The organism is Nocardia sp. NPDC005745 (genome assembly GCF_040630775.1).
Classification (GTDB): Bacteria; Actinomycetota; Actinomycetes; order Mycobacteriales; family Mycobacteriaceae; genus Nocardia.
Genome location: NZ_JBEXYF010000015.1, coordinates 1 through 54,856, shown reverse-complemented (window position 1 = coordinate 54,856; position 54,856 = coordinate 1). Strand labels below are relative to the sequence as shown.

The 54,856-nt window shown below is 68.4% G+C and carries 55 protein-coding genes (1 of these 55 cut by a window edge); 26 read left to right on the top strand and 29 right to left on the bottom strand.

Annotation, left to right across the window (positions count from 1 at the left end; translation table 11 throughout):
* The 3 genes in view from ABZ420_RS17650 to ABZ420_RS17640 are tightly spaced (at most 1 nt apart) and all read right to left on the bottom strand, a layout consistent with a single transcriptional unit that may run on beyond the window.
* A protein-coding gene (locus ABZ420_RS17650; RefSeq protein ID WP_357123504.1) for a tetratricopeptide repeat protein crosses the window boundary here: on the bottom strand, nt 1-1,326 show its 5' portion. It extends 201 nt beyond the left edge of the window; 1,326 of the gene's 1,527 nt are visible here — the first part of the coding sequence; the start codon lies at nt 1,324-1,326; the stop codon falls past the left edge of the window.
* Between the two features lies 1 nt (nt 1,327).
* On the bottom strand, nt 1,328-2,347 hold the full coding sequence (locus ABZ420_RS17645) for a hypothetical protein (RefSeq protein ID WP_357123501.1): 1,020 nt from the start codon (nt 2,345-2,347) through the stop codon (nt 1,328-1,330).
* On the bottom strand, nt 2,347-3,696 hold the full coding sequence (locus tag ABZ420_RS17640) for a hypothetical protein (RefSeq protein WP_357123812.1): 1,350 nt from the start codon (nt 3,694-3,696) through the stop codon (nt 2,347-2,349). The genes ABZ420_RS17645 and ABZ420_RS17640 overlap by 1 nt, the downstream gene beginning before the upstream one ends.
* Nucleotides 3,697-3,884: 188 nt before the next feature.
* Here ABZ420_RS17640 and ABZ420_RS17635 point away from each other — a divergent pair, with 188 nt between their 5' ends.
* Nucleotides 3,885-4,496: a hypothetical protein gene (locus ABZ420_RS17635; protein ID WP_357123498.1), complete on the top strand. Its 612-nt coding sequence runs from the start codon at nt 3,885-3,887 to the stop codon at nt 4,494-4,496.
* A gap of 202 nt (nt 4,497-4,698) precedes the next feature.
* Here the strand turns inward: ABZ420_RS17635 and ABZ420_RS17630 are convergent, their stop codons facing one another.
* The gene (locus ABZ420_RS17630; RefSeq protein ID WP_357123809.1) at nt 4,699-5,862 is read right to left on the bottom strand and encodes a hypothetical protein; all 1,164 of its coding nucleotides are present in this window, start codon (nt 5,860-5,862) and stop codon (nt 4,699-4,701) included.
* Nucleotides 5,863-6,094: 232 nt separating this feature from the next.
* Between ABZ420_RS17630 and ABZ420_RS17625 the strand changes: the two genes are divergently transcribed.
* Nucleotides 6,095-6,562 (top strand): VOC family protein, encoded by a 468-nt coding sequence (locus ABZ420_RS17625; RefSeq protein ID WP_357123495.1) that lies wholly within the window; start codon nt 6,095-6,097, stop codon nt 6,560-6,562.
* The gene (locus ABZ420_RS17620) at nt 6,555-7,361 is read left to right on the top strand and encodes a MerR family transcriptional regulator (protein ID WP_357123492.1); all 807 of its coding nucleotides are present in this window, start codon (nt 6,555-6,557) and stop codon (nt 7,359-7,361) included. The genes ABZ420_RS17625 and ABZ420_RS17620 overlap by 8 nt, the downstream gene beginning before the upstream one ends.
* A gap of 50 nt (nt 7,362-7,411) precedes the next feature.
* On the opposite strand, the gene ABZ420_RS17615 is transcribed toward ABZ420_RS17620, so the two are convergent.
* The gene (locus ABZ420_RS17615) at nt 7,412-7,909 is read right to left on the bottom strand and encodes a MarR family transcriptional regulator (RefSeq protein ID WP_357123490.1); all 498 of its coding nucleotides are present in this window, start codon (nt 7,907-7,909) and stop codon (nt 7,412-7,414) included.
* A gap of 118 nt (nt 7,910-8,027) precedes the next feature.
* On the opposite strand from ABZ420_RS17615, the gene ABZ420_RS17610 reads away from it, so the two are divergent.
* Entirely contained in the window at nt 8,028-8,972 is a 945-nt protein-coding gene (locus tag ABZ420_RS17610) for an NADP-dependent oxidoreductase (RefSeq protein ID WP_357123487.1), read from the top strand.
* A gap of 139 nt (nt 8,973-9,111) precedes the next feature.
* On the opposite strand, the gene ABZ420_RS17605 is transcribed toward ABZ420_RS17610, so the two are convergent.
* The 4 genes from ABZ420_RS17605 to ABZ420_RS17590 all read right to left on the bottom strand — a co-directional run bounded on the left by ABZ420_RS17605 (nt 9,112) and on the right by ABZ420_RS17590 (nt 12,633).
* Nucleotides 9,112-9,843, bottom strand: coding sequence for a MerR family transcriptional regulator (locus ABZ420_RS17605; RefSeq protein ID WP_357123484.1), 732 nt, complete (start codon nt 9,841-9,843; stop codon nt 9,112-9,114).
* A 23-nt stretch (nt 9,844-9,866) separates the two neighbouring features.
* Nucleotides 9,867-11,264, bottom strand: coding sequence for a serine hydrolase domain-containing protein (locus ABZ420_RS17600; protein WP_357123481.1), 1,398 nt, complete (start codon nt 11,262-11,264; stop codon nt 9,867-9,869).
* A 123-nt stretch (nt 11,265-11,387) separates the two neighbouring features.
* Nucleotides 11,388-11,900 carry a hypothetical protein gene (locus ABZ420_RS17595; RefSeq protein WP_357123478.1) on the bottom strand — a complete coding sequence of 171 codons (513 nt, stop codon included), beginning with the start codon at nt 11,898-11,900 and terminating at the stop codon, nt 11,388-11,390.
* A gap of 91 nt (nt 11,901-11,991) precedes the next feature.
* Complete coding sequence (locus tag ABZ420_RS17590) at nt 11,992-12,633, bottom strand: hypothetical protein (RefSeq protein WP_357123475.1); 642 nt, start codon at nt 12,631-12,633, stop codon at nt 11,992-11,994.
* Between the two features lie 336 nt (nt 12,634-12,969).
* Between ABZ420_RS17590 and ABZ420_RS17585 the strand changes: the two genes are divergently transcribed.
* From ABZ420_RS17585 to ABZ420_RS17575, 3 genes are all read left to right on the top strand, one after another.
* Nucleotides 12,970-13,851, top strand: coding sequence for a helix-turn-helix transcriptional regulator (locus tag ABZ420_RS17585; protein WP_357123472.1), 882 nt, complete (start codon nt 12,970-12,972; stop codon nt 13,849-13,851).
* On the top strand, nt 13,851-14,057 hold the full coding sequence (locus ABZ420_RS17580; protein ID WP_357123469.1) for a DUF397 domain-containing protein: 207 nt from the start codon (nt 13,851-13,853) through the stop codon (nt 14,055-14,057). Before ABZ420_RS17585 ends, ABZ420_RS17580 begins: the two co-directional genes overlap by 1 nt.
* 92 nt (nt 14,058-14,149) lie before the next feature.
* Entirely contained in the window at nt 14,150-14,353 is a 204-nt protein-coding gene (locus ABZ420_RS17575) for a DUF397 domain-containing protein (RefSeq protein WP_357123466.1), read from the top strand.
* A 175-nt stretch (nt 14,354-14,528) separates the two neighbouring features.
* Here ABZ420_RS17575 and ABZ420_RS17570 read toward each other — a convergent pair whose 3' ends face one another.
* Nucleotides 14,529-15,578: a fused (3R)-hydroxyacyl-ACP dehydratase subunits HadA/HadB gene (locus ABZ420_RS17570; protein WP_357123463.1), complete on the bottom strand. Its 1,050-nt coding sequence runs from the start codon at nt 15,576-15,578 to the stop codon at nt 14,529-14,531.
* Nucleotides 15,579-15,925: 347 nt separating this feature from the next.
* Between ABZ420_RS17570 and ABZ420_RS17565 the strand changes: the two genes are divergently transcribed.
* The 3 genes from ABZ420_RS17565 (at nt 15,926) to ABZ420_RS17555 (ending at nt 19,649) form a co-directional block, all read left to right on the top strand.
* Entirely contained in the window at nt 15,926-16,453 is a 528-nt protein-coding gene (locus ABZ420_RS17565) for a lipoprotein LpqH (protein ID WP_357035289.1), read from the top strand.
* Between the two features lie 99 nt (nt 16,454-16,552).
* Nucleotides 16,553-17,353, top strand: a complete 801-nt coding sequence (locus ABZ420_RS17560) for a hypothetical protein (protein WP_357123460.1) — start codon at nt 16,553-16,555, stop codon at nt 17,351-17,353.
* Between the two features lie 232 nt (nt 17,354-17,585).
* Nucleotides 17,586-19,649, top strand: coding sequence for a PhoX family phosphatase (locus ABZ420_RS17555; protein ID WP_357123457.1), 2,064 nt, complete (start codon nt 17,586-17,588; stop codon nt 19,647-19,649).
* A gap of 106 nt (nt 19,650-19,755) precedes the next feature.
* Here ABZ420_RS17555 and ABZ420_RS17550 read toward each other — a convergent pair whose 3' ends face one another.
* The gene (locus tag ABZ420_RS17550; RefSeq protein WP_357123454.1) at nt 19,756-20,493 is read right to left on the bottom strand and encodes a glycoside hydrolase family 25 protein; all 738 of its coding nucleotides are present in this window, start codon (nt 20,491-20,493) and stop codon (nt 19,756-19,758) included.
* A gap of 74 nt (nt 20,494-20,567) precedes the next feature.
* Nucleotides 20,568-21,905 (bottom strand): glycogen debranching protein, encoded by a 1,338-nt coding sequence (locus ABZ420_RS17545; protein WP_357123451.1) that lies wholly within the window; start codon nt 21,903-21,905, stop codon nt 20,568-20,570.
* 228 nt (nt 21,906-22,133) lie between these two features.
* Between ABZ420_RS17545 and ABZ420_RS17540 the strand changes: the two genes are divergently transcribed.
* Nucleotides 22,134-22,823: an SDR family oxidoreductase gene (locus ABZ420_RS17540; RefSeq protein WP_357123448.1), complete on the top strand. Its 690-nt coding sequence runs from the start codon at nt 22,134-22,136 to the stop codon at nt 22,821-22,823.
* 98 nt (nt 22,824-22,921) lie between these two features.
* Here ABZ420_RS17540 and leuS read toward each other — a convergent pair whose 3' ends face one another.
* Nucleotides 22,922-25,768 (bottom strand): leucine--tRNA ligase, encoded by a 2,847-nt coding sequence (gene leuS, locus ABZ420_RS17535; protein WP_357123445.1) that lies wholly within the window; start codon nt 25,766-25,768, stop codon nt 22,922-22,924.
* 164 nt (nt 25,769-25,932) lie between these two features.
* Between leuS and ABZ420_RS17530 the strand changes: the two genes are divergently transcribed.
* Entirely contained in the window at nt 25,933-26,340 is a 408-nt protein-coding gene (locus tag ABZ420_RS17530; RefSeq protein ID WP_357123442.1) for an SdpI family protein, read from the top strand.
* On the opposite strand, the gene ABZ420_RS17525 is transcribed toward ABZ420_RS17530, so the two are convergent.
* Complete coding sequence (locus tag ABZ420_RS17525) at nt 26,341-26,706, bottom strand: cupin domain-containing protein (RefSeq protein ID WP_357123439.1); 366 nt, start codon at nt 26,704-26,706, stop codon at nt 26,341-26,343.
* A 165-nt stretch (nt 26,707-26,871) separates the two neighbouring features.
* Here ABZ420_RS17525 and sigJ point away from each other — a divergent pair, with 165 nt between their 5' ends.
* Together sigJ and ABZ420_RS17515 are read left to right on the top strand one after the other, a co-directional pair.
* Nucleotides 26,872-27,816 (top strand): RNA polymerase sigma factor SigJ, encoded by a 945-nt coding sequence (sigJ, locus tag ABZ420_RS17520; protein ID WP_357123436.1) that lies wholly within the window; start codon nt 26,872-26,874, stop codon nt 27,814-27,816.
* An 82-nt stretch (nt 27,817-27,898) separates the two neighbouring features.
* The gene (locus tag ABZ420_RS17515; protein ID WP_357123433.1) at nt 27,899-29,083 is read left to right on the top strand and encodes an FAD-dependent oxidoreductase; all 1,185 of its coding nucleotides are present in this window, start codon (nt 27,899-27,901) and stop codon (nt 29,081-29,083) included.
* Between the two features lie 70 nt (nt 29,084-29,153).
* Here ABZ420_RS17515 and ABZ420_RS17510 read toward each other — a convergent pair whose 3' ends face one another.
* From ABZ420_RS17510 to ABZ420_RS17495, 4 genes are read right to left on the bottom strand one after another with little or no spacing between them, the layout of a single operon-like run.
* A complete protein-coding gene (locus tag ABZ420_RS17510) occupies nt 29,154-30,191 on the bottom strand; it encodes an aminotransferase class I/II-fold pyridoxal phosphate-dependent enzyme (protein ID WP_357123431.1) in 1,038 nt (345 codons plus the stop codon).
* Nucleotides 30,188-31,222 (bottom strand): 3-oxoacyl-[acyl-carrier-protein] synthase III C-terminal domain-containing protein, encoded by a 1,035-nt coding sequence (locus ABZ420_RS17505; RefSeq protein ID WP_357123429.1) that lies wholly within the window; start codon nt 31,220-31,222, stop codon nt 30,188-30,190. The genes ABZ420_RS17510 and ABZ420_RS17505 overlap by 4 nt, the downstream gene beginning before the upstream one ends.
* 8 nt (nt 31,223-31,230) lie before the next feature.
* Nucleotides 31,231-31,890 carry an SRPBCC family protein gene (locus tag ABZ420_RS17500; RefSeq protein WP_357123427.1) on the bottom strand — a complete coding sequence of 220 codons (660 nt, stop codon included), beginning with the start codon at nt 31,888-31,890 and terminating at the stop codon, nt 31,231-31,233.
* Nucleotides 31,891-31,948: 58 nt separating this feature from the next.
* On the bottom strand, nt 31,949-33,637 hold the full coding sequence (locus tag ABZ420_RS17495) for a thiamine pyrophosphate-binding protein (protein ID WP_357123424.1): 1,689 nt from the start codon (nt 33,635-33,637) through the stop codon (nt 31,949-31,951).
* A gap of 137 nt (nt 33,638-33,774) precedes the next feature.
* On the opposite strand from ABZ420_RS17495, the gene ABZ420_RS17490 reads away from it, so the two are divergent.
* The gene (locus ABZ420_RS17490; protein ID WP_357123421.1) at nt 33,775-34,305 is read left to right on the top strand and encodes an EXLDI protein; all 531 of its coding nucleotides are present in this window, start codon (nt 33,775-33,777) and stop codon (nt 34,303-34,305) included.
* Nucleotides 34,306-34,361: 56 nt separating this feature from the next.
* Here the strand turns inward: ABZ420_RS17490 and ABZ420_RS17485 are convergent, their stop codons facing one another.
* The 3 genes from ABZ420_RS17485 to ABZ420_RS17475 all read right to left on the bottom strand — a co-directional run bounded on the left by ABZ420_RS17485 (nt 34,362) and on the right by ABZ420_RS17475 (nt 36,439).
* Nucleotides 34,362-35,129, bottom strand: a complete 768-nt coding sequence (locus ABZ420_RS17485; protein WP_357123418.1) for a zf-HC2 domain-containing protein — start codon at nt 35,127-35,129, stop codon at nt 34,362-34,364.
* The gene (locus tag ABZ420_RS17480) at nt 35,126-35,662 is read right to left on the bottom strand and encodes a sigma-70 family RNA polymerase sigma factor (RefSeq protein WP_357123415.1); all 537 of its coding nucleotides are present in this window, start codon (nt 35,660-35,662) and stop codon (nt 35,126-35,128) included. Before ABZ420_RS17480 ends, ABZ420_RS17485 begins: the two co-directional genes overlap by 4 nt.
* Before the next feature lie 132 nt (nt 35,663-35,794).
* Nucleotides 35,795-36,439 (bottom strand): YqgE/AlgH family protein, encoded by a 645-nt coding sequence (locus ABZ420_RS17475; protein ID WP_357123412.1) that lies wholly within the window; start codon nt 36,437-36,439, stop codon nt 35,795-35,797.
* A gap of 136 nt (nt 36,440-36,575) precedes the next feature.
* On the opposite strand from ABZ420_RS17475, the gene ABZ420_RS17470 reads away from it, so the two are divergent.
* Nucleotides 36,576-37,337: a 1-acyl-sn-glycerol-3-phosphate acyltransferase gene (locus tag ABZ420_RS17470; protein WP_357123409.1), complete on the top strand. Its 762-nt coding sequence runs from the start codon at nt 36,576-36,578 to the stop codon at nt 37,335-37,337.
* 4 nt (nt 37,338-37,341) lie between these two features.
* On the opposite strand, the gene ABZ420_RS17465 is transcribed toward ABZ420_RS17470, so the two are convergent.
* Entirely contained in the window at nt 37,342-37,653 is a 312-nt protein-coding gene (locus ABZ420_RS17465) for a GNAT family N-acetyltransferase (protein ID WP_040871100.1), read from the bottom strand.
* A 157-nt stretch (nt 37,654-37,810) separates the two neighbouring features.
* Between ABZ420_RS17465 and ABZ420_RS17460 the strand changes: the two genes are divergently transcribed.
* Together ABZ420_RS17460 and ABZ420_RS17455 are read left to right on the top strand one after the other, a co-directional pair.
* A complete protein-coding gene (locus ABZ420_RS17460) occupies nt 37,811-39,400 on the top strand; it encodes an alpha/beta hydrolase (protein WP_357123406.1) in 1,590 nt (529 codons plus the stop codon).
* 223 nt (nt 39,401-39,623) lie between these two features.
* Nucleotides 39,624-40,742, top strand: a complete 1,119-nt coding sequence (locus tag ABZ420_RS17455) for a glycerate kinase (RefSeq protein WP_357123403.1) — start codon at nt 39,624-39,626, stop codon at nt 40,740-40,742.
* 199 nt (nt 40,743-40,941) lie between these two features.
* Here ABZ420_RS17455 and ABZ420_RS17450 read toward each other — a convergent pair whose 3' ends face one another.
* The gene (locus tag ABZ420_RS17450; RefSeq protein WP_357123400.1) at nt 40,942-41,298 is read right to left on the bottom strand and encodes a helix-turn-helix domain-containing protein; all 357 of its coding nucleotides are present in this window, start codon (nt 41,296-41,298) and stop codon (nt 40,942-40,944) included.
* Between the two features lie 138 nt (nt 41,299-41,436).
* Between ABZ420_RS17450 and ABZ420_RS17445 the strand changes: the two genes are divergently transcribed.
* Nucleotides 41,437-42,315, top strand: a complete 879-nt coding sequence (locus ABZ420_RS17445) for an NAD(P)-binding domain-containing protein (protein WP_357123397.1) — start codon at nt 41,437-41,439, stop codon at nt 42,313-42,315.
* A gap of 252 nt (nt 42,316-42,567) precedes the next feature.
* Entirely contained in the window at nt 42,568-43,014 is a 447-nt protein-coding gene (locus ABZ420_RS17440; protein WP_062973086.1) for a nitroreductase family deazaflavin-dependent oxidoreductase, read from the top strand.
* A 2-nt stretch (nt 43,015-43,016) separates the two neighbouring features.
* Here the strand turns inward: ABZ420_RS17440 and aroQ are convergent, their stop codons facing one another.
* Nucleotides 43,017-43,466, bottom strand: a complete 450-nt coding sequence (gene aroQ, locus ABZ420_RS17435) for a type II 3-dehydroquinate dehydratase (protein WP_357123393.1) — start codon at nt 43,464-43,466, stop codon at nt 43,017-43,019.
* A gap of 51 nt (nt 43,467-43,517) precedes the next feature.
* Complete coding sequence (locus tag ABZ420_RS17430) at nt 43,518-44,117, bottom strand: hypothetical protein (RefSeq protein ID WP_357123390.1); 600 nt, start codon at nt 44,115-44,117, stop codon at nt 43,518-43,520.
* Nucleotides 44,118-44,493: 376 nt separating this feature from the next.
* Here ABZ420_RS17430 and ABZ420_RS17425 point away from each other — a divergent pair, with 376 nt between their 5' ends.
* Nucleotides 44,494-46,173, top strand: coding sequence for an NTF2-like N-terminal transpeptidase domain-containing protein (locus ABZ420_RS17425; RefSeq protein ID WP_357123387.1), 1,680 nt, complete (start codon nt 44,494-44,496; stop codon nt 46,171-46,173).
* On the opposite strand, the gene ABZ420_RS17420 is transcribed toward ABZ420_RS17425, so the two are convergent.
* Genes ABZ420_RS17420 through ABZ420_RS17410 form a run of 3 tightly spaced genes read right to left on the bottom strand, consistent with a single transcriptional unit; the run spans nt 46,174 to nt 49,196 of the window.
* Nucleotides 46,174-46,533, bottom strand: a complete 360-nt coding sequence (locus ABZ420_RS17420; RefSeq protein ID WP_357123384.1) for a DUF3054 domain-containing protein — start codon at nt 46,531-46,533, stop codon at nt 46,174-46,176.
* Nucleotides 46,534-46,582: 49 nt separating this feature from the next.
* On the bottom strand, nt 46,583-47,671 hold the full coding sequence (locus ABZ420_RS17415; RefSeq protein ID WP_357123382.1) for a YbhN family protein: 1,089 nt from the start codon (nt 47,669-47,671) through the stop codon (nt 46,583-46,585).
* Between the two features lie 4 nt (nt 47,672-47,675).
* Nucleotides 47,676-49,196, bottom strand: coding sequence for an adenylate/guanylate cyclase domain-containing protein (locus ABZ420_RS17410; protein WP_357123806.1), 1,521 nt, complete (start codon nt 49,194-49,196; stop codon nt 47,676-47,678).
* 263 nt (nt 49,197-49,459) lie between these two features.
* On the opposite strand from ABZ420_RS17410, the gene ABZ420_RS17405 reads away from it, so the two are divergent.
* The 4 genes from ABZ420_RS17405 to ABZ420_RS17390 all read left to right on the top strand — a co-directional run bounded on the left by ABZ420_RS17405 (nt 49,460) and on the right by ABZ420_RS17390 (nt 53,277).
* The gene (locus ABZ420_RS17405; protein ID WP_357123803.1) at nt 49,460-50,692 is read left to right on the top strand and encodes an AI-2E family transporter; all 1,233 of its coding nucleotides are present in this window, start codon (nt 49,460-49,462) and stop codon (nt 50,690-50,692) included.
* Entirely contained in the window at nt 50,652-51,845 is a 1,194-nt protein-coding gene (locus tag ABZ420_RS17400) for a DUF5931 domain-containing protein (RefSeq protein ID WP_357123380.1), read from the top strand. Before ABZ420_RS17405 ends, ABZ420_RS17400 begins: the two co-directional genes overlap by 41 nt.
* Nucleotides 51,846-51,864: 19 nt before the next feature.
* Entirely contained in the window at nt 51,865-52,530 is a 666-nt protein-coding gene (locus ABZ420_RS17395; RefSeq protein WP_357123376.1) for a response regulator transcription factor, read from the top strand.
* A 111-nt stretch (nt 52,531-52,641) separates the two neighbouring features.
* A complete protein-coding gene (locus ABZ420_RS17390) occupies nt 52,642-53,277 on the top strand; it encodes a DUF1707 domain-containing protein (protein ID WP_357123800.1) in 636 nt (211 codons plus the stop codon).
* Nucleotides 53,278-53,286: 9 nt separating this feature from the next.
* Here ABZ420_RS17390 and ABZ420_RS17385 read toward each other — a convergent pair whose 3' ends face one another.
* On the bottom strand, nt 53,287-54,399 hold the full coding sequence (locus ABZ420_RS17385) for an alkene reductase (protein WP_357123373.1): 1,113 nt from the start codon (nt 54,397-54,399) through the stop codon (nt 53,287-53,289).
* Nucleotides 54,400-54,464: 65 nt separating this feature from the next.
* Between ABZ420_RS17385 and ABZ420_RS17380 the strand changes: the two genes are divergently transcribed.
* Nucleotides 54,465-54,833 (top strand): MerR family transcriptional regulator, encoded by a 369-nt coding sequence (locus tag ABZ420_RS17380; protein ID WP_040871073.1) that lies wholly within the window; start codon nt 54,465-54,467, stop codon nt 54,831-54,833.
* The last annotated feature ends 23 nt before the right edge of the window (nt 54,834-54,856 follow it).

The window sequence follows — 54,856 nt, the reverse complement described above, 5'->3', positions numbered from 1 at the left end:
TTCCTCCGGCGGGTCGAGTAATTCGAGCGGAAGCCTGGTGGGAGCTTCCCGCTCGGCCCGATCGAGCGCCAACGTCGTCCCCGCGCACTGTGTTTCGACCAGGTCGGCGACGAGGACGCCATTGCCGGAAAGGTAGGCGAAGCGAAACGCCAACCGCATCGCCGGGTCGGCGATCTGCCGGTTCCATTGCTCGCGCTGCGTGCCGTTCGGCAAGGTGTGGCGCACGGCGTCGATGGCCAGTGCGGCGGGAACGGCGATTCCGACGGCACGGGCGAGCATCTCCGCCTGCGGCGATTCGGTCGCGCCGATCGCGCCTTCCAGGAGCGTCGCGTGCCAGAAATCGAGCTGGGCACAGTGCAGGCCGAGGCCGCGCTCGGCATAGATCGCGAACGCCGTGGCGAGCAGTTCCTCGCACTCGCCCACCCGCCCGGACCGGAATGCCACGGTGGCCGAGCGAATACGCACGTCCGCGGCGTCGAGCACGGCTTCGGATGCGACGAAGTACGCCAGGCTGCGCTCGTAGAACTCCCGCGCGCTCGCCAGATCACCGCGGCCCTCGGCGAGAAATCCCATGGTCTTGAGGCCGATCCCGGCTCGGTGCCCGAGCCCGGCCTGCTCGAAATACTCCTGGCTGGAGCGCAGCGGCGCCTCCGCCTCGTCGTACCGCTCGACGCGGACGAGCATGGTGGCGAGGTTCTGTTCGGTCTCGGCGACGGCGTTGCGATCACCCGCCGACTCGAACGCGGCGAGCGCCTGCCGCGCGAAATCGACGGCCAAGTCGCGGCGGCCGGTCTCGAAGTAGGTGGCGGCGAGATTCATCAGTGGGTGGCCTGCCAGCCGCGGCGCGAAACGTTGGGCCGCCTCCAGCGATTCGGTGGCCAGTTCGGCGGCGTAGGCCCAGTTCTGCCGGTGCAGAGCGACGGCGGTCAGGGAGAGCAGGCAGGCCACGCGCAGCACACCCAGGTCGGTGTCGGTGTTGTCGGCGAGCAAGGCGCGCGCCTGCTCGAGCGCCGCCTGCGCCGCGTCCAGCTCGCCGAGATGCTGGAGCGCCTGCGACATGTTGACCAGGGCATTCGGGCGCAATCGCGGGGCGTGCTCCGGCATCTCGGCCAGCGCCGAGCGGTAGAGGGCCAGCGAGGCGGCGTGGTCGCCGAGTTCGTCGGCCATGCTCGCGGCGTTGATGATCGCGCCGAGCCTGATGTCGCCGGTGGTTCGTTCGGCGGCGTCCTCGAAGAGGCGCTTGGCCTCGGCCGGGTCCCCGCGGGTGTACGCCGCTGCGCCCGCGGCGAGCAGTTCGCGGCCGTCGTCCGGAGTCTGCTCGGCCATGTCAGAAGTCCGAATCCGATGCGGCGGCCGCGATTTCCGCCAGCAAGAGGGATTCGACGGGATTGCCGGACGTGTCGTCCGCGCGGTGCAGCCGCGCCGTGACCAGGTCGCGAATCCGCGCGCGTCGGGTCGCCGCGTCCGGCTCCTGTTCGTCCACGCCGACGCCGGGAACGTAGACCCGCACGGTCACGCCCGCTTCCGCACCGGCCGGGGCCGTGGTCTCGGCGCGCCACAGGTCGCCCTCGCGCAGCAGCGGCACGTCGGCGGCGTCGGTCGTGGTGCGAATCCCGGCGCGGGGACGCAGATGCGCAGGCACCTCCGCGGGCGAGAGCGGCGCGGCGACCGCGCTCACCCGCACGATCGTGGTCCCGGCCTCGCGCACCACTTCCCAGGACACGGCGCGTTCGGAAGCGTCGAGCAGGCCCGGTGGGCAGCGCTGCCAGTCCCAGCCCGCGGTGCCCCTGGCCAGGACGAGAGCGCCGGGCGCGACGGTCGCGGCCGGTCCGGCGGCCAGCGCGTAGTCCTCCGCGCGGCCGAGCGCCGCGGTTGCCGTGGGCTGTTCGGTGACCGCGTCGGCGCCGTCGATGATCAGGTCGCATTCCTCGCTCAGCGCGGTTATCTCGTCCTCGAGCAGCCCCTCGTCCAGCGGGGCGATGCCGTCCAGGATCGACGCGGGCCACCACCGTGCCGCCCAGCGGGCGTAACCGAGCCGCCAGGCGCGCGCGGCGAGGTCCGGCAGCGCGGGCTCGGCCGGGTATTCCCCTTCGTCGCCGGTTTCCGCGAGGGCGAGGGACACCTCCGGGCCGTACACCGCCCAGATCCACTCCTGCGCGAGGTCGAGGTCGTCGAGGACCGCCGCCGGGGTCACCTGCTCGCTGAGCAGGCTCCAGGTCAGGTGCCCGCCCGCCACCTCGAGCACGAGCACGTCCACCCCGGCCCGGTCGTCCACGACGGTCGGGGCGTCGTCCGGCGCGATGATCCACAGGTCGTCGCGGCGGCGGATACGTACGGTCGTGCTCATCAGCTCGCCTTCGATTCCGCCGTGTCCGGCTCACCCGCGTTCACCCGCACACTCAGCGCCCGCTTGACCCGCGTGCGATGGTCCAGGATGACCGAACGCGCCACACCGTCGAGCAGATCCCACAGCTCGTCCGGTTCGTGGATCGGGAACTCGCGAACATCCCTGCCGTGCAGGCGGACCCACAATCGCCGCAAGTAAGGCTGCCACGGCGTGATCAGTTCGGCGGCGATGGCGGCCAACGGGCCGGTGGGCGGCTCGGCGGACACCACCAGCCGCCGAGCCTGCAACACATACGCTTCGCGCTGCCAGCGGCTGTTGACCACTTGATGTGCCGTGGATCGCGTTGCGCCCGTGTCTGTTTCGGCCAGACGCAGACGCGGTCGGCCCGTCGACGGTTCGCGGCGGTGCTCGATGGGCGCCAATCCGGTCGCCAGCGCGGTTCCCGCCGTCGCCGCCACGCGCAGCGACTCGTCCAGCAGCGCCCACGGTGCGCAACTCCGGGCGATCTCGGCGTCGACCAGCTCGGGGATCGGCGGCAGCTCCGCGCGTTCGGTGGACGCTTGCAGCACGGTGAACACCCGCTCGTACACGGTGCGATCGAACGGACGCCCCAGGGTCGATTTCGAGGCCGAAGCGCCGATCGCGGGGCGCAGCGGCACCGGATGCGCGGTCAGTCCCAGTTCCTGAGCGGATGCGTCCTGCCACAGCCGGATTCCGGTGTGCGTACCGGCATGGGCCGCGACCAGCCGGTCCAGGGTCCGCTGTCCGTCGGCGTCTTCGCCGAGCCGTGCCGCCGCACAGGCTTCCAGCAGCTCGTCCACCTCCGTGTCGTGCTCTGCGCCCGCCGGGCCGGTGAGCGGACGCCGCCGCCAGGCCAGCTCGAGCAGCCCGGCCAGCTCCCGTTCCCTGGTGTGGTCGGTGAGGTACTCCTTCAGCGCCTGCGTGGTGCGTCCCGCGGTGTACTCGTGGATCTCGCGCAGTGCGTCCTCGGCGACCGCGCGCGCCCGTGCCGGATCCGGCATGCCCGCGGTGGTCGCCAGCTCGAAACAGCGCTGGAAGTACAGGTCCTGCGGGTGCCCCTCGGTGATCCGCAGCGTCCGCCGCACCTGCTTGAGCACCGTGAACCACGCCGCCGTCGCGCGCAGCGCATCGGCCGCCGCCTGAATGCGTGCCTCCAGCAGCACCGCTCCGTCGGCCGTCAGGATCGGCCCCGCGCACAACGGATGCTGCACGGGCCGGATCACCAACGGGTCGAGCACAAGCTTCACCGTCCGGCGCAGCGGACCCCCGTGCGGACCGCTCAGCGGCTCGACCCCATCGAGCCTGCGCCACACCTCGTCGAGCACCATGGCGCGCGGTCGTCGCATTCGAGCAGTGTATTTGCCGCGACCTCGTCCCGGCGTGTTCACGGCCGACGCATAGAAACCGGAGTGCAGTTACTTCGAACTGTGTGTGGCGTACCACACACCGTCGAATTCGCCGCCTAAGGTCTGACTCGGTCCGCCCATCAGGGGCAGCTGAGTGGAGGGATTCGAAGATGAAGTTCGAGAAGATCACCGCTGCCGTTTTCCTGGCCGTCTCGGCCTTGGGCATCACCGCGGCGACCGCCCATGCGGAGCCGGCCGTGGCGGAGCGGCCGACCGCGGAAGTCACGACCTCCGGTGTCGATCATGGGATCGACTACCAGATCACCGTTTCGCCACTCGACAGAGTCGTTACCGCCACCGTCGAGAACGGCAAGTTCGAACTCGCCCAGAACGGCGCGGTGGTGCTCGAGTCCGGCGACGGAGCGGTCGTGGCCGAAGTGCCGCAACGGTTCGCCGTCGACGGCCGTTCGATCGCGGCTGCGCAGTACATCGCTGCGGACGGCCGCACCCTGACGCTGACCCCGACCCCCACGGCGGAAGGCATCGCGCAACTGAAGGACATCAGCTCCTACGACCGGCTCAAGGAGCAGATCAACAAGAACCTGCCCGGCGTCGTCACCGGCGCCATCGTAGGCGGCCTCCTCGGGGCGTGTGTGATCCTGATATGGGGCGTCAGCATCCCCGTAGGCGCGCTGATCGGCGCAACCGTCGGCGGCTACGCCATGGGCGGCCCCGAGTTCCTCGACGCCGTACAGGCATTCGTCGCCAATCAGGGCAGGTGAGATAGCGGGCGGGCGGCGGTGGCCGGAGATGCGCAACCGCCCCGATCGGCGGCCGTGCGTGGAGGTCGCTCGTCGGAACCGCCCCGCGCCCGCGTAACCGCCTCGGATCCACTGGGTCGGCGGTGATCTCGCAGTGTCAGGTGGCGCGCCGCTGACGGGGGCTTCCACTTCGACAACCCTTGGTTCGCTGGGACGCGGACTCCTACGTGTGCGGGAGGACTTCGGGTTGTGCCAGTGCTGTAATCGCCTCGATGACGTCGGTGTTGTTCCGTCCGAACACGGTGTCGAAGAAGATGCGCAGATAGGTTCGTTGCAGGTCGATCGACCGCTGGGGGTCGATCTTGCCGACTGCTTTCGTTGTCGTCTCTGCCGAGAGCAGCCCGGCGGCGGTCAGCTGAGGCAGGATCGTCTGCTGGTCGCAGAAGGACATGTGCTCGGTTCCCGCCACTTGAAGGGGCAGCTTCACACCGGTGTTGCTGGCCCAGTAGGGCTCCCAACCCGGATTGCCGTACCACGGAGAGGCACCACTGGCGAGCATGAGCAGCGGTTTGTCGGTTCCCTCTGCCGTGACCGATCCCAGGATCGGTCCATCCAGATTGATGCCGGCGCGGATCTGAGGTGCGTCGTGCAATGCCTGCACCGTGGTCGAGCCACCGAGCGAATGCCCGAACATACCCACCTTTGTCATGTCCATACTCTCGGCCAGACCTGCGGGCAGGGGCCCAACGGGCTGCGATTGCTGTCCGGTGGCGGCGGCCGAGAGTTCATCGAGCACGAAGCGAGTGTCAGCCACCCGCGTCGGAAGCAGGACATCCCGCAGGACCTCTCGCGGCGAATCCAGCGGGACAACCGTGTGTTCGACCCGCCCGCCCGGGAAATGGACGGAGAACGCCTCGTGCGTGTGGTTGATTGCGACCACGACATAACCGTGGCTGGCGAGGTCCTCGGCCTGGGCGGTACTCCAGCCGGTGGCGTCGCCCATACCGGGGGAGTTCAACAACACCGGGAATCGGCCAGCACCTTCGCGTGCCGGTCGATCCGGGTAACTGTGACTCGGGCCGAGCGTCCAGCGTTCTCGGGGGACGCCGAACTCGGCGAGATAATCGGCTTGCTCCTCCCGCCCACCGGGCGGCATCCAGGCAGCGGCAGCGGAAGTACCCGAGTCCTGCGCTGGGTACCAGATCTGAACCATGACCTCCCGGCGGCCTCGGCCCCACGGGTCGGTTCGGTCGGGGTCGGTGAAATGAAGCTCGGTCACCCCGACAGAGTTGCTGCCGGTAGGGGAAGGCAGAGACACGACCACGGCATCGGCAGACACCGAAGCAGGCGCGGCCTCAGCCCCGGCGAAAGCTCCGAGGGGGACCATCCACGCCACAATGGCAATGATCGCGAATCGTCGTAAACCTCGGTGCCCCATCACAACCCCCTGACTTCGGTCCACCAACGAATCGCCACCCTACAAGACCCCGGCCACGGCACCCGTTCTTCGATGACGGCTTGACCCTCACGTCGCGTGAGGCCGGAGGGTGGAGCGCATGAGTGACTACTACAACGCGTTCGAGATGAGTCCCGTGCCCGCTCCCGGCCCGGATGTGGTTGTGCCGGAGCTGTTCCGTGGCATCTATGGAATGCCCGCGTTCGTGACGATCCCCACGAGCGATTTGGCGGCGTCGGTGGATTTCTGGACTCGTGGGCTCGGATTCTTCGAGCTGTTCAGCATCCCCGGCAGGGTTGTGCATCTGCGCCGGTGGGCTTTTCAAGATGTACTCCTCGTCCCGGCGGGGAGCGTTCCGGAGCAGGCACCGGCGATGAGCTTCAGTTTCGCGTGCGTGCTCAGCCAGGTCGATTCGCTGGTGGAGGCCTGTCGCGCGTTGCGTCCGAACTCGGTCGACGGGCCACGGGATACCCCCTGGAACACCCGTGATGTGGAGGTGATCACCCCGGAGAACGCACGGATCGTTTTCACTGCGGCGAAGCCCTTCGATCCGGCCAGTGAGGAGGCGCGGAACCTCGCGGCCGTCGGGATCACACCACCGGGTCGCGGCGACAATGATGAGCATGCCTGATGCCCCTGACGCCGATGGCTTGACCGTCGGTCAGGTCTCGAAGCGTCTGGGCGTGACAGTCCGCGCGCTGCACCACTGGGATGAGATCGGGCTGGCGCGACCGTCGCTGCGCACGGTGGCCGGATACCGGCTCTACACCGCTGGTGATCTGGAACGCCTGAACCGCATCGTCGTCTACCGTGAGCTCGGACTCGGCCTGGACGATATCCGGGCCATCTTGGACGGCTCGGCCGCAGACGTGCCCGGCGCACTGCGCGCGCAGCGCACCCAGGTCGCCGAACGGATCGACCGCCTCCAGCGACTCAGCGCCGGTCTGGATCGGATGATCGACGCCCACGATCGCGGGCTGCTGCTGACCGTCGAGCAGCAGGCCGCGATCTTCGGCCCCCAGTGGAACCCGGACTGGCTCGCCCAAGCCCGTCAGCGCTACGGAGACACGGAGCAATGGCAGCAGTACGCCGAACGCTCAGCCTCTCGCGGTCCGGAGGAATGGCAGACCATCGCCGACGCCATCGCCGACCTCGACCGCGCCTTCAAGGACGCGATGGACGCCGGCGTCACACCCGGTAGCCCAGAAGCGAATCGACTCGTCGAGTGGCACCGCGAGATTTTCGCCTCTTCGTACTTCCCTCTCACCAGGCAGATGCAGGTCTGTCTCGGCCGGATGTACGAGGCCGATCCGGGATTCGCCGCCCACTACGACGGCATCCGCACCGGCCTCGCCACGTGGTTGCGTCGAATCATCGATGCCAGCGCTCGCGCCCACGGCATCGACCCCGACACCGCGACTTGGCAGTAGAGCGGGGTTCCGGGGCTCCGCCCAGCAGGTCGATTGCGGGCTCATACCCCTTATCGCCGCCGGCGCGGCGCTGCCGAACGGGGTGGCGCCGAACGCATGTGGTCGCGCACCGGCGACAGCAGGTCGGCCAGAGCCTTGGTGTCCTCGCGCGACAGTGGTGCAAAGAGCTGTTGGCTGAGGACCTCGGTGTGGCCGGGTAGCACCTTCGCGAGCAGCGCCCGCCCGGCATCGGTGATCGTGACCGTAACGCCCCGCTCGTCATCCGCGGAGGGCGTCCGCGTGACCAGGCCCGCCTTTTCGAGCAGGCTTGCCTGATAGGTCAACCCGCTGCGGCTGTAGACGACGCCGTCGGCCAGGTCGGTCATGCGTTCACTGCCGGTCGGCGAGTCGAGGCCGAGGCGTGCCAAAAGCTGGAACTGCACGTAGCTCAGATCGCCGGCTTCGCGCAGCTGCTGCTCGACCGCGTGCCGGAGCAGGCCCGCCACCTCCATGAGGGCGAAGTACGCGCCCAGTTGGACTCCGTCCAGGGGCCGCGGCGTGTCAGGCATGGCGCGAACTTTACCACTTGCTTCATATTCGAAGCTCTTGCTTCGAGTTCAAAGCACTGCTACGTTGGTCATGTGCTTCGAGTTCGAAGCACATATCCCTCGAGAGTGAGGCACCACGATGAAGACGGTTCGATTTCACGAGTACGGCGCCCCGGATGTCCTTCGCTACGAGGACGTCGACGAGCCCGTCCCCGGTACCGGACAGGTGCGAGTGCGTGTGGCCGCGACGACGTTCAACAGCGTCGACGGCAACATCCGCGCAGGTTTCATGCAGGGCCCGATGCCGCTGACCTTGCCGCATACCCCCGGCCTGGACGTCGCCGGAACCATCGACGCACTCGGCGAGGGCGTCGACGGCCTCGGGATCGGTGACCAGGTCGTCGGCTTCCTGCCGTTCGTCGATGACGGTGCCTCGGCGGAGTACGTCCTCGCGCCCGCGGAGAGCCTGGCGGCGGCGCCGACGAGCATCCCGCTCGCTGACGCAGCCGCGCTGCCCGTGGTCGGTCTCACGGCGTGGCAGGCTCTGTTCGACCATGCCGAGCTGAAGGCCGGGCAGCGGATCCTTATCAGTGGCGCCGGCGGAGCTGTGGGCGGCTACGCGGTACAGCTGGCGAAAACCGCCGGCGCCTATGTGATCGCGACCGGCAGCCCCCGCAGCGGCGAGCACGTCAAGGCAGCGGGTGCCGATGAGGTCATCGACCACACCACCACCGAGGTGACCACCGCGGTGACCGATCCGGTCGACATCGTGCTCAACCTCGCGCCGATCAGCCCTGCCGAGTTCACGGCGCTGACCGGCCTGGTCCGCGACGGCGGCGTCGTAGTCGGCACCACCGTGTGGATGCCCGCTCCGGCCGACGAGGAACGCGGCGTGCGCGCCATCGACGTCTTCGTCCGCAGCGACGCGAAGCAACTGTCGGAACTGGTTGCGCGCGTGGACCGTGGCGAGCTGATCGTCGACGTCTCCGAGCGTGTTCCGCTGACAGACCTGGCGTCGGTCCATGCCCGGGCGGCCGCGGGGACTCTGTCGGGCAAGGTCATCGTCCTGCCTGCCACCGCCTGACCCACCCGTCCGGCAGGCGACGACAACACGTCGCTACCCCGGGCGGTGTGGTCCGGAGGCCCGCGTTGTGACTCGCAGCGATACGCGGCGGTGATTTCGCGCTGTCGCGTGGCGTCGATGGCGAGGGTGTTGCGGCGGGTTACCCGATGGTCGCCTTCTGTGCGATCTGCGCCAGTCGCTCCCAGGCGGGCGAGGTGATTCCGACTGATTCGTTCACCAGGCGGATCAACTTCCGATCCAGTGTCGGGGTTGTCCGGCCCGATCCGGTGCGCCTGCCGGTCAACCACCGTCGGGTGCGGTCGGCGAGGTCCACCAGGCGCGGGTCGTCGGGAGACCAGTCGAATGCTGCGTCGTAGTCGAGGTAGATCGCCTGGAATCGGGGGTCGTCGATGGCGTCGAGCTTGTCGGTGGCCCAAGCCGACGCCTGTTCCGGGGCGACCGATCGCATCAGAATCCAGATGTCGCGTTCCATCCGGACTGCCCGGTCGCTCATCCCGAGTTGCCGCAGGCGGTCGAGGTACTCGGCGACTTCGGTGGACACGAACAGCCGGTCGCCGGAGCTCAATTCGGCGATCTGCTCGCGGGTCCGGCAGATCTCCTCAGCGCGTTCGGCGAGTGTGCGGTCGATCTCGGCAATCGCTGCCGCGAACTCGTCGGAATTCGCGGTGAGCAATTCCTTGACACGCGCCAAGGGCACACCGGCCCGCGCCAGTGTCCTGATCTTGACCAGATCGATGGCATCTTCGGCGCGGTAGCGGCGATAGCCGGAGGAGTCGCGCGCCGGTTCGGTAAGCAGACCGCGCTCGTGGTAGACGCGCACTGCCTTGATCGTCACGCCCGCGTACCGGGCGAGCTGTCCAATCGTGATCATGCGCGTCTCCCTTCGGTGATGTGTCATCCACCCGTGGTCGTCATCGCGCCCCGGGCAAACAATCGACCGGCGAGATCGATTCCGGTCACGGCGCCGAATTCGTCACGGGTGAAGAACCCGCGTTGTCCTTGCAGACCGCCCTCGGTGACGATGTACTCGTCCGCCTCACCGGGCAGCAGGCCGAGGGTAGCCGGTGGCAGGTCGGGCGGCAGTTCGGTTTCTCCGGCGGCCCGGATCTCCGGTTTGATCGCGCATTCGATCGTCATCCCGGCCCCGTCGGTGTCGAGCGTGAGCCGCATCATCTCGTTCTCGTAATACCCGACGATCTCCGCTGCCCGCGCCCCGTCATAGGGCATCGGTTCCGGGTCACGTTCGACCACGCCGAGATAGTGCTCCAGTACCCGATTCACTACGGCACGGTTGAACGCGAGGCCGGCGTCCGGGCCCGCGTTCGACGTCACGGCGACGGCGAAATTCCGCTCCGGCACGATGAGCAGGTCCGCGAACTGGCCATTGCCCGATCCGCCGTGTCCGATGGTCGCGACACCGTCCACCTCGCGCAGGAACCAACAGATGCCGAAGGCGTCACCCAATGTGCTCCCGCGTAGTTCCACCGTCGGCTGCTGCATCCGGTGCAGCAGTTCGGTGGGCAGGAGGCGTTCACCGCCGTCGATCCGGCCGTCGCCGAGATGGAACCGCGCCCAGCGCAGCAGGTCACTCACCGACGTCGCCACGCCGCCGCCGGGGTTGTTGGAGCGGTTGTCCTTCCACTGCCGGGCAACCGCGAGCACACCGTCGGCATCGACGTTGTGTCCCACCGCGAACCGCCGGGTCATGACGTCGTTGACCGCGTAGCGGCTGTGCGCCAGTCCGAGCGGTTCGAACAACAGCGACGCGACGGCCCCTTCGAAGGTCGATCCGGTGACGTTCTCGATGATCCGGCCGGCCAGATTGAATCCCGCCTGGCTGTAGGACGCTCGCGTTCCCGGTGGCGCGATCAGCGGCGATTCGCCGAGAGTCACCGCGTGCCGCGCCAAGGCGTCGTCTCCTTCACCGGGGTCGATGCCGAGCTTCCACTCCAGCCCCGCCGTATGGTTGAGCAGCCGTAACACGGTGATCTCGTCCGCCGCCGCATCCGTGGGGGCGAATTCCGGGGCATACCGCCGCACCGGTGCGTCCAGCTCCACCCGGCCCTCGGCGACCAGCCGCATGAGAGCGGTCGCGGTGAAGGTCTTGCTCACGGATCCGACCATGAACATCGTGTCCCGGTCCACCGGAAGCGGATTGTCCATGCTCGTCACCCCATGGCATGCGAAATCTTCTCGCCCACCGGCCGACACCCCGACGGCGACACCCGGTACACCCAACTTCTGCGCCGTGGCCGCTACGAAGTCCGACAATTCCTGTGTTGTCTCGTTCATGCCACCATGCTCGAACCCTGCCCCAGGGGCAAGGTCAAGCCCGGCGGCCAGAAGCCGAAGCTCCGCCTCCGGCAGATACAGCTCGCCCGGGCGTTGTATGCCGAGTGTGGTCCCGCCAATGGTTCACGGCCCGTCGTACAGTCTCTCGTTCGGCAACCGGCGTAAGCCGGTTGTGTCGCCGGGGATCACCTCCACGGAGTCGACGAACCGCCGCCGGTGTTGTTCCTGGAGGAACCATATTGCGGAGGTGAGGCAGGCGGCGTAGTCCAGCCGGTGCCCGTCGATCACTACGGCCAAGTGCACGTCCGGCTGCTCCGGGTGCGGTGATACCAGCTCTCCGATGTGGTCGAGGACGGGTTGGTGCCTGCGCCGCACGGCAGATCCTGTGTGGGCGACTTGCGTGATCACAGCCCCGGCGCTCTGCGATCTCCTGATTCTGTACAACGCCGCTATGTAAGTGGCGCAGGTTATCGGTGGGCAGTCTTGGTGATGGTGGTAGGCCGTGCGCGCGGCCTCGTAGCTTTGCATCGGCCAGTGCGGGTTGTTGTGGTCCAACCACGAAAGCGTCCGGGCGAGGACGTTCGTGTCGTAGCACGGCCCGATCGGCTCGGTTTCGGCATCGCCGTTGGCGACCATTTGTTCGAACACCTCCCACGAAAAGGGCGGCGCGGAGCCGCGACAGCACTTCGGAGTTATGGGCGCCACGCGTCACGTGGAGCGGTATCGGCTACGCCGGAACCGGTTCCGCGCGTACCCACGGATCGCGGCGCGGTTCGGTGAGGTCACACAGGCGCTCGATATCGGCGTCGGAGGGGAGCGATCGGCTCACGGCCAGCTCCAGATAGTGCTTCTCGGCACGGCTGACGCGGTACCCGAGGATCGCCGTGCTCGCGAAGAAACAGAGCGCGAGCCACGAGACGACCCCGAAAGCGATGAGTACGGGCACCATCTCGTTACCGGCCATAGCGCGGAGCCGTAGCAGTCTGCGGCGCGACTTCGGACCATGCTTGTACGGCATCGACCACCACGAGGCCGGACGGAAGGAAGGCGCCCCGAGCGCCGGGACAACCCATTGCCGGATGGAGCCGTTCGGGCTAGGAGAGGGCAGTGCGATGACGGCTCCCTCCCGCGCGATGCTCACGTCCTTGCGGAACATCTCAGCGAACAGCTTGACGTCGTCGTCCTCGATGTCGGGACGAACGAGAAAGGTCCATCGATCCGAACGCGGATGTCCGACAACGGGTCCGAGTGCGACGCCTTTGCACTGCATGTGCGCTTTCACCGCCTGGCCCAACCTGCTGGGCATCGTCACCGCCCACACCGATCCGGCGCGCATCACGATCCGGCCGAGTTCCGGAGGGTCGATCACGGCATTGAATCCGCAACTCCTGCGATAGAACATGCACCGGGACCGTGGTGTGTCCCCGAACGCATCCTGTTGGTCCATCGAAAACCTCTGCTCCCATCGAATGACGGTTTGGTGTGCGCCCAGCCCCGTGCCCATGCGATGTCCGAGTGCGGAGGACTCCTCCACCTCCCACCGGGCGCGCTGTCCAGCAGATCATGGACAAGCCAAACTGGCATTGCCATAACGAATATCTCGGAAAAGTATTCGAAATACGCAGGAAGACTGCCATGCTGGCAAAGTTGGATGTCCAAAATGGCAATGGCAGGGGACCAAACTGAACACGCCTAGGAGCATGGAATGGTGGGAAGCACGGCCCGAAAAGCGCTACCGCGCCGCGCGTTGGGCCGCTACCTTCGCGAGCAACGCAACAGCCAGGGCCTCAAACTGGCGGATGTCGCCACGCTCATGGAGTGGAGCATCAGCAAGCTGGGCCGCATCGAGCGCGGAGAAGAAGGCAAGCTACGGAAGGCTGATGTCCAGCAGCTGTGCGAGATTCTGGGCTTCGGCGGGGACCGAACCGCCGTTATGGTCGGACTCGCGCAGCAAGCCGATGTGAAGAACTGGTGGCACGCTTTCGGTGATCTCATCCCCGATGGCTTCGTGATGTACGTCGATATGGAGTCGTCCGCCCATGAGATGACGATCTACCGTCCGGACCTGGTTCCCGGCTTGTTGCAGACGGCCGCCTACGCTCGCGCGCTGGACCGCATCTACTTCCCGCACGATTCCGAAGACGAGCAGGAGCGGCGCATCCGGCTGCGGCTCGAACGGCAATCCATCCTTACCAGGAAGACGAAGCCGACCCGCATCGACGTGGTACTCCACGAGTCGGTGCTGCGCACGGTTGTCGGCGATCCGGCGACCATGGCCGCGCTGCTGCGTCACCTAGCGGACATGAGTACTCGACCCAACGTGAGCATCCGAGTCTTGCCGTACACCGCTGGCATTCCGATCGGCGTACCTATCGGCCCATTCGTGATCCTCGACTTCGCGCCAGACGCGGAGGGCGTAACCGAACCGACCGTGATCTACGTCGAGAACTTCACTGGAGACTTGTACCTCGAGCGCGAAGAAGACGTGAACAGTTACCGTGAAGCGTCTGCAACTATCCAACGTGCCGCGTTGGACGCCGTGACAAGCCGGAACATGTTCCGGCGGCTAGCAAGGGAGTTTTCGTAGTGACCGTTGAACTGTCCGGGGCGCGTTGGTTCAAGAGCAGCCGCAGCTCGGGGGGCAAGGAATGCGTAGAGGTGGCGTTTCTTGACGGCGGTCAGGTCGGCGTCCGCGACTCGAAGAATCCGGCTGGTCACGCGCTGGTGTTCACCCCCGGTGAGTGGGACGCGTTCACCGCTGGCGTGAACAACGGCGAGTTCAAGCGCCCGTAGCAGTAAGCAACCACCGTGGTCCGGTCCGCCTGGCACTGGGCCGGGCTACCAGCCGAAATCTCGTCCTCCAAGGTTGCAAAGGAGTATGAACAGTGAGCGTTGATCTATCCGGCGCGGTGTGGTTCAAGAGCACCCGTAGCGGGACTAAGGATTGTGTCGAGGTCGCGCACCTCGAAGGCGGCATGGTCGGCGTGCGTGACTCGAAGAATGCGACCGGCCCCGCGCTGGTCTTCACCCCCGGCGAGTGGGACGCGTTCACCGCTGGCGTGAACGACGGCGAGTTCAAGCGCCCGTAGCACTGAGCGATCACTTCGGCCCGGCCCGCTGTCCTCGAAGGGGCAGGGGCCGGGCCGTTTTCGTCGTTATCCGCATCGCTATGTGGCGGTCTCGTGCTAGTACCTGGCGCTGAGGATTTGGAAGGCATGCGGCCGGTAAAGCCATGCGCTGTGTGTCGAGTTTGCGTTCCGGAGCCTATGTAAGGCGGACATCCGCAGTGGCGAGACCGAAGATCTTGCGTCCTGCGGATTTGGCGACGATGACGATGACGGCGGTCCTGGTGTCGGGGTCTACCGACTTAATGCGCCCGGTGAACTCGACGCTTCCGGCGGAGGCGGCTTCCACGATCGTGTAGTTCGAGAGCCGGACCGCGTACCTGGTCATCGCGCCTGGGTCACCCAGCCACCCGGTGACAAAGCCTGCCGCCAGGCCCATCGTGAGCATGCCGTGCGCTATCACGTCAGGAAGGCCCGCGAGCGCCGCGATGTCGTCGTGCCAGTGGATCGGGTTGGCGTCACCGGCGACGCCCGCGTAGTTCACCAGGTCGCCACGCCTCAGCTGCGCGATCCGGGTGGGAAGCTCGTCACCGACCGTGATGTCCTCGAAACGGATTCGGGTGCGCGGGGCTCGGGTCCGGGCGGTCGTGGACTGGTGTGGGCGAGTGTTAGAAGCAGGTTGCGGCACAGCCTGCCTATCCACCGCGGCTGCGCGGCCTGCGGTGGCAGTTCGAGAGGGCACGTCGATACCGTGCATGACCACGCGCTCGATCGCGGCACTGATGCCGGCGTCGACGTCCTCGCCGGTGATGCCCACGACGGTCGTGTGCATGACCTGCGCGATCTGGCCAGTCTGGTTGGTGAAGGTGTTTTTGACGGTGAGCAGATCCTTACCTGCTATGCGGCGAACCGAAGCGAGTTCGACATCGCTGACCAGCCGGTCACCGGCCACCACAGGTTGGTGCATCTCGAAGACCTGGTCGGTTTGCACGAATACGTCGTAGCCGGTGATGACACTCTCGAAAAGCTTGCGGTTGGCCAGCATCGCGGCGATCGAGATGAACGTGGTGGGCGCGACCAGACTCGCGTACCCGAGCTCGTCGGCAGCGTCCTCGCTCCAGTGCGCGGGGTGGAAGTCCTGCACGGCCCGCGCGTACTCGCGGATCTTTTCCCGACCCACCTCGTAATAGTCATCCACGCGATAGTGGTGCCCCACCTGCCCAGCCACGTCCGATGTCGCTTCCACCAAGTCGCTCCTCGCTTCAGATTCCTATAGGCCGCACAACCGGGTATCCGCAGCACCCGACTCAACGAATGGACACCACTCTCTTACACGACGCAGGGCTCTGTCCCGACAGAACAAACAAACGCTCGCGAGACACTCGCGGGTCCGGGCCTGCGAACGGCATGTGTCCTTGCCTTGGAGAACCGCAGCCGGTCCCGATCGCGTTGAGTCACACGTCATCTACCTGCGCAAATGTGGAAAACCTGGGATCGGTAGGGCGCGAATCGTTCCTACCTTTTACTCAACGGCCCCACAGGGGGCCGGAGAACAGGACCAGGGGCCCCGCCCCTCGAACGACAAGGACACAGACCATGAACGCCACTTCGCTCCGCATCGCCGCCGCCGCTTTCGCCGCCACCGCCGCCGTCGCGGTGCTCACCGGATGCGGTGACAGCAAGGGCAGCTCCCCGGCCGCGCCCGCGCCGTCCTCGGCCCAGCCCGCCCCGGCGGGTAAGTCGGTCGCTTCGGTCGATGGCAAGGCGTTCGACGCCAAGTTCACCACCACCTGCGCGAAGCAGGGCGGCACCCTGGCGCTGGCGCTGACCGACACGGAGAACTCCGCCTACGGCAATCTCTCGGTGAGCGCGACCATCACCGACGCGAACACGGTGCAGGCGGTCGGGATCGCGGGCAGCAAGGGCGGCGACAACGGCCTGCCCTACGCGGTGGGCTTCGGCAACGGCATGCCGGGCGGCTCCGCCACGGTCGTGAAGGACGGCAACACCTACAAGGTCACCGGCGAGGGCGTGGGCGCCCCCGACCTGACCAACCCGCTGGCCGGGCCGAAGACCTCGAAGTTCGACATCACCTTCGCCTGCTCGTCCATCGTCGGCGCCTGATCGCCGCATGCCCCCGACCCGCCCCCGTCATCCCGGCCGACCCGCCGGGATGACGGGGCGCGGCGAATCCCGAAACTTCGCACACTCAAAGGAAATGTCATGAAGAAGATCCGTCTGATCGCCCTCGCCCTCGCCACCGCCGCGATCGGCTACTACGTCTATCACGCCGTCACCTACGTCCCCACCAGTGAATGGGAGCCCTCCGGAATGGGCTGGCTCGGCTTCGAGATGGCGCTGCCGATCATCGCGCTCACCCTGGTCCCCATGGTCTTCGCGTTCACCGGCGAAGGCATCATGAGCGCGCTGACCGGCCGCAACAGCGCGGAGTTCCGCGACGGGCTCACCGGCCTCGGCACCGTCCGTTCGGTGCGGCAGACCGGCGTCACCGTCAACGACCAGCCGCAGGTCCACGTCGAGTTCAGCGTCGAAGGCGCGGACGGGAAGACCTTCCATTCCTCCGCGAAGATGATCGTGCCGTTCACCGAACTGGCGCTGCTGCGCGCCGGTGTGGTGCTGCCGGTGCGCTACCTGCCCGGCCGGACCGACAAGGTCGAGGTGGACCTGTCCGGCGACGCGTCCGCCGCGCAGCGGGCCATGAACGAGTCCCTGATCCGCAAGGGCATCACCACGCGGCACAAGCTCGACATCGCCGAGCGCGGCATCGCCACCCAGGCGGTGGTGCAGTCGCTGTCGGTGACCGGCGCGATCCGCGACGGTCACTCCGAGGTCGAGCTCGGCCTGGTGGTCACCCGGCCGGACGAGTCGAGCTTCACCACCCGGGTGACGAAGTTCCTCGCACCCGCCAGCGTCGCCCAAGTGCAGGTGGGGCGGATCCTGCGGGCGCACTACCTGCCCGAGAACGAGAGCGAGGTCGTCATCGCCCTGCCGGTCAACGCCTGATGGGCGAGCCGGACGAACTCCGCGCCGGACCGGCCGAGAGCGAGGCAACCGCTTGCGAAGACGAATGCCGCGTCGATTCGAGATCATCGAGTCGGCGCGGCATTCGTTGTTCCCAGGTCTGGCGGTCGCGCAATCTCAGGGTTACCTAATTGGGCGGCTGTTCACTTTGTCGTCCCTTCCGGATTGTCCGCATGGTCTACCGTGCGGCCATCGGCCCAACCCAGGAGTCACCGTGAGTCTTCAGCCACTCGCCCTTTTCGTTCAGCACGACGGCCAATCGTCGCGCGCCGCCGTGACCTGTGAATACAAGTGCGCGAACGCGTGCTTCCACGAGGCGCCGAACACCTCCGCGGGCGCCTACTTCGGTGACATCGTCAGCTCGCTGAACCGGCGCGGGCTGATCAAGGGCGGTGCGGCCGCCGTGCTCGCGGTCGGCGCGGGCAGCGTGCTCGCCGCCTGCGGTGACGACGAGCCGAAGCCGGCGGTGTCGGCCTCGCCCGCGGGGCCGCCTGGAACCGGTACCGATTTCACCGCCGTGGCGCCGAACAAGGAAGACGCCGTGGTGATCCCGGACGGCTACGAGCAGTCCGTCGTGATCCGCTGGGGTGATCCGCTGTTCCCCGACGCGCCCGCCTTCGACTTCGACAAGCAGACCGCCGCCGCGCAGGCGAAGCAGTTCGGCTACAACAACGACTTCGCCGCTCTGCTGCCGATCGAGGGCCAGGCAAACGGCTACCTGCTCGTGGTCAACCACGAGTACACCACCAGCCCGCACATGTTCCGTGGCTACAACAAGGACGCGCCGACCGACGAGCAGATCGCGGTCACCATGGCCGCCCACGGACTGACCGTGGTCGAGGTGCGCGGCGAATCCGGTTCGGGCAAGCTGGTTCCCGCCTTCGGCAAATACAACCGCAGGATCACCGCGACCACCGAGTTCAAGCTGACCGGTCCCGCCGCGGGCAGCGACTTCGTGAAGACTTCGGCCGATCCGACCGGCACCAAGGTGCTCGGCACGTTCGCCAACTGCTCCGGCGGCCTGACCCCGTGGGGCACCGTGCTGTCGGGCGAGGAGAACTTCCACGCCTACTTCGCCAACGCGGACAAGGTGACCGAGCCTGCCGCCGCCGCGCGGCTGAAGCGCTACGGTTTCGCCGCGGGCAAGACCGCCAACCTGTGGGAGCGCGCGGACAAGCGCTTCGACCTGGCGCAGGAACCCAACGAGGCCAACCGATTCGGGTACGTCGTCGAGGTCGACCCGTGGGATCCGAACTCGACGCCGATCAAGCACACCGCGATGGGCCGGGTGAAGCACGAGGCCGCCACCATCTACGTCACGAAGAACGGCGACGTCGTCTCCTACACCGGTGACGACGAGAAGTTCGACTACATGTACAAGTTCGTGTCCTCGCGCAAGATCCAGCCGGGCACCGGTGCGGCCAGCATGCGGCACAACCTGACCATTCTGGACGCGGGCACGCTGTACGTCGCCAAGCTCACCGGCGACCACGCGGACAAGATCGACGGCACCGGCGCCAAGCCGTCGGACAAGGGCTTCACCGGCACCGGCCAGTGGATCCCGCTGCTGGAAACCGGTGCGGACGGCAAGGGCAAGTCGCTGGTCGACGGCATGAGCGCGGAAGAGGTGGCGGTGTTCACCCGCCTGGCCGCCGACAAGGTGGGCGCGACCAAGATGGACCGCCCGGAGGACTTCGAGGCCAACCCGTACACCGGCAAGGTGTACGTGGCGCTGACCAACAACGACAACCGCGGTGCGGAGGGCAAGCAGGGTCCGGACGAGGCGAACCCGCGCAAGCTCAACAAGAACGGCCAGATCCTGGAGATCGACGACAACCACACCGGCACCGATTTCACCTGGTCGCTGCTGCTGGTCTGCGGCGATCCGGCGGCGGCCGACACCTACTTCGCCGGTTACGACAAGTCGAAGGTCAGTCCGATCTCCTGCCCGGACAACCTGGCGTTCGACCCGTACGGCAACCTGTGGATCTCCACCGACGGCAACGCCATGAAGTCGAACGACGGCTTGTTCGCCGTGGTGCTCGACGGGCCGAATCGCGGTCAGACCAAACAGTTCCTGACCGTCCCGCGCGGCGCGGAGACCTGCGGCCCGGTGGTCGGCGAGGCACGGGTGATGGTGTGCGTGCAGCACCCCGGCGAGGCCGATGACGCCACTCCCGACAACCCGTTGTCGCACTGGCCCGACGGCGGAACCTCCCAGCCTCGCCCCTCGGTCGTGGCGGTCTGGAAGAAGGCCGGCGGCCGCATCGGCGCCTGAGACCACAGCCGCGGCCACCGGCCCCCCGCGACCACGGCCGACCGCCATCCGCGGCTCTCCCCACGGGTGGAGCCGCTACCCGACTGGGCGGGTAGCGGCTCCGCTCTCAGCTGCTGCCGGTGCCGCTGATGTTGGCGTAGCCTGCGAAATCACCCTGGGCTCCGCTGTAGACGTTGAGGTCGACGCGGCCCGCGATGCCGGGGATGGCGCCGCTGTCGGTGGTCTGCCAAAAAGTCCAGGTAGGCCAGCCGCCGGGCACCTCGGGTTGGGCGTTGCCGCGATAGTCGGCGATCCACAGCGGGTAATCGGCGAACTCGGCGGTGTCGGCCATCGCAGTACGCCAGAAGTTGGGATAGGTGTAGACGATGGGGACGCGGCCGGTGAGCGTTTCCACGGTGTTCAGGTAGCGGCGGGTCCAGTCGATCAAAGCCGCCGGGCCGAGACCGCCGGAGTCCTCCAAGTCCAGCACGGGCGGCAGGTCGAGCGGTCCGTTCTGTCCGAGCACCACCGCCGCGTACAGCGCGGCCTGCGGTTCGGGCGGCAGGTTGGGGCGGGCGTAGTGGTAGGTGCCCCGAGCCATTCCCGCCGCGCGCATCAGCAGACTGTCGGGCACGAAGTACGGGTTGATGTAGCTGAGCCCCTCGGTGGCCTTGACCATGGCGAAGTTGTGGCCGGCGCGCTTGACCGCGAACCAGTCGATCGGACTACCGCCGGTGTGCTGCCACGAGGAGACATCCGGACCGGTCGGCGCCGCGGTCGCGGGGAGCGCGGCGACGAGGACGCCGGACAGTGCGAGCAGCGACAGCGCCGTGCCGCGGCGAGTGGTCGACCTCCAGATACCCATGCCGCACGACGATAGCCATTCGCTCTGGCTGTTACCAGTGTGACGAATGGGGTGTCAGAACTGTTCTGTGGCTTTCACCCCAGCCAATCCAGGACCGACGCCGCCGTCCACGACTGCTGCATGCTGCCCAGCGGTTCGCCGGTGAACGGCTCGTAGTACTCGGCGAAGCTGCCGTCGCTGGCCTGCCGCAAGCCCTCCGCGCGCAGCATGAACGAGCGCTCGGCCCAGCCGCGTCTGGCGAAGACCCAGGAGAACAGCCAGCTCATCACCGGCCACACCGGGCCGCGCCAATACTCGCGGGAACGGAAATCCTTGGACACCGGCGAGGTCGAAGGCGGCAGCGCGTAGCGCAGATCCGGGTGGCCGCAGAAGCGCGGACCCTCGAACACGCGCAGCAAGCTGCGCTCGGCGTCGCGGGGGAGGCCGCCACACAGCAGCGGCGCGAACATCGAGAGCGTCTCGGTGTTGATCCACCGCTGCAATCGCACGTCGAAATCGCGGGCCGCGCCGGTGCGGGCATCGGCCGTCGCGACGACGCCCGCGCGGAAACGGTCGGCCCAGGCGTAGAGATCGCGTACGTCGGCGTGCGGCTGCTTGTACTCCTCGCCGATATTGGCCAGCACCTCGCAGGCCAGCGCGAAGATCCCGGTGACGAACACGTCCTCGACGGCGAAGCTCATGGTCGAGGCGAGCTGGTAGTCGTCGTAGCCCGCGCGGCGCATCTGCTCCACCAGCCACAGGTAGCGGTCGTACTCGCGGTCGGTGGGCCGCTGGGTCGGATCGGACACCACCAGCACGTCCTCGCGGCGGTAGGGCGGCACGTCGCCGGGGACCACGTGCTCGTAGGCGCGATCCCAGCGCGGCGAGTTGTCCATCCCGGACTCCCAGCCGTGATACAGCGTGATGCGACCGGTCTCCTTGGGATCGCGGGCGTGCGCCAGCCAGCGGTGCCAGCGCACCAGATCCGGCCAGCGCCGGTTGAGGAACTCCTCGGCCACCGACCTGGTACTGCGGCCGTGCCTGCGCGAATGATCCAGGATCCGCTGCACCGCGATGGCGTGCACGGGCGGTTGGGTGATCCCGGAGGTGTCCAGGTCGTCCGGCGCGTTGGCCGCCAGTTTGCGGCACTCCCAGCGGGCCGGGCCGGGAAAATAGCCGTCCACGCCGTTGGCGAAGACGATGTGCGGGATCATGCCGTTCTTCCACTGCGCCGAGAGCAGGGTGTCCAGCTCGATCACCGCCCGCTCCACGCTCAGCGGCGCGAGGCCGACCGCGACGAATGCCGCGTCCCAGCTCCACATGTGCGGGTACAGGCGTGGCGCCGCGCTGGTCATAGTGCCCAGATCGTTGCCGCGCAGCAGGTAGGCAGCGCGGGCCGCGAGCTGGGTGGGGGTGAAGCCCGGATGTGCCATCCCCCTATTCTGCGATGTCACCCGCAGATATGCCCGCTCAGCGGTGTCCGTTTCGTGCCCGGCCCCTCGGCCCGAGGCCGGTTCGTGTTCGGCGGTTCTCACTTTCGTATGCCCCGTCCGTGATTCGCTGCTCGAGATTGTCGCCTCGATTCGGTGTGCAGCGCTAGTCGTTCGTCCAGTGCTACGCGTTTCTACGCCTTCTTCACCCGGCCGGTTACGGTGGGGCCCATGACTTCCGCCGCGCCCGCGAAACCGACCGCGTTGATCACCGGCGCCAGCCGTGGCCTGGGCGCCGCGATCGCCCGCGAACTCGCACCCACGCACGACTTGCTGCTCGGCGCCCGATCGGCGGAGTCGCTGCGCGGCATCCTGGCGGAGCTGCCCGCCGCCCAGGGTTGGCCCGTCGAGTTGACCGACTATGCCGCCCTCGCCGAAGCGGTCGCCCCGATCCGGAGCGTGAACGTACTGGTGCACAACGCGGGCATCGCCGATCTCGGCACGATCGCCGGGTCCACCGTCGAACAGTGGCGGAACACGTTGGAGGCCAACCTCATCGCCGTCGCCGAGCTCACCCGGCTGCTGCTGCCCGCGCTGCGGGCGGGCAAGGGGCACGTGGTGCTGATCAACTCGGGTGCGGGGCTGCGCGCGAACCCGGGCTGGGCCTCCTACGCGGCGAGCAAGTTCGGACTGCGCGCTTTCGGTGACGCGTTGCGGCAGGAGGAGCCGGAACTGCGGGTGACCTCGATCCACCCCGGGCGCATCGACACCGACATGCAGCGAGAGATCATCGCCGGCGAGGGGCGCGAGTACCGGGCCGAGGATTTCCTCACCCCCGAGACGGTGGCATACACGGTGCGTTCCGCCATCGACACTCCGCGCGACGCGCACCCGACCGAGGTCGTGCTCCGGCCCTACTGATCGACAGCGCCTCCGCGCGCCTTCCGACAGCAGCGTGACCGGGGTATTCACCGCGCCTACACGCGACGACGTGCTGCTCCCGCTGCGCTGACCAGCCGTCAGGCGACGATGTTCACCAGGCGACCGGGCACGACGATCAGCTTGCGCGGCGCCGCGCCGTCGAGCAGCTGGGCGATCTTCTCGTCGGCCAGCGCGGCCGCCTCGATCGCCGCGTTGTCCGCGTCGGCCGCCACCTGAATCCGGCTGCGCACCTTGCCGTTCACCTGAATCGGGTACTCCACCGACTCCTCGACCAGCAGGGCGGGATCGGCGACCGGGAACGGGCCGTGCGCCAGGGACGTGGTGTGGCCCAGGCGCTCCCACAGCTCCTCGGCGACATGCGGGGCCAGCGGCGCCAGCATCAGCACCAGCGGCTCCACCACCGAGCGCGGCGCGCCGTCCGGGTAGCTCTTGGTCAGGTGGTTGGTCAGCTCGATCAGCTTGGCGCCCGCCGTGTTGTCGCGCAGCGCGGCGAAATCCTCGTCCACGCCCGCGATCGTCTTGTGCAGCAGGCGCAGCGTCTCACCGGTCGGCTCCGCGTCGGTGACCCGCAGCGCGCCGGACTCCTCGTTCACCACCAGGCGCCAGGCCCGTTGCAGGAACCGGTGCGCGCCGACGACGTCTTTGGTGGCCCACGGCCGCGAGGTGTCCAGCGGACCCATGGCCATCTCGTAGAAGCGGAAGGTGTCGGCGCCGTACAGATCGCACATCTCGTCCGGGGAGATGGCGTTCTTCAGCGACTTGCCGATCTTGCCGTACTCCTGGAACACCCTGATCTCGGTGCCGGTGGCGTCGGTCCAGAAGAACCGGCCGTCGCGTTCGACCACCTCGGCGGCGGGTACGTACGCGCCGCGCTCGTCGGTGTAGGCGTGCGCCTGGATGTAGCCCTGGTTGAACAGTCGCCGGTAGGGCTCCGAGCTGCTGACATCGCCCAGATCGAACAACACCTTCTGCCAGAACCGCGCATACAGCAGGTGCAGCACCGCGTGCTCGACGCCGCCGACGTACAGGTCCACGCCGCCCGGATCGTCCGGCCCGCCGACCTCGGCGCGCGGGCCGAGCCAGTACGCCTCGTTCTCCTTGGCGCAGAACGCCTCGGTGTTCGTCGGATCGGCGTAGCGCAGCTGGTACCACGAGCTGCCCGCCCAGTTCGGCATGACGTTGGTGTCACGCCGGTATTTCCTGGGCCCATCGCCCAGGTCCAGTTCGACATGCACCCAGTCGGTGGCCTTCGCCAGCGGCGGCGACGGTTCGGACGTCGCGTCGTCCGGGTCGAAGGTCACCGGCGCGAAATCGTCGAGCTCCGGCAGCCGCACCGGCAGCATGGATTCCGGCAGCGCGTGCGGTGCGCCTTGCTCGTCGTAGACGATCGGGAACGGCTCGCCCCAGTAGCGCTGCCGGGCGAACAACCAGTCGCGCAACTTGTACTGGATGGTGCCGGTGCCGTGGCCGTCGGACTCCAGCCGGGCGATCACCGTGGCCTTGGCGTCTTCGACCGACAGCCCGTCCAGGTAGCCGGAATTCACCAGCTCGCCCTCACCGGAGTGGGCCGAGACGGTGATGTCGCCGCCGGAGATGACCTCTTCGATCGGCAACCCGAGCGCGGTGGCGAAATCCCAGTCGCGCTGATCGTGCCCGGGTACCGCCATGATCGCGCCGGTGCCGTATCCGCTGAGCACGTAGTCGGCGATGAAGATCGGCACGGGTGCGCCGTTCACCGGGTTGACGGCATAGTTGCCCAGGAAGACGCCGGTCTTCTCCTTGTTCTCCTGACGCTCCAGATCCGATTTGGCCGCGATCGACTTGCGGTAGGCCGCGACGGCGTCCGCCGGGGACGCGGCGCCGCCGTTGGTCCAGCGGGAATCGACGTCGGCGGGCCACGCGGCCGCGGTCAGCTTGTCCACCAGCTCGTGTTCGGGCGCCAGCACGACGTACGTCGCGCCGAACAGGGTGTCGGGCCGGGTGGTGAAAACCTCGATCTGCTCGCCGTCGGCGTCGAACCTCACCTGCGCGCCGCGCGAACGCCCGATCCAGTTGCGCTGCATGGCCTTGACGTTCTCCGGCCAGTCCAGCCGATCGAGGTCGTCGACCAGCCGGTCGGCGTAGGCGGTGATGCGCATCATCCACTGCCACAGCCGCTTCCGGAACACCGGGAAGTTCCCGCGCTCACTGCGGCCTTCGGCGGTGACCTCTTCGTTGGACAGCACGGTGCCCAGACCCGGGCACCAGTTGACCATCGAATCCGTTTGGTAGACCAAGCGATAGGAGTCCAGCAGCGCGCCGCGTTCCGCGGGACTCAGCGCGGCCCAGTCCTTCCCGTCCGGGACCGCTCGCGCACCGGAGGCGAACTGGGCCTCCAGTTCGGCGATCGGGCGGGCGCGATCGGCCTCCTGGTCGTACCACGCGTTGTAGATGCGCAGGAAGATCCACTGGGTCCAGCGGTAGTACTCCGGGTCGGTGGTCGCGAAGGAGCGGCGGCGGTCGTGGCCGAGACCCAGCCGGTCCAGCTGGCGCTGCATCGTGGCGATGTTCGACTCGGTGGTGTCGCGCGGGTGCGCGCCGGTCTGCACCGCGTACTGCTCGGCGGGCAGGCCGAAGGCGTCGTAGCCGAGGGCGTGCAGCACATTGCGGCCGTGCATGCGGTGGTAGCGGGCGAAGACATCGGTGGCGATATAACCCAGCGGATGTCCGACGTGCAGTCCCGCGCCCGAGGGGTAGGGGAACATGTCCTGCACGAACAGCTTGTCCGGCGGCGTCGGGCCCGCCAGCGGCCCCACCGGGTTCGGCGCGTGGAAGGTTCCGCGTTCGTCCCACGTCCGCTGCCACCGGCGTTCGATGCGGCCGGCAAGCTCCGCGTTGTACCGGTGCTCTGGTACATCGCTTTCGGTTGCGCGTGTGTCTTGCACGGTCCTGCCTTCTTGTGGTCGCCGATCCCCGACAAACTTCGTCTATCAGGGTAGAACGTCACCTCCGCTGGACCGAAAATCGGGCTGGCCTGGACTTTGCCGACGTGTTCTCGGTCGCACCGCCCGTCATCGGCCCGGCGGCACCGATGCGCTAGCCTGCATGGGTGTTCGTCGTCGCTCTCGTCCTGTTCGCGCTGGCTGTCGTAGCCGTCACCACCGGCGCACTCGGGCTGACCGGCCGGTTGCCCCGCAATCGTTTCTTCGGGGTGCACACCGAGGCCGCGTTGTCCACCGGCGAGACGTTCCGCGTCGCCAACCGGGTCGCCGCGCCCACCTCGATCGCGGCCGGGGCGCTGCTGTTCGCCGGTGGTCTGGTCGCGCTGGTCGCCGGCGGATTCGTCGCGCTGGTGGTCGCGGCCTGCACCGCCGTGGTCGCGTTGTTCACCCTCGGCGCGGGCGCGAATGCCGCCGCACAGGCCGCCGACGCCATCGCTCCGCCCCCCGAGATCGGCGGTTGCGGCAGCTCCTGCGGCGCGTGCTCACTCCGCGACGCCTGCCAGCCCGCGAGCTGATCACTTCGGCGGCGCCACGCTGCGCGACAGCGGGCTGCCGATCGGAGTGACGTAGAGCACGCACAGCAGCACCGGCTCGGTCCCGATATTGCGGGCGACATGCGGGTAGCGCGGCCCGCTCGGTTCGCGGAAGACTCGCCACCGGCGATAGGTGACCGGCGCGCAGTCCGCGCCCGGGTGATCGAGCGTGCCCCGCGCGACGAGGACGAACAGCGTCCCGTCGTGATAGTGCCACCCGCTGGAGCCGCCGGGTTCGATGATCGTCTGGCGCAGGATGAACGCCCGTCGTCCCACGGCGAACCGGAACAGGACCCGGCTGGCGGTCCCGTGCGCAGGCGCCGCGTTGGCCTCGAATGCGCGCCACATCCCTCGATCGAATCATTTCCGCTCGACTACTCCAAGCCTCCCGGGGCGCGCGCCCGGACGTCGTCTGTACCGGCCGGGTGGCTCATCGACGTCCGCTACTGATCTGTTCTGGGGTGGCGGGTGTAGCGGTTGGCGGAAGCGGGCGGCGGGGGTTAGTTTCGAGCCATGTCGGCTGTGGCGCCTGAGGTCGAGGTATTCGAGAACTGCCGGCCGCGACTGGAGGCGATCGCGTATCGCCTGTTGGGTTCGGCGAGTGACGCCGAGGACGCGGTGCAGGATACGTTCATGCGCTGGCACGCCGCCGACCGCGCGTTCGTCGAGACGCCCGAGGCGTGGCTGACCAAGGTGCTCACCAATATCTGCCTCAACCAACTCGCTTCGGCCCGGGTACGGCGAGAGGCCTATGTAGGCCAGTGGCTGCCCGAGCCGATCTTCGCCGAGGATCGTATGCTCGGCCCGGCCGAGACCGTCGAGCAGCGCGAATCGGTGTCGATCGCGATGCTCACCCTGATGGAACGGCTGTCGGCCAATGAACGCGTGGTGTATGTGCTGCGCGAGGCATTCGGCTACGCGCACAACGAGATCGCCGAAATCCTCGATATCACCGAGTCCAACTGCTATCAGATCTACCGGCGCGCCAAACAGCGCGTGACCGGCGACCGGACCCGCGTGGAAGCCGATGAGGCCGTCGCCCGCAAGGTCGTCGAGGAGTTCCTGGCCGCGGCGCTCAGCGGCAACACCGACTCGCTGGTGCGGATGCTGGCCGACGATGCGATCAGCGCGGGCGACGGTGGCGGCGTGGTCTTCTCGCTACCGGAGCCGATCACCGGCGCGCTGCGGGTGGCGCGGTTCCTGCGCCGCCTGTTCGAGCCCACCGAGGAGAAGTGGGCGACGATCGGCGGTCGTGCCGACCTGTTCGCCGCGGTGGTCAATGGCGTACCCGGACTGGTGGTCGTGGTCGGCGATCGGGTCGTCATCGTGATCACCCTGGAGGTGACCACCGACGGCATCGTGGCTGTTCACACCCAAGCAAACCCGGAGAAGCTCGAACGGGCCACGCGCCACTGGGCCGCATCGGAGCACGCGGATCCCCTCCTCGCCGGGTGGTGACCTAGATCACATTCCACTTCTGTCAGGTTTCGCGTCGCTGTCCGGTTCAGGAAGCGAACACCACCCAGACAGGAGTGAGACCATGAAGCATCGCATCGTCGTTCTCGGCGCGGGATACGCCGGAGCCAACGCCGCTGGTCGCCTGGCCAAGCGGCTGCATCCCGCCGATGTCGAGATCGATCTCGTCAACGCCGATCCGGAGTTCGTCGAGCGGGTCCGCATGCACCAGCTGGCCGCGGGTCAGCAGCTGAAGACCCGCGCGCTGGCCGATGTCTTCGCCGACACGGGCGTGCGGGTGGTGCCTGCGCGGGTGACCGCGATCGATGTCGACCGGAAGGTGGTCGACATCGATGCCTCCGATGGCCGCCGTGAGATCACCTACGACACTCTCGTCTACGCCCTCGGCAGCGCCGCCGCCGACTGCGGTGTGCCCGGTGTGGCCGAGCACGCCTACGACATCGCGGGCAAGCAGTCCGCGCTGCGGGTGCGCGAGCGTCTGGCGAGCTTGGGCGCGGGTGCGACCGTGCTGGTCGTCGGTGGTGGTCTCACCGGCATCGAAGGCGCCACCGAAATCGCTGAGGCTCGACCGGATCTCGAGGTCGCCCTCGTGGCTCGCGGCGGCCTCGGCGACTGGCTGAGCGCGAAGGCTCAGCAGTATCTGCGCAAGGCGTTCGACCGGCTCGGCATCACCGTGCACGAGCACACCGACATCGCCCGCGTCGAGCGGACCGGCGCCGTCACCATCGACGGCCGCACGATCCCGGCCCGAATGACGCTGTGGACAGCAGGTTTCGCCGTGCACCCGATCGCCGCGGCCACCACCCTGCGGGTGTCGGCGACGGGGCAGATCGTCGTCGACGACACGATGCGGTCGGTCTCGCACCCCGACGTCTACGCCGTCGGCGACGCCGCGCTCGCCCCCGGGGCGAACGGCGAGCCGCTGCGCATGTCCTGCGCCTCGGGTGTCCCTTCGGCCTATCAGGCCGCCGACGCTATCGCCGCGCGTCTGACCGGCCGAAAGATCCCCGGCAATTCGATAGGCTACACCGCCCAGTGCATCAGCCTCGGCCGCCGCGATGCCGTCGTCCAGTGGGTCACCCCCGACGATCAGCCCAAGCCCTCCGCCCTCACCGGCCGGTCGGCCGCGCGAGTCAAGGAGTTCATCTGCAAGAGCGCGGCGTGGAGCATCTCGCACCCGACGTCGATGCTCCCGTCTCGCCGTCGTCACATCACCGCCGCCGAGCCGATCCGCGCCCTCACCGCGTGACGGCGCGCTCGATACGGGCCGTGTCGGACGGGACGATCCGACACGGCCCGCCCTCTTGCCGTCTCGACGGTCACGAAGTGTGCGGTAGAAGCGCTTCCAGAACCGCATGGTCGGCGGAGGGATCGCCGACGGCGATCCGGGCGCTGCCGTCCGGATAGGGCTTCGCGGCGATCCCCGCGCGACGCAGCGCGGTGGCGGTGCCGGGACCGGGGATGAACAGGAAGTTGGCGCGGCTCTCCGGTATCGCGAATCCGCGAGCCACCAGTGCCGCGCGAAGTGCGTCTCGTTCCTCGGTGATGCGGAGGGTTCGTGCGGCGAGTTCGGGTTCGGCGGCGTAGGAGGCGGCGACCGCGGCCACCGCCGCCGCGCTCAGCCCGAAGGGCAGTTGCAACTTACCCACTCGCGCGATCAGTTCGGTGTTGCCGAAGGCGTAACCGATTCGCAGCCCGGCCAATCCGTACGCCTTCGAGAAGGTCCGCAGGACGAGCAGGTTGGGGTGCTTCGCGATCAGTGCCAGCGGGTCGACGTACTCGGCCGCAGCGAGGAATTCGACATACGCCTCGTCGAGAATCACCGGAACCCGGGCGGGTACGTCGGACAGGAACGCCTTCAGCTCGTCCGCCGGAATCACCGTGCCGGTGGGATTGTGCGGACGGCACACCACGACCAGTGCGGTGCGCCGGCCGATGGCGCGGCGCATCGCGCGCAGATCCTGGTTCCCCGTCGCGTCCAGCGGCACCGGCACGGCGTCCAGGCCGGTCATCTCGGCCATGATCGGATACCCGTCGAACGTCGGCGCGCTGTAGACGATCTCCGTACCCGGCGTGGTCAGCGCCTGCAGGATCTGCAGGGCCACCCCGGTCGCCCCCGAGCCGACCACCACCTGATCCGCCCGCACGTCCACATGCCGGGCGATCAGCGACGGCAGCCGATGCGGCAGGAACTCCGGGTATCGGTTGGCCTGTGCCAGCGTCATGTGCACCGCCCGCAGCACCGAAGGCAGCGGCGGGAACGGGTTCTCGCTCAGGGTTAGGTCGAAACGGGGTGCCACCCGGGGCGCCGGGTGCCTGCGGGAGGGCCGGGTGCCGTCGACGACGCGCACGCTCATCGCGCGGCTCCCCAGCGGACGGCGGCCGCGCCCGCGAAGTCGCCCGCGTGCGCGAACCCCGCCAGCAGGACCAGCGAGCCGTTGGCCAGCCGTCCCGCCCGGTTCTCCACGTCCAGGGTCACCGGGATACCGGCGGCGAACAGATTTCCGCAGGAGTCGAAGGTGTCGGGATGCCGCTGCGCCGGAAGCTCCAGCGCATCGTGCCAGTTGCGCAGGAACAGCCGGTTCGGCTGATTGGTGACGAAGGTGTCGACGTCGCGTCCGCGCACGCCGAGCCGATCGCACACCGCGAGGGCGACTTCCGGAACCAGCCGGTTGCCCCTGGCGAACACCTTGGTGACCTTGGACTCGGTGAAGCTGACGCACCCCTGCCCCTCGCCCGGCTCCCAGTACTTGCGCTCGCCGTTGGTGGAGAACTCCATGTCTCCCGCGAATTCGGGATAGGTGCGGCATTCGACGTCGAGGATCGGCGCGCTGTCGTCCTTCCGCAGCAGCCCCACTCCGCAGCCGTCGCCGGGCACCGGAGCCTGGGCCAGCTTACGGATCTCGGTCTGGGTGAACACCGGTCCCGCGCAGTTCTGGCTCGCCGCGATCAGCGCGGTGCGCGCGGAGGTGGTTTGCAGGATCATGCGGGCCATCGCCATCATGTGCACGAACGCCGCGCACCCGCCGTTGTGCAGGTCGTAGACGTACGAGGGACGGATGCCGAGCCGCCGGGCCACCTCGGGGCCGCTGCCGAGCACCGGATTGTCCGGCAGTTGGGTGTGTGTGAGCAAAACGTCGACCTCGGCGATCGCGTCGGCGCCGTTGCGTTCGATCAGTGGTGCGACGGCGCGCTCGACCATGTCCACCGCGGTCTCGTCGCGCGCTATGTGGTGGCGGCCCTTGGGCGCGCGGAACATGACGTTCTTGGCCATCCGGTCCGAGCGGGCGAACTGGGTGAAGTATTCGGTGCCGACCGGTTCGCCGGGTAGATACGAGGACACGTCGACGAGGCTCACCGAGGGTAGGCCGGAGGTGTTCTGGTGCATAGCGGGTCTCACTTCATCCAGTCGGGCTTGATGGGCAGGCCGTGGGTGGCCCGGTACTCGCAGATGGCCTTGAGGTTTTCCATCTCCAGCTGATGACCCGCCGAGAACAGGTCCCAGAAGTCGCCGACCCATACCTCCCGCTTCGGCGGCGCGGTCTCCGGGTAGGGGTTCTCGTCGTAGAACGGGTGCTTGCAATTCACCCACAGGACAACCGAACCCGGCTTGTCGAACACCACTCGGGCGTCTACCACGCGCAGCAGGTAGATCATCCACAGGTGCCGTGACTGGTCCCAGGCGCAGTGGTAGTCGACGGTCATGGCATCGGGGTTCGCGACGGTGCGGGTGAAGATCTTGGTGTCGGCGCCGAGCCGGTCATAGGCCAGCCACAGTCCGGGTTCGTCGGTCTCGGCGAACCCGCGCATGCTGTAGGTCCACTCCTCCAGCGACCTGGTGTCGGCGAGGTATTCGTATACCTCTCGCGGCGGTGCGGCGATATAGCCCTGCACGGGACAGTATTCGCCGTAGATCTGGTCGTGTGGGTACACCGATCGCAGCATGTCCATGATGAGCGGAGTGGCGGCGTCTCTGTCGAACTTCTCGACACGGAGCACATTCGGCAGACCCTCCTCCGGGATGTCGCTGAGGGCGGGCAGGGAAGTCGCGGTCATGGGGTGCTCCTCTCGGCGGGCGCAGGCACGGCGCCCGCACGGGTTGGGCGAGTGTGGGTCATCGGGCCTTCCCGGATTGCTCGACGGTGGTCAGGAAGGGCAGGAACGGGGGGATCTCATCGGGGTCGCATTCGATCGAAAGGAATGACGGGCCCTCGGTTTCCAGGCAGCGTCGCAGCGCCGCGGCGAGATCGCCGACGGTGTGCACCGAGAACGCGGGCAGCTCGGGGAACATCGCGGCGACGCCCGCGCCCAGGTAGGCCGGACGAAATCGGTTGAAGCTGTAGCGATCCCGGTAGTACAGCTGCTCCCTGGTCACGCACATGGCGTGCGCGTTGTTGTTCAGCACGACGAAGGTGACCGGCAGGGTGTGCTCGATCGCGGTGTGCAGCTCCATACCGTGCATGTAGAACGAGCCGTCACCGGCGATGACCACCGTCCGCCGCACGCCGTCCGCTCGCGCGTGCCGCGCGAACGCCGACCCGATGCCCGCGCCGAAGGCGTAACCCATCCCGCCCATGCCGAGGGCGACCACGAACCGGCCGCCCCGTGGGACCCGCAGATGGTGCACGACGGCCGCCCCGGTGTTGCCCGCGTCGGCGAACACGTCGGTGCCCTCGGGCAAGACCGCGTCGATCGTCTCGACCACATCCCGGTAGCGCAGACCGGGGCCGGAGGAGGCGGGCACGCGCAGGGAAGTCAGCGGTTGCGCCGCGAGCACGCGTTCGGATCCGGTACTGCCGTCGTCCAGTTCGTCGGCGAGTTCGGCGAGCGTTCGCGCGAGATCGGTACTGGTCGCGTGGATGGCGGGGAGGTACGGCGGCGCCACGCCGATGCTCGCGACCGCGCGTTCGGCGAGCGCGGTCTCCGAGCCGGCGCGGGCGGGCACCGGCAACCGGGTGCCGACCAGCAGGCACAGGGCCGAGGAGCGGATGGCCGCCGTCAGCTCGGGGTGACCCATGCTGCCCGCGACGCCGCGGAAGGCGGGATCGGTGTTGTCGAAGGTGTCCTTCGCGTCCGGCGCGACGCCCACCGCGGCCTCCAGCGCGGTGGCCAAGCGGGCCAACTCGTCGCGCGCGTCGTCGCGCGCGACCTGATCACCCGCGATGATCACGATCTTGCCGGTGTGCCGGGCCGTGGTGAGCGCGGCGCGCACGCGAGCGATTCCGGCGTGGTCGGACCGGTGCGTCCGCGGGCTCGGCCGAAACGGGGCGACGTTGCCCAGTTCGGCCTGCTGCACGTCTTTGGGCAGCAGCAGTACCGCCGGACCGCCGTGCCGGGCGGCTCGCAGCGCCCGGTCCAGCTGCTCCGGCACATCCGCGGCCGATTCCACCCGTGCGCAATAGGTGCTGACCGCGCCGAAGAGGCGGACCGCATCGATGGTCCCGGCGCGTCCGCTGGTGTCCTGGAACGCGCCGTTGCCCTCCAGGGTCATCGGCGGCTGGCCGACCAGTGCGAGTATCGGCACACGTGACGCGAACGATTCGGCGAGTCCGGCGACGAGGTTCATCGCACCGCCGCCGGAGGTCGCGGCGACGACGCCGAATCCGCTCGTGCTGCGGGCATACCCGTCGGCCATGGTGGCCGCGGAGAACTCGTGTTTGGCGACCACCCCCGTGACGTGCTCCGGCGCATCGAAGATCGCGTCGTACAGGTCCTCGATGTTGGCGCCGTCCACCCCGAAGATGTGCCGAACGCCCAACGCCGACACCGCTCGCACCAGATGGTCCACGACCCGAGTCCGCATCGGCGCTCCTTTCCGCTGACGATGAATCGACTGCGTACAGGAGTGATACGGGCCGGACCGCCGAACGGTTCAACGCTGTTTCAGGGGGAGGCGAGTGACGCCTTGCGTGTACGTATACATCTACGTATAGTCAAAGTATGCCCAACAAGACGATCTACGTTGCCGACGACGATCTTCCGCTGTTCCAGCGCGCGCAGGAGTTGGTCGGCGGCAACCTCTCGGGTGCGGTGGTCACGGCGTTGCGCCGGTTCATCGAACTCGAGGAGGGTCGGCTGGAGGGCTACGACGAGATCGTGGTCAAGGTCGGCCGCGACGGTGTGCGCCAAGTCCGCTTCTCCGGCACTCTGCTGGGGGAGTGGCACGAGGTCAACGATACGCGGATCGAGCACATCCAGGTGTATCGCAGCCGCAAGGGCAAGTACGTGATGCACGCCCAGTATTCGAACTGGGACGAATATCCCGTCGACGCGGGCGCGAACTGGCTCAAGGACTGGCGGGACCCGAAGAGCTGGCGCCGCCTGCTCGGCGTCGGACAACAGGACTGGGGCGATTTCGTCTTCGTCGTGGTGGATTCCCTGGACGAGTTGAAGGGGCAGCTGCCCGACAAGCTCTACCAGCGGGTCGTGGACGTGGCCGGGGGGCCGAAGATCGAGGACCTGGACATCTAGCCGCCACCAATCCGCGATCCACCGCGGGCAGTACCCGCGGGGGATCGTCCGACCGATCAGACCGCGCCGGTGAGCAGCACCCTCCCGGTGTTCGCCGCGCGGATCTCCACCGAGCGGACCTGATCGGGTGCGCCCTCGATGGTCCGGTCGATGGTCAGCTCGGTGCCGGGGCCCGCGGGCCACTCGTCGAGTTTCTGCTGCTGGCCGCTGATGCTGGTGACGTACAGCGCGAGGTTCGCGCTGTAGCGCAGTTGCTCGCCCGGGGGATAGCTGCAGGACATCACCACCCGCGTCCGGTCGCCCGCCGGGACGAGCTTGAAGTTCGCCGAAACCGGCGTCGGCTCCAGCGGAGTCATCTGGCGTTCGACGAACGCCTGCTCGCTGGTGCCCGGCTCCTGCGAGTCGTTCGATCCGGACACCGAGATCGCGATCGGGACGGCGATCGCCACCGCGGCCGCGGCCGAGGCCACCGCGATGCCGACCGACGTCCACCCGCTGCGGCGGCGGCGCCGCTCGGCCGCGTCGGCGAGCCGGGGTGGCGGTGGGAGTGTGGGCATGGGCCGGGGAGGGAGTGTCGGCATGGGCGGGGGAGGTGGCACCGCCGCGGACTCGCCCGTTCGCGCGGGCGGCTCGATCATCGCGAGCGCGATGTCGGTCTCCACGAGGGCGAGCATGCCCGGTAGGCCCGCGAGTTCGGCAACGGCGCCACGGCAGTCGGGGCAGGCGCCGAGGTGGCTCTCGTACTGCAGGCGCTCTTCGCGGGTGAGGGAGCCGAGCACATACGGGGCGTCCCACGTGCTGAAGTCGTCGGTGATGTCCGTCATTGATTCGTCACCCCCATCTCCTGTAGTGCCAGGCGCAACGCGCGCATACCGTAGTGCATCCGGGACTTCACCGTGCCCGGCGGGACGTCGAGTTCCTCGGCGATCTGATGTGTGGACAGTCCCCGGTAGTAGGCCCGCACGATCACCTCGCGGTGGTCGGCGCTGAGCTTGCCGAGGGCATCGGCGACCAGCCAGCCGTCCAGCGCACGATCGGAGTGGTCGGGGGCCGCCCGTTCGGGTGGGTTGTCGGTGCGGAACTCGCGCCTGCTGCGGGCGCTGCGGTGCTCATCCACGGCGAGATTGCGCGCCACGGTGAACAGCCACGCCCGCGCCGACGTGGTGGATTGATCCAAGACATTCGGCCGTTGCCAGGCCCGCAGCAATGTTTCCTGCACGATGTCCTCTGCCCGTCCCCGGTCCCGGACCAAGCCGAGCGTGTACCGCCACAGCGGGGCGGCGTGTTCCTGGTACAGAGCCCGCATCAATTCGGACTGGTCGTCGGGAGGGCCCGTCTCGCCGCGTACCTTGCGCACAACTGCATACCTCTCCGCTCGAATTGCGGGTCCGGTCGGTGGGCGCACCCGATGCGTCACCCATGCTCTCGCCGGTTCAGTTGTCGTGTCTCATGTCGTGTCTCCTTCGGTCCCTTCGAGGAGTACACGGTCTCAGTTGCGTTCGAGTTCAATCGGGTGTGTCGCGAGCAAGGACAGCGGGAGCGGCTGACGGCGCAGCACGTGCGCCCACAGGTCCGCGCGGCCCGTGCTGATCGGGTCGGACGGCAGGGCCGAGACCACGATCCAGTCGTCGTTCTCCAGTTCACCCTCGAGCTGCCCGAAGGTCCAGCCCGCGTAGCCCGCGAAGATCCGGATGCCCTCGACGAGCGGGGCCACCCGCTCGGGATCGGCGTCCAGGTCGACGAGGACGACCCGTCCATCGATACGCCGCAGCCCGGGGACGCCCTCGATGCGCGCGCCCACCCGGACGGTGCCCAGGCACAGCGCGGCGTCCCGTTTCACCGGGCCGCCGATGAACAGCGTGCGTGGCGCCGCGACCGCGTCCGTCCAGCGCGGCAGCACGTCGTGCACGGCCGTGTCGCTCGGGCGGTTGAGCACCACGCCGAGGCTGCCCGCCTCGTTGTGCTCGATGATGTAGACGACGGTGCGCCGGAAAGTGGGTTCGACCAGTTCGGTGGACGACACCAGCAGCGTCCCGGCACGAACCACCTGCTCGCCGTGCCGGAACTCGCGTCGCCTGCGGTCACCGTGCCCGCGGCGGGTCTTCCGATCGTCCGGGTCTTCTGCGCGTGCCACTCCGACATCATCGCAGCTGTTCGCCCACAATGCGCCTTCTGCGGCCGACTTCTGTGTTCCGGATTCGCCGAACCGGTGGCGGCCCGACGGCGGACGCCCCGTCGCGCCCCCGGCGCCACATCGTAGAGTCCAGCTCATGGAACCGCCCGAGGTGCGCCTCGAGAACAGCGACACCGTGTACGACTACTACCGCGATCATCACCAGAACCGCCTGAAGGCATGGGGGGCCTACGCCGTTCTCGGCCGCCGCTACCACCCGCGCGTCACCTACGCGGAAGGCGCGCGCGCCGCGCTCCGCACGGTGATCAGGCAGAACAGGCCGCTGCTGATCGCGATCAACCATCTCTCCGAGAGCGACCCCTACACCGTGGCCGCGGCCGCGTGGCGCAGCGGGCTACGGCGGGTGATCGGCCGGGTGCGCGTGCTGGCCAAGGACGAACTGTTCGTCGATCCCGATCAGCGGCGCAAGATCGACATGATGGGCGGCATCCCGGTGTTCCGTGGCAAGGACCACGGCATCCGCGCGGTGAACGCCGCGGGCCAGCGCATGATGGACGTCTGCGCGGAGCGGATGGCCCGTGGCGACGGCATCGCGGTCTTCCCCGAGGGCACCTGCAACGACGTGGACCCGGCCCGCGTGCAAGCGGTGGGCAGCGGCATCGGGCACATCGCGTTCCGGGCGATGAAGCTCGGCGTCGAGCCCGTGCTGGTTTCGATGGCACTGAGCTACGGTCCGCGCCGGGACCCGGCGGTGCGGCCGACGAAGGAGGACGCCAAGGGGGCCAGCTTCCACTTCGGTGTCCCCATACTCGAGTTGCCGCCCCGGCCCGGTGACATCGCCCGGTTGGTGCGTACCGATCTACAGAAGGCGCTCGACGCCGCCGTCGCGGCCTACTGAGGGCTTACTGCGGCAGGTTCAGCCGGTCGCGCGCCCAGTGCGGCACCATCGTGAGGTATTCGGGGCGGGTCTCGATGAAGTGGTGGACCGTCCGGCACATGGGCAGCGCGCCGAGTTTGTCGTCGCGGGTGCTGTTCAGCGCGGTCTCGACCAACAGCCGCGCATAGCCCTGGCCCTCGTAGGACGAGTAGATCTCGGTGTGCACGAACGCGCGCTCGGAAGCCGTGTCCTGGTATTCGGCGTAGCCGGCGATCGCACCGTCGACGTAGATCTCGAAGCGTTCCAGTGCGGTGTTGTTGCTGACCTCGGTCGACATGGCTCGACGCTACTCTGTGCGCCGGTGTCCGGATAAATCACACGCCCGACCGGGCGGAATCCCGCCACCGACTTGTCTGTCCCGGCGGGCCTGCGCAGAATGCTCTTGGTCGGGTCCGTCGTCGCGTGCGAGCGGGCAGGCTCGGGGAGGTACGAAAATGATGAGGACACCGCGGGTTTCGCGGGTCGCGGCCACCGTGGTCGCCGCGGGCCTGCTCGGGGGATCGATCGTCACCGGCGTCGCGGACGCCGCGCCGGGAATCGCCTTCGGCCGGTGTCCGGAGGGGGCGGTGCCCGCCGATCGGGGTGTGCGGTGCGCCGTCGTCAGCGTGCCGATGAACTACGCCGACCCGTACGGGCCCACGATCGAACTCACCGTCAGCCGGATCGCCGCCACGGGCGAGCGGGAAGGTGTCCTGTTCGCCAACCCCGGCGGTCCCGGCGCGGACGCGCTGGACTACTGGGCGCGCCGGGTGGAGGTATTCCCCGCCGGGCTCGCCGAGCACTACGACCGGATCGCCGTCCAGCCGCGCGGTCTGCGCTGGGCCACGCCACTGGAATGCGGCACGAGCACCAAGAACGAGCAGGGACGGCAGGTCTCGCTCGGCGGCGGCAATCGCGACGAGATCAAGAAGGCCTGTGACGCGGCGCAGCCCGGTTACCTGGACGCCGTCACCACCGAGAACACCGCCCGCGACATCGACGCGGTGCGCGCCGCGCTCGGGCTGGAGCGGATCGGTTACCTGGGCACGTCCTACGGCACCTATCTCGGCGCGGTGTACGCGGCGCTGTTCGGCGACCGGGTGGACAGGATGATCCTGGATTCCAACGTCAACCCGGATTGGGTGTGGACCGAGGAGTTCGCCCAGCAGCAGGTCGCGGGCAAACAGCGCCTGGACGACTTGTTCGCCTGGATCGCCGAACACGACGACGAATACCACCTCGGCGACACCGCATTGCAGGTCTATCGCAACTGGGTCCGGTTGGCGGCGGCCCAGGGCGGCGGCTGGTACGCCAACCTGACCCCGCCGCCCGCGAGCGTCGGCGACCTGCCCGGCGCGCTGCCCGAGCCGCTGGCCGAGATCGCCAGGGACGGCTACACCGGCAGCGTCGAGCAGCTCGGCAAAGTGCAGAACCTGTTGCGCACCTTGGTCAGCGGTGGCGTCTCCGCGCAGGTTCCGTTGCTCGGCGCGACCACGGTGGCCACCTATACCCGCACCTTCTGGCCGGTCTTCGCCCGCGCGATGGCCGACGCCGCGGCCGATCCGGCGAACGTGCAGCGCCTGCGGGCCATCGAGGGCGCGACCTCGACCGACCCCACCGGGCGGTTCGTGTTCAGCGCGATCACCTGCAACGAGAATGCCGTGCCCGGCAGGCCGGAACTGCTCGGCTCCGCGGCAGGCACCATAGCCTCCGGCGGCAACGCCATGGACGCGCGCGCCGACCTGGTGCGCTCGGGAATGGCCTGTGGTTCCTGGAAACCCGTGACCAAGCCGGTGCCGATCACCGGTGCGGCGCTGCGCACCCCGCCGCTGGTGTTGCAGAGCCGTCACGACGCGCTGACCAAATACGAAGGCGGCCCGGCCATGGCGGCGGCGCTGGGCGGCACGCTGGTCGTCGTGGACGGCGGCGACCACGGCACGTTCGGTCGCGGCAATCCGGCGGTGGACGAGGCCGTGCTCACCTACCTGCGCACCGGGAAGGTCGACATCACCCGGGCCGACCAAGCCCCGCTGCCCGCGAGCTGAACGTTGCCGTACAGCGAGTTCGCCGACTCGCACCATCCCTCGAAATCGCAGCACGAACTCGAGGTCGGCCGGGTGACGCGCACTTGGAGGGCGAATTCCTCCGCGGTCCGCGCTGTGGATCAGTGGTATGCGGCGTTCTTGTCCGGATGCTCATGAGCGCACCGGGCTTCGTAGGCGGAAGTGTCGTGGTGCGGCCGATCCAGCGGCGTCCGAGAATGTGGGGATGACATCCGCTGCTCGAGTGATCCTCGCTCCGGACAAGTTCAAGGGGTCGCTGGCCGCGCCGGAGGTGGCGGCGGCCCTCGCGGCGGGATTGCGCCGGAGCGCGCCGGATGCCGAGATCCGGCAGGTGCCCGTCGCCGACGGGGGTGACGGCACGGTCGAGGCTTTCGTCGCGGCAGGTTGGACCCGGGTGGAGTTGACGGCGCCGGGGCCGACCGGGGTGCCGCGCCGGACGGCCTATGCCCGGCACGGCAGCACCGCTGTTGTCGAACTGGCCGCCGTGGTCGGTCTGGCGGACTTGCCAGGGGGACGGCCGGACCCGTTGGGTGCGAGCACATATGGGCTCGGCGTGGTCCTGGCGCATGCCATGGAGCACGGCGCCGCCGAGATCGTGCTCGGCCTGGGCGGCAGTGCCTCCACCGACGGCGGCGCGGGCATGTTGCAGGCCCTCGGCGTCCACATCCTGGATACCGGCGGACGGGAATTGCCGCGCGGCGGAGCGGCTTTGGTCCGCGCCGCCCGGCTGGACCGCTCCGGCCTGCATCCCGGTGTCGTCGGTGCGACCTTCACGCTGGCCTGCGACGTCGACAATCCGCTGCTCGGGCCGACCGGCGCGACCGCGGTCTACGGGCCACAGAAGGGTGCCGGACCGGCCGAACTCGACGTCCTCGAATCGGCGCTCACCACCTGGGCCGAACTCGTGGGCCCAGAGTTCGCGCGGCTTCCCGGCGCGGGCGCGGCGGGCGGCACCGGTTTCGGTGCGCTCGCCGTGCTGGACGCACGGGTGCGCAGCGGCATCGAGGTCGTGCTCGAGTTGCTGGATTTTCCCGCTCTGCTCGCCGCCGCCACGCTCGTGGTCACCGGTGAGGGATCGCTCGATCAGCAGAGCTTGCGCGGCAAGGCGCCGGTCGGCGTGTGCGCGGCCGCTCGTAAGGCGGACGTCCCGGTGGTCGCCGTGGCGGGCCGCACGCTGCTCGCACCCGACGAGATCCGGGCCGCGGGCTTCGCGGGCTGCTATGCGCTCGCCGATCTGGAACCCGACCCGGACCGCTCGATGGCGGAGGCGGCGGCACTGCTCGAACGCGTCGGCGGGCGGATCGCCGCCGAGTGGCTGGATTAGCTCGCCGATGCCAAAGTTCGCGGCCGGTTCGTCGGGTGCCGCTTGTCCCATTCTCGGCTGGTCAGCCGGCCGCCGCCAGAAGATCTGCGGCGAGCCCGTCCGGTGCCGGTCGTCCTGTTCCTCGGTGGGATCAGTTCGTCGCCGCCAGTAGATTCGTGGCCGGTTCGTCCGGTGCCGGTCGCCCTCTTGCTCGGTTGGATCAGCTCGCCGACGCCAGGAGATTCGCGGACAGCTCGTGCCGGTGCCGGTCGCCCCACTCCTCGAGCGGACGCAGCGCGACGGCCAGCTCCTCGCCGAGCGGCGTCAGCGAATACTCGACCCGTGGCGGGACCTCGGGATAGACCTCCCGGTGCACGACGCCACTGGACTCCAGGTGCCGCAGGTTCTCCGCGAGAACCTTCTCGCTGACCCCGTCGAGCAGCCTGCGGATCTGGCCGAAGCGCTGCGGGCCGGTGCCGAGCACCCACATCAGGTGCATCTTCCACTTGCCGCCGACGACATCGATCGCGACCGTCATGCCACACACTTCGTGATCCGCGTCACTGCTCATGTCCATCGCGCTCCTCTGACCTCGTTTCGGACCTCGAGGTAAGCAACCGCACCTCGACGTTCGGTCTTCCCGACTCTACCTGCGGGAACGACCATGAATCCCGGCGCCGAAGCAAGTAACCGACGAGAACCGAAGGGACACATCATGTCCGAGCAGACCACCGCCCACGCAGTCTCCGTCGTCGGCCTCGGGCCGATGGGGCAGGCGATGGTCCGGGCCTTCCTGGACGCGGGCGTCGAGGTGACGGTGTGGAACCGCAGCCCCGAAAAGGCCGACGCCATGGTCGAACTCGGTGCGAAGCGCGCGGCGAGCGTCGCCGACGCGCTCGACGCGAACGAGGTCACCGTGCTCAGCCTCACCCACTACGCGGCCATGTACGACGTGCTGGGCCAGGCGACCGGCCACCTGAAAGGCAAGGTGATCGCGAACCTGTCCTCCGATTCGCCGGAGAAGGCGCGCGAGGGCGGGCAGTGGGTTCGCTCGCACGGCGCCCGATTCATCTCCGGCGGCGTCATGTCGGCGGGGGACAACATCACGCACCCGGCGTCCTACATCTTCTACAGCGGCCCGCGTGAGGTGTTCGACGCGCACGCCGAGTTGCTGCGCCCGTTGAGCCCGCAGGAATACCTCGGCGCGGACGACGGCCTCGCACAGGTCTTCTACCAGGGACTCCTGACCATCTTCCATCCATGGCTGCTCGCCTTCGACCAGGCCACCGCGATGATCGATCGCTCCGGCCACGACATCGCCGCGTTCGTCCCGTTCGCGATCCGCTCGGCCGCCGCGTTCCCGTACTTCATGGAGGAGTTCTCGGTCGCCAACCAGAACGGCGGCTGGGCCTCGCTGGCCAGTCTGAAGATGATGGACGCGGGCGCGCAGCACATCATCGACGCGAGTGAAGAAGTCGGCGTCGACGCCGTCCTCTCACACACCGCCCAGGGGCTCTGGCGCAAGGCCGTGGCCGCGAGCGAGCAGGCGGGCAACCCGATCTCCACCTACGCCCTCCTCCGCGGCGACGCCTGACCCTCGTACGCCCCGCCTCGCAGAGCCGTTTCCCGCACGCACGGCCATGCGGAGACTCAATCGGCTCTGCGAGGCGTTTTCTGATCAGCGGCACGCAGTGGAGGGACCTGCTCGCGAAATGCCGCGCTCATGTGCCGTTGATCATGAACCTCAGGGCGGGCGGGAGTTATGGAGAGCAGTGCTCTTGACTTGGGGCATGCTCCGTGGAACACTTCTCTCTATAGAGAGCAGTGCTCACAACAAGGAGAAGCCATGGACCTCAGCACCCGCTACCTCGGCCCCGCCGGATTCGACGCGATCTTCAACCGGTTCGCCAACCTGCTGCCCAAGCTCGGCATCAGCGTGATGGGGTCGCGACTGCTCGCGGTGCGCGGGCGCAAGAGCGGGGAATGGCGCACGACGATGGTCAACCTGATGGTGCGGGAGGACGGTGAGCGCTTCCTCGTCGCGCCGCGCGGGCACACGCAGTGGGTGCGCAACCTGCGCGTGGCGGGCGGGGGCGAGTTGCGGCTCGGCCGCAAGGTGGAGACGTTCACCGCGACCGAGGTGGCCGATGCCGACAAGGTGCCGCTGCTGCGCCTCTACCTGCGGAAGTGGGGCTGGGAGGTCGGCAGGTTCTTCGAGGGCGTGACCAAGGACGCCACCGACGAGGAACTCGCCGCCATCGCGCCCGGATTCCCGGTTTTCCAGCTGCGGTGAGCTCAGGCCGAACGGGCCAGGAATTCGATGGCGGCGGCGTAACCCTGGATGCCCATCCCCGCGACCACCGCGGTTGCGATGGGAGAGATGTAGGAGTGGTGCCGGAACTCCTCACGCGCGTGCACGTTGCTGATGTGCACCTCGACGATGGGGAGTTCCGGAATCACCAGCGCGTCCCGGAGCGCCACCGAGGTGTGGGTGAGTCCACCGGGATTGATCACGATGCCCGACTCGGCGCCGCGCGCCTGGTGGATGCGATCGATGAGGGCGCCTTCGGAGTTGGACTGGAAGGCGACGATCTCCCGGTCGAATCTCGCCGCGGTCCGCCTGCACAACTCCACGACGTCCGCGAGCGTGGCCGACCCGTACACCTCCGGTTGCCTGGTGCCGAGCATGTTGAGGTTCGGGCCGTTCAGAACCAGGATCGGGCCCGGCGTCGCGGTCACAGCCATGCACGGCAAGATACCGCGCCGGACCACCCCGTTCGGACCGGACCCGACCGGCTACAACCCCTGCGGACCTTCCGAGCGCAGGTCGTCGACCTTGCGCATGGCTTCGCGCAGTTCCTCCAGCCACGCCTCCGCGTGCTGGCCGGCCAGCTTCACCGTCCAGGCCAGCGCGTCGGCGCGGGAACGGGCGACACCCGCGTCGACCAGCGTGTCGAGTACCTTGCGCTCCGGCTGGCGCAGCCGGGTCATGACGGGCACGGCCAGATGGGTGAACATGATCCGTTCCCCGTCCACCGACACGCCCCATGCCACATTGCGCCGGTAGCGGTGCTGCGCCTCGTTCGCGATCTGCATCCGGGCGGGGCGGGTCGACTCGCGGAACCGGGCGACCGCGCCCTCCTTGGTCGCGCGCGGCACTTCTTCGACCGGGGTGTCGGCGTCGTCGGTCTCCGGTGTCTTCTCCGGTTGCGGGATCGCCAGCTCACCGATGACGACGATCTCGTCCCGATCGATCTCGATCACCGGCGGGCCGGTGAACCACTCGCTCGGCAATCTTCCGGCGAACCAATCGGGCACGTCCGAGGGGTCCGGTAGGTCGGCCTGCTGCCAGCCGCCCGTTCGCCCGAAACCCCGGCCGCGGTGTGCGTTTCTCATGACGAGTCACCTACTTACTGTGCTGCGGTGCTTTCACTGATTACAAGATTACGTCGTAATCGACCGATCGGAGTTCCGCTGTACGCGAACGAGGGTCCGATTGCTTCGTTCCGCACCTTTCGGGGTATTTATTGATTCGAAACGTCGACCGCGGGGGTAACCGCGCGACTTTTCGGGAAGGCCGGTACGGTAGCGGCGCCGGTTGCCGCCGAGCGGCCGGGCGATGATCATGAAAGGCCCCCCGAGATGCAAGATCCCGGGGCACAATTGGGATGCTGAGCATGGGTAACGTCCTCGCTACGGAGGCATCGCGGTCTGGTCTTTTTCGGGTACGGTGGTCTTGTTACTGGAGTGACAAGAGTGAAGAGTGGGCGACATGGACGTGTGGGGATCCCGCCGCTTTCGTGTTCGCGGCGCAATGGCACTCATGGGGGTGGCGGCGCTCGCGCTCGGGATCGGGTCGTGCGGGATACACGAGAAGCAGAACGAAGCCGAAGCGGTCGTGGAGCGCTTCACGGATCTGCTCGACGATCAGGACTACACCAAGGCGGCAGACCTGACGTCGTACCCCACCGCGGCTACAGCAACCCTCAAGCAAATGTTTACCGGGTTGCAGGGCGCGAAGGTCGACTACCGCAAGACCCAGTTCATCGGCCTGGACGCGCAGTCCGCGATCTTCAGCATGGACGTCGAGTGGAACTTCGGCGAGCGGAAGACCTGGAACTACAGCCTCGAGGGCAATGTGCGCAAGCTGGCCATCGGTTGGCGGATCTCCTGGGAGCCCGCGGTCGTGATGCCGCAGCTCGCGCACAACCGAACGGTGCAGCTGGTGCGCACCTACCCGACGCCCGCGCCGAAGGTCAACGACATCGCGGGCGCGCCGCTGATGACCGAGCAGACCATCAACGTGGTCAAGCTCGATCCCGGCAAGATGCCCGACCCGGTCGCGTCGACCGACGCGCTCGCCAAGGCCATCGAGCCGGTCGCCCCGCTGATCACCGGCCCGTCGCTGATGCAGCAGCTGGCCACCTCGCAGGGCAAGCCGATCGTCGCGGTGAACCTGCGCGAGGGTGACTTCGAGATCCTGGAACCGCGGATGGCGCCGATTCCCGGCGTGGTGCTGGAGAAGCAGCCGCGGCTGATCTCCGCCGACCGCCGGGTCTGGTCACCGATGCTCGACGCGCTGCGCAAGGTGCAGCAGGAAAGCCAGGAGGCGCATTCCGGCTGGGGTGTCCAGCTGTTCGAACAGGACGGACGGTTCAAAACCCAGCTCGCCGGGCAGCAGGGTCCGCCGGGACCGGACATCGCGGGCACCATGGACCAGCGTTTGCAGCGTGCCGCCGAGGACGCGGTGGTCAGCGTGGCCACCCAGGCCTCGATCGTGGCGATCCAGCCGTCCACCGGGGCGGTGGTGGCGGCCGCGCAGAACAGCCAGGCCAGTGAGCACGGCTCGGTGGCATTCACCGGGTTGTATCCGGTGGGCGGCAACATGGAGCTGTTCCGGGCCGTCGCGGCCTCGGCGAAGGGGAAGGCGCCACAGGACGTCTCGGTACAGGACGCGGCAGAGGCGGCGACCGCGCTCGGTGTCGGCATCGACTTCAAGGTGCCCGGCCTCGACGAGGTGACCGGCCGTCTGGCCGTCGCGGGACGCAGCGCCGAGCAGGTACTGCAAGGCGGCGGTTCGGACGCCGTGCTGGCCAGCCCGTTCGGCATGGCCATCGCCGCGGCCGCGATCGTGCGGGGAGCGGTGCCGCCGCCGATGATCGAGGCAGGCCGCCCGAGCACCACCGATGCCCCGCTCGACCCGCTGCCGCCGCAGACCGCCGACCGGCTGCGCGCCATGCTGCGCGACGCCGCCAACGCGCCGGAGCTGGCGAGCGTGCGCCGCTACCGAGACGTCGACGCGTTCGCCGCGACCGCGGGCCCGGACGGGTGGCTGATCGGGGCGATGGGCGATCTGGTCTTCGCCGTCCACATCAACGATGTGGACAGCAAGGACGCGACCGCCCGGATGGCGGCCAGGATGTTGCAGGCACTGTCGACGCCGGAGCCGTGATCACCGCACGGCTTTGTACACCGCGCGCCAGCCGAGCAGGAACACCGCGAGCACCACGCCGGCCACCAGCACGAAGCTGACCGCCGTGCCCTGACCACCGACCACGCGCAGAAGCATGCCCCCGGTCAGGGTGCAAGCCCAGATCACGACCCCGGCCGGCCACAGGGCGGTGATGTCGCCCGCGGCGGCGCGCCACCTGAGCGCCACGACGACGAGCCAGCCCGCGATCAACCCCGTCGCGAACGGCCATACGGTGCGCAGCAGGCCGGTGAGCACCGCCTCGTCGTGGCTGCGCCTGCCGATAGCGCAGAAGACGACGACGAGCAGCGCATCGACCACGAAGGGCAGCAGTTTCCTCACGCGGGCCAGCGTAACGGGGCTTCCGGAGCCCAGCGCGCGGGCTGACCTGTCACAGCCGCCGCTGCTCGAATTCCTTCTCGAACTCGTCGTCGTCGGCCTCCCGTGTGCGGAACAGGAACCCGAACACGATCCAGCCGACGATCGCGACCAGGACGAAACTCACCATCCGATAGACGAACGCCGCGGCGACCGCCTGCGCGGCGGGCAGGCCCGCGGCGGCGGTGAGACCGTAGATCAGCGTCGCGTCGACGTAGACGATGCCGCCCGGTGCGAACGGGATGGACCCCACCGCCTTGCCCACGGCGAACGCGAGCAACAGACCGGCGATGCGCGGATCGGCGCCCACCGCGTAACAGGCCGCACCGAGGCAGGCCACGTCGGCGAAACGGTGCATCAGCGCCCAGAGCGCTACCAAGAGGCCGTCGCGCTTGCCCAGGTCAACCGATTCCAGTTGGCCGAGCACGTCCGCGATCTTGTCCGCTCCCTGCCCCGGTGGCCGTTTGCGCACCCGGTTGACCAGTGCGAGCAGCCTGCGTGCCAGCGCCTCGAGCGAACCGGGATCGCGCGATATGTGATTGCCCGCCCACACCAGCGCGACTACGGCGGCCAGCGACAGGATCAAGTTGAGCGGACCCACTCGCCCGCCCGACAGCAGCGTGCCACCGACCCCGAGCAGCGCCAGGCCCACTGCCGCGACCACGCCGGAGAACACCAGCTGCCACGAGGCGACGATCGGACTGGCGCCCCAGCGCCTGGTCTGCCGGTAGGTGAACGCGGTGGAGAACACCTGGCCCGCGGGCAAGGTCACCGACATCGCCGTCGCACCGTAGACCACCGCGACGGATTTCCGTTGACTCACCGCGACGCCGCCCGCGTTGAGCAACTGTTTCTGCACCCGGGCGAAGCCGCTCATGGACAGTGCCTGAAGCCAGATCGAGGCGGCCAGCCAACCCCAGTGGATCTCGGTGAGCTTGCGCCAGGACTCGTGCAGGCGCGGCCAGAGGTACACGCCCTCGGCGATCAGCAGGGCCAGCAGGGCGGCGCCGAGCACCCACTTCAGCCAGCGGAATCTGCCACGGCGGGAACCCGCCGTGGGCGGCGGCGCAGGATCTCCTGCCAGTTCCCCGTCGGCCGTCACGCGGTCAGCCTAACGAACGCGCCGTTTCGGCATCGGTAGCGTCGGGCGCGTCGGCCTGTTCTCGTGGCCAGGCCAGCAGCGTTTTCCTGCGTCTGCCGCGCAGCTGCACCTCGTCGCCGGTTTCCCACTGGTCCTGCTCGCTTTCCTCGGCGAAATACAGCGCGCTGCCCGAGGCCAGCGTTCGGCCGGGACGTTCTTTGGCCAGCTCGGTGAGCCGGGATGCCTCGTTGACCGGATCTCCGATCACCGTGTACTCGAAGCGGTTGGCCGCGCCGATGTTCCCCGCGACGGCCAGGCCGGCCGAGACACCGATACCGATGTCGAGGCCGGGGACTTCCCGGAGGGTTTCGCGCAGTTCGCGTGCGGCGGCGAGCGCGGCGGTCGGCGCGTCCGGGCGGTCCAGCGGCGCGCCGAAGATGGCCAGCGCCGCGTCGCCGACGAATTTGTTCACGAAGCCGTGGTGGCGGTGGATCACGTCGACCACGATGCGGAAGAACTCGTTGAGCAGGCTCACCACCTCGGTGGGCGGCCGCTCGGCGGCGGCGGCGGTGGAGCCGACCATGTCGACGAACAGCACCGCGACGAAGCGGGTCTCGCCGCCGAGTTCGGTGCCGTAGTCCAGCGCCCGCTGCGCCACCTCCTCGCCGACGTGCTGACCGAACAGCTCCTGGAGCTGGCGACGCTTGGCGGCCTCCTCCATCATCCGGTTGAAGCCCACCTGTAGCAGCCCGATCTCACTGCCGTCGAAGACCTCGACCTGCACGTCGCGCGCCCCGGCCTGCACCTGGTCGATGGCTTGGCTGAGCTGGCGCACCGGGTCGGAGATGCTCGAACCGGTGAGCATGGACAGCGCCAGCGCCTGCATGATCACCACGCCGCACAGCAGCAGGATGGAGACGGCAAGCGACTGCGCGGAGAACTTCACCTCCGAAGAGATCTGGGTGACGCACAGCAGCACGATCGCGATGGTGGGCGCGAAGGTGCCCATGCCCCAGGTCATCGCCATCCTGGTGCCGACGCCCGGGGTCAGGGTGTGGTCGAAGGTGCCCTCGGTCAGCGCCTGGGCCGCGACCGGACGCAGAATGCGTTCGCCCAGCATGTAGGTGAAACCGAACACGATGGTCGCGGCCATGCACTCGGTGATGATGACCGCGCCTGCCAGCGCGGGAGCGTCCTTGATGATCAGCGTGGCCAGCACCGCGCCGCCGATCAGCCACAGCGCGAGATGCAGGATCGCCTGGCGCAGCGGTGCGTGCAGCGCGGCCATCTGCTCCTGGCGGCTCGGCGGCCCGCCGCGCATCTGCCAGCGCATCACCGGGCGCAGCATCAGCGCGGAGGCGGCCATGCTGAGCAGGCCGCCCGCCACGAAGACCACGGCGGGGATCAGCAGGCCGGTGCGCCTGGCGCCGGAGGGCTCGCCCTCGGGGACGGGTAGCCCGTACTGGATGAACGCCCACACCAGAACCGCGCCGAAAGCGTTCGCCAGCAGCATCGATGTCAGGTACAGCGGCCAGCGCGTTCGCATGGTCTGTTTGACCGCTTCCAGAGGCGCCGACACGGGTCCAATCTAGCGTTTCGATCATGTCGGCATGTCCGCGGCGGTCGCGGCGCCGGTGATCGCGGACAGGGTGCGGCCGAGCCGGTTAGGCGTACCTCCGCCTTCGCTCCGGCCATGCGCCGGCTTGAGACGGACTACGTCCGGCAGCAGACATTAGGCTCACGGAGGTGACCGACCCGAAGCCAAGTCCAGAACGGAAAATCACGCTGTCACGGCACGCCGCGGAGACGGTGCACCCGATCGTCCGGGTGTCGGCGGAGTGGGGCTGGCGGCTGCTGGTGCTGTTCGCGCTGGCGATCGCGGCGGCGGCGATCGTGCAGAAACTGGCGACCGTGGTGATTCCGCTCGCCATCGGGCTGCTGGCGGCGGCCCTGCTCGCACCGCTGGTGGACTGGATGCAGCGCTTGGGCGTGCCGCGCGCGGTGGGCGTCTTCGTGGCGCTGGTCGGGTCGATCGGTGTGGTCGCGGGCATCATGACCTTCGTCGTCGAACAGTTCGTCGCCGGTGTGCCGGAGCTGTCGAACAAGTTCACCGATAGCATCCATCAGATCCAGGACTGGCTGATCAACGGCAGGCTGCACCTGAGCAACGAGCAGATCCGCAACGTGGGCGACGCCGCCGTCAAGGCGATCCAGTCCAATCAGGACAGCCTGACCAGCGGTGCGCTCACCACCGCCACCGTGATCGGCGAGTTGCTGACCGGCACCTTCCTGACGCTGTTCATCCTCATCTTCTTCCTCTACGGCGGCGATCAGATCTGGGAATTCGTCACCAGGATCGTGCCGACCGACCACCGCGAGCGGGTCCGCACCGCCGGGCGGCTCGGGTTCGGCACGCTGGTCGGATTCGTCCGCGCGACCGTCGTGGTCGCCGCGGTGGACGCCATCGGCATCGGCGCCGGGTTGGCCATTCTCGGGGTGCCCTTGGCGCTCCCGCTGGCCTCGCTGGTGTTCATCGGCGCGTTCATCCCGATCATCGGCGCGTTCCTGGCCGGGTTCATCGCCGTGTTCATCGCGTTGGTGACCAAAGGTCTGGTCACCGCGCTGATCGTGCTCGGCATCATCATCGCGGTGATGCAGCTCGAGGGGCATGTGCTGCAACCGCTGCTGCTCGGGCGGGCGGTGAGCATCCATCCGCTGGCCGTGGTGCTGGCGATCACGGCGGGCGTGGTGATCGGCGGGATCGCGGGCGGTCTGCTCGCCGTGCCGTTCGTCGCGGTGATGAACACCGCGATCCGGTCGTTGCTCGACGGACCGGAGGAGTTGTACGAGGAACTACAGACCGGCGACGACCATCGCGGGCTGTATCAAGCCGAACCCGATCACCCGGATCCCGGCCGGTTCGACGTGGCCGCGACGCTGATGGAGGCGACCCGGAAGCGGGCGGAGGCGATGAAGGCGGCGCAGCAAAAGGTGGAATCCGATGACGGCGGGCAAGCCGGCGACGGCACGGCGCAGGCCTGAGCTGCGCTCGGCCGACGTGGCGACCACACCGCTGTGGCGGGCCGCGCAGGCGCTGCGGCTGGTCACGCTGCTGTACGCGGTCGGACAGCAGATCGCCTCGGCGCCGTACTACACGAATCAGCGGTTGAGCTGGGTGCTCGTCGCCCTGATGGCGGTGTGGTCGGGTGCTTCGGCGATCATGTTGTCGCAGTGGCATTTTCCCGAGGTATCCAGGTTGCGCGTCTGGGTGGTGATCGGCGACCACGTTGTCGTGATCGGGCTGATGGCCGCCACTCGCCTGGTCGCCGATTACGGCTGGTATCACGGACATCAGACGCTGCCGACCACGCTGTGGGCGACCAACGCCGTGATCGGAGCGGCGATCCTGCGCGGTCCGTTCGCCGGTGTGCTGTCCGGAGCACTGATCGCCGCGGTGGCACTGACGGTGCGCGACCAGTGGGGTGAGGACGTGTGGACGGATGCGACGGTGCCGGTGCTCGTCTCGGTGGGTCTGGCGCTCGGCTTGGCCGCCAACACCGCCCGCCGCGCCCAGGACCAGCTGGAACAAGCGGTGCGGCTGACCGCGGCGGCCGAGGAGCGCGAACGGCTCTCCCGCGAGGTGCACGACGGGGTGTTGCAAGTACTCAGCTACATCAAGCGCCGCGGCAGCGAGATCGGCGGGCCCACGGAGGAATTGGCGTTGCGAGCCGGTGAGCAGGAGGTGGCGCTGCGCGTGCTGATCACCGAGCAGGCCGATCACCGGGACGTGGGGGGCGCCGAGGTCGACCTGCGGCCCCTGCTGACCGCGCAATCCACGCCCGCGGTGTCGGTGTCCACGCCCGGCGAGCCGGTGCGGGTCGGCCGCTGGATGGCGAACGAGATCGCCTCGGCCGTGGCCACGGCGCTGTCCAATGTGGAACTGCACGCGGGGCCGGATGCGAGAGCATATGTCCTACTGGAGGACACCGGCGACGAACTGGTGATCAGTGTGCGCGACGATGGTGTCGGCATCCCGCCGGGCAGGCTGGCCGAGGCGGAAGCCGAAGGGCGCATGGGGGTCTCCCGATCGATCGTCGGCCGGATCGCGGCCCTCGGCGGCAGCGCGGACCTGCTCACCGAGATCGACGGCGGGGTCGGGTTCGGCACCGAATGGGAATTCCGGGTGCCCAGATGAGCGACGACGGGAGGCGCGGATGGCGGAGCATGCGGCCGAGTCCATTTCGGTGATGGTGGTGGACGACCACCCGATGTGGCGCGACGGCGTCTCCCGTGATCTCACCGAGGCGGGCTTCCAGGTGACGGCCACGGCCGACGGTGTCGCCGCGGCGGGCAGGCGCGCCGCCGCGGTGCGCCCGGGCGTGGTGCTGATGGACATGCAGCTGCCCGACGGCAACGGGGCGCAGGCCACCGCCGAGGTGCTGCGGGTGTCGCCGCAGAGCCGGGTGCTGGTGCTCTCCGCCTCGGCCGAGCGCGACGACGTACTCGACGCGATCAAGGCGGGCGCCTCGGGCTACCTGGTCAAAAGCGCGTCGGCGGCCGAACTCGCCGACGCCGTGCGCGCCACCGCGGCCGGTCAAGCGGTGTTCACTCCCGGGCTGGCCGGGCTGGTGCTCGGCGAATACCGGCGGATGGCGACCGCGCCCGCGCAACCGGACGAGCCACACCGGCCCGCGCTCACCGAGCGGGAGACCGAGGTGCTGCGGATGGTGGCGAAAGGGTTGTCCGCCAAGCAGATAGCGACGCGGCTGGGACTGAGCCATCGCACCGTGGAGAACCACGTGCAGGCGACGCTGCGCAAATTGCAGTTGGCGAACCGGGTCGAGTTGACCCGCTACGCCATCGAACAGGGGCTCGAGTAGGCCCCCCGGAATCAGGGATCGCCCTGATGCGGAGGTGGCCGCGCGCTCGGTAACCTCGATCGCATGGGTGGGCCCGAATCGGTATCGAAGGCGGTCGGCTCCGGCGGCGCGGTGGGCGACCGGGAACTGCGCGTGTCGGACGCCGAGCGGGAACACGTCGGTCAACTGTTGCAGCGCGCCGTCGGCCTCGGCATGCTCTCGCTCGGCGAGTTCACCGAGCGGATGGACACGGCTCTGGCCGCCAGGACGCGCGGCGAGCTGAACGCCGTCCTCATCGATCTGCCCGGTGTGCGCCTGGTCGGGCAGCCCGCCGCGGCGCCGTCGACGTTCGTGAACACCTCGCCCGCGTTCGCCAGGCAGGCCCCAGGCTCGAATGCCACGGGCAACGCGATCCGTTCGCGGTTGTCCGGGGTGAACCGCCGCGGCTCGTGGCAGGTGCCGCCCACGCTGCATCTGAACAACTGGCTGTCCGGGGTCACCTTGGACTTCACCGCGGCGATCATGTCGACCCAAGTGGTCGAACTGCGTGTCGACGACTTCTTCGGTTCGATCACCCTGATCGTGCCCGCGGAGGCCACCGTCGACCTGAACGGTCTGGAGCTGATCGGTTCCAGCGTGAACAACAAGGTCCGCACCGGCCCGCCGATCGGCCCGCTGCATCTGGTGGTGCACGGCAAACTGCGATTCGGATCGGTCACCGCGAAGCATCCGTTCATCGCGCAGTGGCGGCGGTTGATGGGTCGCTGAGCGGCCGGGTCAGTGGGTCGCGGGCGCCATGGCCAGCGTCGGGTAGTCGGTATAGCCCTCCGCGCCGCCCACGTACATGAGGTGCGCGTCGCGGACCGGGTTCAGCGGCGCTCCCGCGCGGAATCGCTCGACCAGGTCGGGGTTGGCCAGGAAGGAACGGCCCAGGGAGATCAGGTCGGCGCCGCCGGCGAGCAGTCGCCGCGCCGCTTGCCCGCCGCCGTCCTCGGGCAGGGGAACGCCCCAGCCCAGGTTCGGGTTGGCGATCAAGGTGCCCGCCCACAGCGACCGAATCCGCTGGAACAGCGGCTGATCGGGGTCGGCGAAGACGTAATGCAAGTAGGCGAGACCGCTTTCCGCCAGTGCCGAGATCAACGCGGGATAGATATCGTCGGTGTCGCCCTCGTCGATGCCGTTGACCGAGACTCCGGGAGAGATTCGCACACCGACGCGCTCGGCGCCGATCGCGTCCGCGACCGCTTCGACCACTTCACGGGTGAAACGGATGCGGTTGGCCACGGACCCGCCGTAGGAGTCGGTGCGCTGATTGGTGTTCTGCGCCAGGAATTGGTGCAGCAGATAACCGTTCGCGCTGTGAATCTCCACCCCCGCGAATCCGGCCGCGATGGCGTTACGGGCAGCGGATACGAAATCGGCGATGGTGGTTTCGATGTCAGCGATGGACATCTCCAGCGGGACAACGGCATCTTGCGCGCCGCTGGGCGTGTGAATCGGTTCGGGCAGCGCGATCGGCGAGGGCGCGATCGGCGACAGCCCGCTGTTGTCCGGATGGCCGACGCGGCCGCCGTGCTGTATTTGCAGGAACATGCGCCCGCCCGCCGCCGCGACAGCGCCGGTCACCGCGCGCCAGCCCGCGATGTGTTGTTCGGTATAGATCCCGGGGATGTCGGCGTAGGTCTGCCCGACCCGGCTCGGCGTGGTCGCCTCGGCGATGATCAGGCCCGCGCTCGCGCGCTGTGCGTAGTAGGTCGCCATGAGCGGGGACGGCGTGCCGTCGGACGCGGCGCGGTTGCGGGTCATCGGTGCCATCACGAGGCGGTTCGGCAGTGCGAGGGAGCCGATGGCCGCGGGCTGGAAGAGGGCGGAAGCCGCTGTGTTCGTCATGGTAGTACGGTAAAACTTGACATCAATGTGAGATTCAAGCCGGAACGGGAAAAGGCAGGTGGCGGATGCGAATCGGGGAACTCGCGGAGCGGACCGGCGTGAGTGAGCGGTCGCTGCGCTACTACGAGCAGCAAGGCATGCTGGCCTCCGATCGCACACCCGGCGGTCATCGCGACTATCCGGAGCGGGCGGTGGACCGGGTCATCCACATTCAGGAGCTGCTCGCGGCGGGACTCACCAGCAAGAAGATCTCGCGGATCCTGCCCTGCATGCGTGACGCGGACGGCGGTCCCAACGAGTACGCCACACCCGCGCTGGTCGACGAGCTGCGGACGGAGCGGGAGCGGATCACCCGCACCATCAACGATCTCGTGCGCTCGCGCGAGGTGCTGGACGAGGTGATCGAACGGGCCGGTGAACGGGCGGCGACCTAGGTGTTGACCCCGACCCGGCGGGC

Bases quoted from the DNA above. Each gene is read 5' to 3' on its own strand.
- ABZ420_RS17645 (WP_357123501.1), bottom strand. From the start codon at position 2,347: ATGAGCACGACCGTACGTATCCGCCGCCGCGACGACCTGTGGATCATC.
- ABZ420_RS17640 (WP_357123812.1), bottom strand. From the start codon at position 3,696: ATGGTGCTCGACGAGGTGTGGCGCAGGCTCGATGGGGTCGAGCCGCTG.
- ABZ420_RS17635 (WP_357123498.1), top strand. From the start codon at position 3,885: ATGAAGTTCGAGAAGATCACCGCTGCCGTTTTCCTGGCCGTCTCGGCC.
- ABZ420_RS17630 (WP_357123809.1), bottom strand. From the start codon at position 5,862: ATGGTCCCCCTCGGAGCTTTCGCCGGGGCTGAGGCCGCGCCTGCTTCG.
- ABZ420_RS17620 (WP_357123492.1), top strand. From the start codon at position 6,555: ATGCCTGATGCCCCTGACGCCGATGGCTTGACCGTCGGTCAGGTCTCG.
- ABZ420_RS17615 (WP_357123490.1), bottom strand. From the start codon at position 7,909: ATGCCTGACACGCCGCGGCCCCTGGACGGAGTCCAACTGGGCGCGTAC.
- ABZ420_RS17610 (WP_357123487.1), top strand. From the start codon at position 8,028: ATGAAGACGGTTCGATTTCACGAGTACGGCGCCCCGGATGTCCTTCGC.
- ABZ420_RS17605 (WP_357123484.1), bottom strand. From the start codon at position 9,843: ATGATCACGATTGGACAGCTCGCCCGGTACGCGGGCGTGACGATCAAG.
- ABZ420_RS17600 (WP_357123481.1), bottom strand. From the start codon at position 11,264: ATGAACGAGACAACACAGGAATTGTCGGACTTCGTAGCGGCCACGGCG.
- ABZ420_RS17595 (WP_357123478.1), bottom strand. From the start codon at position 11,900: ATGGTCGCCAACGGCGATGCCGAAACCGAGCCGATCGGGCCGTGCTAC.
- ABZ420_RS17585 (WP_357123472.1), top strand. From the start codon at position 12,970: ATGGTGGGAAGCACGGCCCGAAAAGCGCTACCGCGCCGCGCGTTGGGC.
- ABZ420_RS17565 (WP_357035289.1), top strand. From the start codon at position 15,926: ATGAACGCCACTTCGCTCCGCATCGCCGCCGCCGCTTTCGCCGCCACC.
- ABZ420_RS17560 (WP_357123460.1), top strand. From the start codon at position 16,553: ATGAAGAAGATCCGTCTGATCGCCCTCGCCCTCGCCACCGCCGCGATC.
- ABZ420_RS17550 (WP_357123454.1), bottom strand. From the start codon at position 20,493: ATGGGTATCTGGAGGTCGACCACTCGCCGCGGCACGGCGCTGTCGCTG.
- ABZ420_RS17545 (WP_357123451.1), bottom strand. From the start codon at position 21,905: ATGGCACATCCGGGCTTCACCCCCACCCAGCTCGCGGCCCGCGCTGCC.
- ABZ420_RS17540 (WP_357123448.1), top strand. From the start codon at position 22,134: ATGACTTCCGCCGCGCCCGCGAAACCGACCGCGTTGATCACCGGCGCC.
- ABZ420_RS17525 (WP_357123439.1), bottom strand. From the start codon at position 26,706: ATGTGGCGCGCATTCGAGGCCAACGCGGCGCCTGCGCACGGGACCGCC.
- sigJ (WP_357123436.1), top strand. From the start codon at position 26,872: ATGTCGGCTGTGGCGCCTGAGGTCGAGGTATTCGAGAACTGCCGGCCG.
- ABZ420_RS17515 (WP_357123433.1), top strand. From the start codon at position 27,899: ATGAAGCATCGCATCGTCGTTCTCGGCGCGGGATACGCCGGAGCCAAC.
- ABZ420_RS17510 (WP_357123431.1), bottom strand. From the start codon at position 30,191: ATGAGCGTGCGCGTCGTCGACGGCACCCGGCCCTCCCGCAGGCACCCG.
- ABZ420_RS17505 (WP_357123429.1), bottom strand. From the start codon at position 31,222: ATGCACCAGAACACCTCCGGCCTACCCTCGGTGAGCCTCGTCGACGTG.
- ABZ420_RS17500 (WP_357123427.1), bottom strand. From the start codon at position 31,890: ATGACCGCGACTTCCCTGCCCGCCCTCAGCGACATCCCGGAGGAGGGT.
- ABZ420_RS17495 (WP_357123424.1), bottom strand. From the start codon at position 33,637: ATGCGGACTCGGGTCGTGGACCATCTGGTGCGAGCGGTGTCGGCGTTG.
- ABZ420_RS17490 (WP_357123421.1), top strand. From the start codon at position 33,775: ATGCCCAACAAGACGATCTACGTTGCCGACGACGATCTTCCGCTGTTC.
- ABZ420_RS17485 (WP_357123418.1), bottom strand. From the start codon at position 35,129: ATGACGGACATCACCGACGACTTCAGCACGTGGGACGCCCCGTATGTG.
- ABZ420_RS17470 (WP_357123409.1), top strand. From the start codon at position 36,576: ATGGAACCGCCCGAGGTGCGCCTCGAGAACAGCGACACCGTGTACGAC.
- ABZ420_RS17465 (WP_040871100.1), bottom strand. From the start codon at position 37,653: ATGTCGACCGAGGTCAGCAACAACACCGCACTGGAACGCTTCGAGATC.
- ABZ420_RS17460 (WP_357123406.1), top strand. From the start codon at position 37,811: ATGATGAGGACACCGCGGGTTTCGCGGGTCGCGGCCACCGTGGTCGCC.
- ABZ420_RS17455 (WP_357123403.1), top strand. From the start codon at position 39,624: ATGACATCCGCTGCTCGAGTGATCCTCGCTCCGGACAAGTTCAAGGGG.
- ABZ420_RS17450 (WP_357123400.1), bottom strand. From the start codon at position 41,298: ATGGACATGAGCAGTGACGCGGATCACGAAGTGTGTGGCATGACGGTC.
- ABZ420_RS17445 (WP_357123397.1), top strand. From the start codon at position 41,437: ATGTCCGAGCAGACCACCGCCCACGCAGTCTCCGTCGTCGGCCTCGGG.
- ABZ420_RS17440 (WP_062973086.1), top strand. From the start codon at position 42,568: ATGGACCTCAGCACCCGCTACCTCGGCCCCGCCGGATTCGACGCGATC.
- aroQ (WP_357123393.1), bottom strand. From the start codon at position 43,466: ATGGCTGTGACCGCGACGCCGGGCCCGATCCTGGTTCTGAACGGCCCG.
- ABZ420_RS17430 (WP_357123390.1), bottom strand. From the start codon at position 44,117: ATGAGAAACGCACACCGCGGCCGGGGTTTCGGGCGAACGGGCGGCTGG.
- ABZ420_RS17425 (WP_357123387.1), top strand. From the start codon at position 44,494: ATGGACGTGTGGGGATCCCGCCGCTTTCGTGTTCGCGGCGCAATGGCA.
- ABZ420_RS17410 (WP_357123806.1), bottom strand. From the start codon at position 49,196: ATGCGAACGCGCTGGCCGCTGTACCTGACATCGATGCTGCTGGCGAAC.
- ABZ420_RS17400 (WP_357123380.1), top strand. From the start codon at position 50,652: ATGACGGCGGGCAAGCCGGCGACGGCACGGCGCAGGCCTGAGCTGCGC.
- ABZ420_RS17395 (WP_357123376.1), top strand. From the start codon at position 51,865: ATGGCGGAGCATGCGGCCGAGTCCATTTCGGTGATGGTGGTGGACGAC.
- ABZ420_RS17385 (WP_357123373.1), bottom strand. From the start codon at position 54,399: ATGACGAACACAGCGGCTTCCGCCCTCTTCCAGCCCGCGGCCATCGGC.
- ABZ420_RS17380 (WP_040871073.1), top strand. From the start codon at position 54,465: ATGCGAATCGGGGAACTCGCGGAGCGGACCGGCGTGAGTGAGCGGTCG.